The organism is Micromonospora sonneratiae (assembly GCF_042679305.1).
Lineage (GTDB): Bacteria > Actinomycetota > Actinomycetes > Mycobacteriales > Micromonosporaceae > Micromonospora_H > Micromonospora_H sonneratiae.
The window spans coordinates 1-49,166 of the sequence record NZ_JBHTMP010000048.1; the positions used below are offsets into that span (position 1 = coordinate 1).

Below are 49,166 nucleotides of genomic sequence, written 5' to 3' on the forward strand. Positions count from 1 at the left end.
GGGCCCGGGCCGGGCTGGCGACGGCCGAGGAACGGATCCGTAGTGCCTGGCGGGACTTCGACACCGCCCGGGACGGGGTGGCCAGGCTGGGACCGCCGGTCGCCGACCGGGACGACGTGGCGGCGGCCTGGGCGACGATGTGTGACTGGGCCACCGCCGAGGTGTTGCGCCGGCAGGCCGCCCGGGTCGACGCGGCCACCGCGGTCACCGACGCCGACGCCGCCACCGAAGCCGTACGGGACCGGGTCGGTGCGCTGTTCGCCGCCGCCGGTCTGACCGTCGACGACGACCCGACGCGGGGTGCGGCGGTGGCCGTGGAGCGGGCCGAGGCCGAACACCGACGGCTGACCGAACGCCGTGAACAGGCCCGGGAGCTGACCGAGCAGCGGGCCGGGCATGAGCGGGACGCCCAGGTGGCCAGGACGCTGGCCGGCCATCTGCGGGCCAACAACTTCGAGCGTTGGCTGCTGGCCGAGGCGCTCGACCTGCTGGTGGACGGGGCGTCGCGGATCCTGCGGGAGCTGTCCGCCGGCCAGTACGAACTCGGCCACGACAAGGGCGAGTTCTTCGTGATCGACCACCACGACGCCGGGCTGCGTCGGGGCGTACGGACGCTCTCCGGCGGTGAGACGTTCCAGGCCTCGCTCTCCCTGGCCCTGGCCCTGTCCGAGCAGTTGGCCGGCATGTCCGCCACCCCGGCCAGCCTGGAGTCGATCGTGCTCGACGAGGGTTTCGGCACGCTCGACGTGGCCACCCTGGACATCGTGGCGGCGACCCTGGAGAGTCTGGCGGCCAAGGGCGACCGGATGGTCGGGGTGGTCACCCACGTGCCGGCCCTGGCCGAACGGGCACCGGTCCGCTTCGAGGTACGCAAGGACACCCGTACCGCCCACATCGAACGCGCCGGCCTGTGAGCGCGAGGAGCGAACGTGCGAGCCCCGCAGCCGCGAACGAAGACTAGTCCTCGAGACATGCACCAGGAGGCACCGTGACCCGCTGGCATGTCGACGGCTGGAACCCGGCCTATGGCACCTCGTTCGAGCAGGGTGAGGCCGGTGGTGGGCCGACCGCCGAGAGCAGCGCCCAGGTCAGGACCGACATCGAGGTCAAGGCCGACCAGTGGCAGCCACTGTCCGCACCGGCCGGGCTGACCCCACCCCCGGTGGTGCTGCTCGTCGACGGGGTACGCCGCATCGACGCCGGCCTGTGGAGCCGCGAGTCCGATGGCACGTCGTACCCGGGGATCGCCGCCTCGTACGCGGCCGGGGTGGTCCGCTGCGACCTGGCCCGGGGTGCGGCGAACCTGGTCGCCCGCCGGGTCGGCCGGGGCCTGTTCACAGCCAGCCAGGAGGCACCGGATCTGGTGGCCGGTACGGTCCGCTACCGCGTGCACCGGGTCAACACCAGTGACGTGGCGAAGCTCAGCCAGACCGTGCAGGGGCCGCTGACCGAGTTGGAGGTCGAGGTCTCCGTCGAGGCGCGCCGGGCGACGGTGGCCGACGACGACCTGCTCATCGTGGACGGGCCGCTACGGCGGCGACGCAACCTGCCGCGCACCCTCGGCTACGTCAAGACCCAGCAGGGCAAGTACCTCTCGGCCCAGCTTGTCTCGGTGGTGACCTCGCTGAAGCCGGGTCAGCGATGCCCGGTGTTCCAGGTCGGTACGGCCTGGGGCGGCTACTCGTGGTATCTGCGGCTGCCCGGCCCGTCCGGCGCACCGTGGGCCGGCATCGTCCGGGTCGAATGCTCCACGGAGGTGGGCGAGGACGAGGCGATCCGGTTGGCCGACCTGTCCCTGGTGACGCTGCCACCGTTCGCCTCGACCTCGTACAAGGATCCCCGGGCCCCGCAGAACCTGATCCCGATCGCCGGCCTGGAACGCCGGCTGCGTAGCCTGCTCGGCGACGCCCGTCTGCTGCACCGCGCGCTGACCGTCTCCGCCGCCCGGGCCTGACGGCAGGAAGGGCCCCTGTCGCTTCCGGTAGCGGAAGGGCCCCTCCCGACGACTCGCACCGTGTGGGCGCTACCCCTTGACGGTCAGCAGCGGTCGGAGTTCAGCCACCGGTTGGGCCACGTCGGCCCGGCGGAGACTCTCCACCACCGGCCCCACCTCCTTGTACGCCCACGGCGCCTCCTGTTTCAGGTCGCGACGCCACGCGTCGATGATGTCCCGGCGGACGGCGACGGCGGGGTCCCGCTGGTCGAGTGGGGTGACCACCCGGAACTCCCGCAGGAAGGCGTCCAGTTCGGCCTCGCTGCCCCGGGCCGCCACACCCCGCGGAATGCTGCGTCCGGCACCGTGGCAGGCGCTGCCGAGTGCCCGGGGGTTGCCCTGTCCCCGCAGCAGGTAGCTGGGTGCACCCATGGAACCGGGGACGATAACCGGCTCGCCCCACAGGTTGCCCGGCACCGCTTCGCCGTCGCCGACGCCGCCGGCCGGGGTGGCCCCCTTCCGATGGACCACCACCCCGTCCGCCCCCGGCCACAGCAGGTTGTGCGGGGCGTCGTAGACCAGCTGCGAGCGCAGCTCACCGGCGACACCGGCGAGTCCGGCCCGCATCATCAGGGCCAGGAAGAACCGGTTTCCGATGGCGAAGTTCGCCGCGTTGGCCAGGGCGGTCAGATAACGCTCCCGCCCCGGTGCGCTGCGTTCGTCGAGCAGGATCGGCAGAATCCGGTTGCGTGGCATCGGCACACCGCGCGGCCAGGCCGCGCGGGCCTGATCCTGCCCGGTGGCGTTGGCCTGGTGTCCCAGGGACAGCGAACCACTGTGCACCATGAGCACCACCCGGCCCGGGGCCAGCCCCCAGGCGTACGCGGTGGGTCCATCGTGGATGACGGAGACGTACTGCAACTCCGCGAAGTGGTTGCCGCCACCGATACTGCCGATGATGCTGTCGTAGCTCGTCCCGCCGCCGCTGGTGATCCAGTCGCGGAAGCCGGCGGCGGAGGCGACCGGATAGCCGGCGGCGTGCAGTCGCCCACCCGGATCGGCGAGGTCGTCCGGTCCGACCTGCCGCCAGGCCCCCACTGCCCCGGCCGGCACACCGTCGGCCAGCAGTCCGGGCAGGCCCTCACGCAGCAGGCCCTCACGCTGGCCGGCGGTCAACCCGATCCGACGTCCGCCCTCGAAGAACAGGTGGCGCAACTGTCGTTCGAGCCGGTCGAGGTGCGGGCGGACCTGGTCGACGGTCAGTGAGGTGGCCTCGACCCGCATCCCGCAGTTGATGTCGTTGCCGACCGCCTGCGGGATCAACGCACCGACGGTACGCAGCACCGTACCGATCGGGATGCCCGCTCCCTTGTGGAAGTCGGGGGTGCAGACGACCCGGTCGATGCGGGGCTCGACGTCGGGATCTGTCCCGGCCCTGGCCAGTGCCCGCAGGGTCGCGGCGGTGTCCAGCACGGTGAGCAGTTCGTCGATCGCCGCCGACTCGATCGGAACGTCCGGGCCGGCACAGATCTCGACCGGGATCTCCGCGGGGTTGGGCAGGGTGAGCCAGGAGTCGTCGGTACGGACCAGTCGCGGGTCGAGCCGCTTGGCAGAGGACATACGGAGGGGCCTTTCATGGCTGCTGAAACTGGGTATGCGCCAGTGACACGCGCGCTGGCGCATGTCGACGAGGTGGGTCGCCCACGGAAGGGTGGGATCGAGCCCATGTGTGGTTGTGTGCCCGACGGTTCAGCAGCCGCGAGGTCCGACCAGCATAGGGAGCGTCCCCGGACGACCGCCACCCGATTTGTCGTCGGCGCCGCGCCGGCCCGGCCGCCGGATGTTCCGCCACCGGCCAGCCGTCTCGGGGCGCCGGATGATCCGCCACCGGCCAGCCGTCTCGGGCACCAACCTCCGGCCACCCGGCAACCGGGAACCGGTCGCCGGAGATACTGGCATCCGTGGCACGTAAACGGGGAGCTGACCGGGTGGTCGGCCAGGTCGACACCGGGCTGGCCGAACTGGTGCCGGACCCGGACCGGACGCGCTCGTTCACGCTGCTGCTGGACGGAACCCCGCAGTCACACGTCGACCTGGCCGACCCGACGCACCTGGAGTTCGAGTACATCCGCCGGATGGCCGCCGCCATCGACCTGCTGGCGCCACCGGGCCAGCCGCTGCGCGTACTGCACCTGGGTGGCGGGGCGCTGACCCTGCCCAGGTACGTCGCGGCCACCCGCCCCGGCTCCAACCAGCGGATCGTGGAGGTCGATGGCGGGCTGGTCGACCTGGTACGCCGGGAGCTGCCCTGGCCGGCCCAGGCCCGACTGCGGGTCCGGGTGGGCGACGCACGCACCGCGCTGACCGAGGCCCGGGATGCCTCGTACGACGTGATCGTGGCCGACGTGTTCGCTGGTGCCCGTACCCCGGCGGCCCTGACCTCGGTGGAGTTCGCCGGTGAGGTGGCCCGGGTGCTGGGGTCTACCGGTAGCTACCTGGTCAACGTCGCCGACGGCCCGCCGCTGCGGTACGCCCGTTCACAGGTCGCCACGGTACGGGCGGTACTGCCCCGGGCCTGCCTGGTCGCTGACGCCGCCGTGTTGCGTGGTCGCCGGTACGGCAATCTGGTGCTGGTCGCCGGCCGGGTCGAGCCACCGGTGCCGGAGTTGACCCGGCGCGCCGCCGGGGACTGGTTCCCGGGCCGGGTGCTGGCCGGTGACGACCTGGACCGGTTCGTCGGCGGTGCTCCGGTGGTCGTCGACGCGGCGGCCCAGCCGTCGACCCCACCGCCACCGGGTGCGTTCAGCATCACCCGTTGACCTTCCCGGGGCGGGGACACCGGGCGACTGGCCTGCGGCGGGACGTGGCAGAGTGGGCCGGTGACCGAGACCGAGCCGGTGGCGACCCGGACGTTGCGTCCGCCGGAGGGCTACCACCTCGCCGGCTCGGTCCGATTGCTGGCGATGGGAGCGCACGACCCGTGTGCCCGGTTTGTCAATGAAACGTTCTGGTGGGCCACTCGAACGCCATCTGGTCCCGGCACGCTGTCTCTGCACCGAATGGGCGGGGAATTGGTCGCGGCCGGATACGGCCCGGGTGCGGAATGGTTGATCGAGCGGGCCGACGCAATTGCCGGACTGACCGATGACGTGTCCGGTTTCGCCGAGTTGGCCGAGTCCCATCCTGTTGTCGCCCAACTGGCCAGGGAATACCGGGGCATCCGTCTTCCCGCCACCGGCCAGATCTTTCCGCGGCTGCTTCGGGCGATCTGCGAACAGAAGGTCACCGGCAAGGAGGCGTTCCGGGCGTACGCCGCGACGGTCCGGCACTTCGGGTCCCCCGCTCCCGGTCCGGTACGCGGGCTGTGGACTCCGCCCGAGCCGGCCGCTGTCGCCGCCGCGCCGTACTGGGTCTTCCATCCGTTCGGGCTGGAACAACGTCGGGCGGAGACCCTGCGTAGGGCAGCGATGGCGGCTGACCGCCTGGAGCGCTGCACCGGTTCGACGGAGGCCACCCGGCGCCTGACCGCCATTTCCGGTATCGGGCGGTGGACCGCCGCCGAGGTGGTACGGATCGCCTTCGCCGACGCCGACGCGGTCAGCGTCGGCGACTTCCACATCCCGAACACGGTGGCCTGGGCGCTGGCCGGCGAGGCCCGGGCGGACGACGCCCGAATGCTGGCGTTGCTGGAACCGTTTCGCGGGCACCGTGGGCGGGTCTGCGTGCTACTGGCCGTCGCTGGGTGGTATGCGCCGGCTTTCGGCCCGCGGAAACCACTGCGATCGTTCGCCCGATTCTGAGTTGTCTCGGCATTACCGGCGTCCTATGTGCAGGTCTTGGCCTTTGGCACGTGGTAGGTGAAGTGGTGCACGTTTTGTCCGCGTGACAACTGATGCAGCCCTATGCGGGCGCTGCTGTCCCCCCGGATTCGGGCACAGCAGCGCCATCAATCGGCTCGCGCCCCACAAAAGATGCACCGAATGTGTAGTTCATTCACGAACACCCTCACCACCCTGAACATCGCCTTACGGTGACTATTAATGGCTACAGCCCATTTTGTAGCCTTCCGCGCTACCTGCGGTGGTGCGGCCGTGTCTCGTATGGAAGAAGAGCAGGAGAAGCCCGATGTCCGAGCAAAACGGAAATGTCATGGACTCCGGCCAGCCAGCAGCACGGAAAAAAAGGCGGAGGTCCCGCTGGTTCTTAGCGGGGGGCCTGGTAGCGGGCAGCCTGGTGGCCGGAGCCGCCGGCCTGACCGGGGTGTTGGCGATGAACGGTTCGGATAGCACCGATCTGGGGCTGCCGAAGCTGCCCGGCACCTTCAACAGCGCCCGCCCGGCCGGGGACGCGGAGAACAGCAGCAGCCCGAACGGTAACCGCCGGGACAACCAGGGACAAGAGGGCCGGAAGGGCCGTGAAGGCGACGAGCGCCGCAACGGTGACGAAGGCCGTGAGGGTGACGAGGGTCGCGAGGGTGACGAAGGTCGCGAGGGCGGCCGGAACGGCGACGACTGGGACGGCCGGGGCAAGGGGCACGATGATGAGGACAAGGATGCGACGCCGGTGCGTTGCAACTCCGACGACCTCATCGCCGCGATCGTCCGGGCCAACGCCCGTGACGGCGGCACGCTCAAGCTCGCCCACAAGTGCACCTACACCCTCACCCTGAACCAGGCCGGAAGCGGCCTGCCGACGATCGTCCAGCCCATCACCATCAAGGGCAACGAATCGACGATCGTCCGCGCCGCAAATGCCGCCAACTTCCGCATCTTCAACGTGGGCAGCGGGGGGCGCCTCACCCTGCTCAAGCTCACCGTCGAGGGTGGCCAGGACAACAGCGGCACCGGCGGCGGCGGGATGCTGGTCCAGACCGGCGGCAGCGCCAAGGTCATCCACAGCGCCTTCAAGCGCAACCAGACCAGCACCTCGGGCGGTGGAATCGCCAGCTTCGGCACCACCCACGTCACCAACAGCACCATCACGCACAACAGCGCGGTCCTCGACGGCGGCGGCATCTGGAACCGCCGGGGCTCGCTGTCGCTTGAGGACTCCTGGCTGACGTTCAACAACGCCGGCCGCAACGGCGGTGGCCTCGCCAACAGCGGCGGGGTGGCCACGTTGCACAAGACCGGGATCACCCACAACACCTCCGTGCTGTTCGGCGGCGGTCTCTACAACGACGACAACGGCACGGTGCTGGCGAAGAACAGCAACATCGCCAACAACAACACCATCGGCACTGGTGGTGGTGTCGCCAACATCTCCGGCAGCGTGACGCTCCGGGACAGCACGGTCACCCGCAACACCGGCACCGTGGGCGGCGGCGGCATCTTCAACACCACCACGCCCCTGAGCAGAAGCACGCTCGTGGTCGAGAAGAGCGTGATCAATGCCAACACCACTCGTGGCAACGGTGGCGGCCTGCTCAACTTCAATGCCCTCACCAACACCGCCAACGTAAGCGCCGTCCTCCGGGAGACCGAGGTCGACCGCAACAACGCCATCGGCTCGACGTCGCAGGGCGGTGGAATCTTCAACCAGAACAGCTCGCTCTCCCTCACCCAGACGCGGGTGACCGAGAACACCTCGACCTTGCCGCCCGGTGGAATCTTCACCAACGTCCCGGTCACCGTGGACAGCAAGTCGATCATCATCAAGAACCGGCCCACCAACTGCGTCGGCAGCACCGTCGCAGTGCCCAACTGCTTCGGCTGAACCCCAGTCGATGAGCTGACCGGGCACGACGGTCGGTAGGGAACCAGGCGCATCCGGCTCCGCCCGGGCTGATCAGCCAGATCGGCTCGGACCGGGGCCGGATGCGCCGTTTCCCGTACGCGGGATCGGCGATCTCCCGTACACGGGATGCCGCCGTTCTCGGTACGGCCTACGCCGACCCCGGGCCGGCCCGCTCACAGCGCCGCCTGAGGCCGTCCGCCTCCATCCGCAGGTAGCGCCGGGTCAACGAGGCGGTCGACAGACGTACCAACGGGGCCAGCAGGCCCGAATGTTCGATGCTGAGCTCGACGCGTACGCGGCCGGGACCGATCGGGACGATGCGGTGGGCAGCCACCGCGGTCACCCCGCCACTGGTGTTGGTCCATACGAAACCGGCCCCGGGGTCCAGTTCGGTCACCTGCCAGACCATCGTGGGAAGTCGGGGCTGTTCCACCCGGGCCCGGCTGCCCACGGTGAACGGCCCGTCATCGAGCCGTTGCACCCGTCGGACCGAGTCGGTCCACTCCGGCCACCGCTGTACGTCCGTCCACACTGCGAACACGGTCTCCGGCTCAGCGGCGATGTCCGTGGAATCGGCTATTCGCATGCCCAGAGGCTAGCGCCGACATCGAGCTACGTTCACCCGTGGCGGCAGTGCGACAGGCCTGTCCCGAAGCGGTCGGCGGGTTCGCCGTCGGGTCAGCCGACCTCGTGCAGGTCGGCCAGGGTCAACGGCGTACGGGCGCGCAGCAGCGCCTCCAGTTCGGTGACCGTACGGACCTCACCGAGCACATCCCGGCCACCGCCGAACTCGACCCGGTAGACCCGGACCAGTCGGTAGAGGTATCGACCATGGATCCGCTCGACGCTGACCTGCCAACGTCCGCAACAGTCGCAGACCCATCCCCGCACCCGGCGAAGATAGCTCCGGGCGGCGCGTTCGGCCGACCGCCCGCAGTGGCGGAAGTGACCGACGATGCGGATGGGGTGGATTGGACGACTGATCCGAGTGAACTCGGACACGGCATTGACGGCTGACTCCATCCGTGAACCGAAACCGCCGCTCAATGCCGTTTTTCGACATACCTGTCTGGTTGACTGGTCGGATGCAGCTGCCGATCAATCCACCGGTCGAACCGATGCTGGCCAAGAGCGTGCCGAACTTCCCCACCGCCGAAGGCATGACCTACGAGCCCAAGTGGGACGGGTTCCGGTGCATCGTGTTCCGCGACGGCGACGAGGTCGAGCTGGCCAGCCGGGGCGGCAAGACGCTGACCAGATACTTCCCGGAGGTCGTCGACCAGGTCCGACGACAGCTCCCGGCCCGCTGCGCGATCGACGGGGAACTGGTCGTGATCCGTCGCGACGGTCCCGACAACGCGCCCCGGCTGGACTTCGAACTACTCAGCCAGCGCATCCACCCGGCGGCCTCCCGGGTGACCATGCTGGCCGAGACCACCCCGGCCGACTTCATCGCCTTCGACCTGCTGGCGCTCGACGACGAGTCACTGGTCGACCAGCCCTACACGGTGCGCCGGGGCCGGCTGGAGACCGCACTGAAGAGGATCACCCCGCCGGTCCACCTCACCCCGGTCACCACCGACCCGGACACCGCCCGGCGCTGGTTCGACATCTTCGAGGGCGCCGGCCTGGACGGGCTGGTCGCCAAACCGGCCGACCTGCCGTACGAGCCGGGAAAGCGGCTCATGTTGAAGGTCAAACACGCCCGCACCGCCGACGTCGTGGTCGCCGGCTTCCGGTGGCACAAGTCCGGCCCGGTGGTCGGCTCGCTCCTGCTCGGGCTCTACGACGACGCCGGCACCCTGCACCACGTCGGCGTGTCCGCGTCCTTCACCGCCGCCCGACGCGCCGAACTACTGGACGAGCTGGCCCCGTACCGGGAGAACGTGGTGGATCATCCGTGGGTGGGTGGTGACGAGTCCACCGGGCAGCGGATCCCGGGCGCGCCGAGCCGGTGGACCGGTACCAAGAACCTGGAGTGGGAACCGTTGCGTCCGGAGCTGGTGGCCGAGGTCGGTTACGACGCGATGGAGGGCGAACGGTTCCGCCACACCGCCCAGTTCGTCCGCTGGCGGCCGGACCGTCAGCCCCGCTCCTGCGGCTACGCCCAGCTCGACCGGCCCGTCCGCTTCGACGTCGACCAGGTGTTGGCCGGCGATCCGGCGGCGACGTCCTGACCACCCATCCCTACGGGTTAGCCTGGTGATCGAGAAGCCAGGAGGGTCAGTCACGTGGTGTTCCGTAGTACGTCGCGGTACGGCAGCCGGTTCGCGCTGGCCGGCATCCTCGCCGCAACGCTCGTCGTGTCCGGCTGCACCCTGCCGAAGTTCGGCCGCAGCGACAGGAACGACGGAACCGGGCAACCCGCCGGATCCGGCCCGACGTGGCGCCCCTGTCCGGAGATCGCCAAGGAGCTGACCGGCCGCACCGCGCCCGGAATGACGTACGAGTGCGCCACCATCGCCGTACCCCGGGACTGGAGTACGGCGAACACTGCCGGTGCCACCGCGAGCCCCGGGGCACCCGACACCTTCGACATCGCCCTGCTGCGGGCCCGCTCGAACGGGCAACGTGACCGGATCGGCTCGCTGGTGGTCAACCCGGGCGGCCCGGGCAGCTCCGGCATCGACACGGCGGTCTACCTGTCGTTCGGCGAGGCGTTCGGCGGGCTGCCCGACGAGGTGACCCGACGTTTCGACATCGTCGGTTTCGATCCCCGTGGGGTGGACCGGTCCAGCCCGATCAAGTGCATCTCCGATGCCGACCTGGACGCCTCCTTCGGCTCCGATCCGGACCCGGAGAGTCAGGCCGCGTTCGACGAGTTGGTGGCGTTGAACAAGCGGATCGGCACCGGCTGTGGCGACAAGTACGGCGACCAGCTGCGCCTCTACTCCACGGAGCAGGCCGCCCGGGACATGGACGCGATCCGCACCGCGGTCGGCGACGAGAAGTTGACCTACCTCGGCTACTCCTACGGCACCCTGCTCGGCGCGACGTACGCCCAGCTCTTCCCCCGTAACGTGCGGGCGTTGGTGCTCGACGGCGCGGTGGACCCGCAGCAGGACTTCGTCTCCGGCTCGGAGGGTCAGGCCAGGGGGTTCGAGCGGGCGTTCGACAACTTCGACACGTGGTGTGGGCAGACGCCGGACCGTTGTCCGATCGCTCCGGGCGCCCGGGCGGCGGTGACCACGGCGATCGACAAGGCCCGGGTCTCCCCGGTACGGGGATCGGACGGCCGCGAAGCCACCTCCGGTTGGGTGTTCTACTCGGTCATCTCCTCGCTCTACAACGAGGCGAACTGGCCTCGGCTGGCGAAGGCGATCGACGACCTGGCCGGCGGCGACCCGAAGGGCGTGTTCAACCTCGCCGACCAGTACGCCGACCGCGACCCGGACGGGCACTACTCGAACATGTTCGACGCCAACCTGGCGGTCAACTGCGCCGACGAGGACGCCAAACCCAACCTCAAGCAGATCCGCGACCTACAGGACCGCTGGCGTACGAAGTACCCGCTGTTCGGCCCGTCGCTGGCGGTGGGGCTGCTGAGCTGCGCCGAGTGGCCCGGCCAGCGTGATCCCTACCCGACCGGACCGGCCACCGGCTCACCACCGATCCTGGTGGTCGGTACGACCGGCGACCCGGCCACGCCGTACGAGCAGACCCCGAAGCTCGCCAACATGCTCGACGTCGGCGTGGTGCTCACCTGGGAGGGCGAGGGACACACCGCCTACCCGCAGACCAGGTGCATCACCGAGGCCGTCGACGCGTACCTGATCGATCTCACCGTGCCCCGCGACGGGCTGCGCTGCCCGGCACGCTGACCGGTCGAGTCGTCGGCGACGTCAGCTCGACATGTGCCGGCAGCGCTCCTGCTGTCGGCAGCAGGGATCGGACCGACCCCAGCGGACCGTACGTAGGTAGGGCCACGTCCGCCAGGTGAGCCAGAACAGGATCCCGAACCCAGCCACAGAGAACAACAGCGTGTACGGGCCGGGCGGCACGGCTTGAGACAGCGCTATGCAGGCAAACGCGGCGCTGAGCTGTAGACAGTGGAGGCCGTACGCCCGCACCGACCGGAACGGAGCGAGCCCACGCCTGGGAGCCCACCCGGAGATCAGCACGAACACACCATACGCAGCGAGGACAGTGCACAGAATCAGATTTCCGAAGAGTGCAAGATCGTTGGTCCCGGCCATGGAATGCCTCCATACCGACGGTGGTGAGCTACGCAGGACTCTAGTTTTTGGCGGCAAGTAGGGGCACCGGGCGCAGGGCGACGGGAAGCTGTCGAGCTGGACGCATCAGCGGGGCACACCACCCGCGACACCAACGCCCGACGCGGGGCCAACGCCCGACGCGGGGCCGACGCCCGACGCGGGGCCGACGCCCGACGCGGGGCCGGGCCGGTGCCGCTCGATGCTCACACCAGGACCGGACGGGACGGAAGGACCGGACGGGACGGAAGGACCGGACGGGACGGGAGCCGGAGCCGGCACAGGAACGAGCGGGAGCACAGACGAGGCAGCTCGACAGGCCGCCGGGAGCAATCCCCCGACACCCACACCGGCCTCGCTGACGGGCACCCCGGAACAGGGCGAGCAGTTTGCGTCAGGCCGCGTCGCGGGGCTCGTCGTGGGGCTCGCCGCGGGATGACCGGCGACTGTTCAGCCGGACGCGGTGCAGCCCTTCACGCAACTCGTCGTCACTCATGACCAGGTAGACGAGACCACAGTCCTGGGGACCGGTCACGTCGACCTGGCACAGGGTGCACGGCTCTCCCGGTCGGATCGGACACCTCGCATCCGGCCGGATCCCCGAACGACTTCCCATGGCTCAACCGTGCCAGGCAGGTCTACCCGGGCGGTAGGGTCGATCGCCCCCGGCCGTCCGACCCGATCCCCCCATCGCGTCATGATGCCCCCAGTCGGCCGTCCCCGGCAGGTACCCCGACCTCGGCACCAATGCGCTGTGCCATGATTCGATCATGAGTGAGGTCATCTTCCGGGCTGCTCAGCGGGCCGACGTACCGATGATCGTGGCGATGCTGGCCGACGACGGGCTCGGCAGGGGCCGGGAGGTGGTGGGCGAGGAGGTCGATGCCGCCTACTGGGCCGCCTTCGAGGCGATGGCCGACGACCCGGACAACGTACAGATCGTCGCGGAGGTCGGTGGCGAACCGGTCGGCACCATGCAGCTGACCTTCATCCGCTCCCTCACCCGCCGTGGTGGCCTACGCGCCCAGATCGAAGGCGTACGGGTACGCGCCGACCAGCGCGGTGCCGGCCTCGGCCGTACGATGATCGAATGGGCGGTGGACCAGGCCCGCGAACGCGGCTGCAACCTGGTCCAACTCACCACCGACAAGCGACGCGCCGACGCGCACCGCTTCTACACCTCGCTGGGCTTCCAGGCCAGCCACGAGGGCATGAAGCTGAACCTGTAAGCGTTACGAAGGTCGACAGTCTCCGTTACTCCTCGACCAGCCGACCGTCACGCAACACCAGGGTCCGGTCGGCGAGGTCGATCAGCGCCGGATCGTGCGTCGCCACCAGCGCGGTCATCTTCCGGGCGTGCACCACCGCCCGCAACAGGTCCATGATGGACCGTCCGGTCTCCGAGTCGAGCTGACCGGTGGGCTCGTCGGCGATGAGCAGTTCCGGATCGTTGGCCAGGGCCCGGGCCACCGCCACCCGCTGCTGCTGGCCACCGGAGAGTTCGTTCGGCCGCTGCGCCGCGTGTCCGCCCAGCCCGACCAGTTCCAGGAGCACCGACACCCGCTCCTCCCGTTCCGCCGCCGGCACCTTGGCCAACCGCAGCGGAACGCCGACGTTCTCGGCGGCCGACAGGATCGGAATCAGCCCGAAGGTCTGGAACACAAAACTGACGGTGTCCCGGCGCAGATCGAGCAGTTCCTGCTCACCGGCGGCCGTCACGTCCCGGCCGGCAACCGTCACCCGGCCGGCGCTCGGCCGGTCCAACCCACCGATCATGTTGAGCAGGGTGGTCTTGCCCGCCCCGGACCTCCCCCGGACCGCCACCAACTCGCCGCGCTCCGCCGTGAAGGACACCTCCTGGACGGCGTGCACCGCCCGTTCACCGCTACCGAAGGTGCGGCTGACCTTCTCGACAGAGACCATTTCCGTGCTCATGCTTTTGTCTCGTTTCGCTCGCCGGGTCGGACTTCGACGTGGTCGGTTTCCAGGTTCAGCCGTACCCGGTCACGCAGGGACAGCGCATCGACGAAGGACGCGGGCAGCTGCATCCGTCCGCTCCGGTCGAGCACCGCGTACTCCTCGCTGACCAGTTCGGTGCTCCCGTCCTCGGCCGTCCGGGCGGTACGGCGTACCTCGGAGGCGGTCCGACCGTCGCGGATGGCGATGGTCCGGCGTACCTGGTCGGCCACGGCGTGGTCGTGGGTGACCACGACCACGGTGACGCCCAACTCCGCGTTGATCATCTGCAACGCGCCGAACACCTCCGCGCCGGTGGCCTCGTCCAGTTCGCCGGTGGGCTCGTCGGCGAAGAGGACCTCCGGGTCGTTGGCCACCGCCACCGCCACCGCGCATCGCTGCTGCTCACCACCACTGAGCTGACCCGGCCGACGGTCGGCGCAGTAGCCGACGCCGACCATGTCCAGCAACTCACGGGCACGCTCCCGCCGGGCCCGGCTCGACCGCCGGCCGGTCAACTGCATCGGCAGCTCGACGTTCTCCAGCGCCGTCAGGTAGGGCAGCAGGTTCCGTCCGGTCTGCTGCCAGACGAAGCCGACAGTGTGTCGCCGGTACCGCAGTCGGCTGCGGTTGGACATGGTGAGCAGGTCGTACTCGGCCACCCGGGCGATTCCGGCGGTGGGGGTGTCCAGACCGGAGAGGATGTTGAGCAGGGTCGACTTGCCCGAGCCGGAGGCACCCACGATGGCCAGCAGTTCGCCCCGGTCGATCACGAGATCGAGGCCCTGGAGGGCGACCACCTCGACGCCCTCGGTCTTGAAGATCCGGACCAGGCCGTCGCAGACGATGTGTCCGCGTAGCCGGTCGGCACCCCCGGCCCGCGCCGCGGCCTGCTGCGCCGCCCGTTGCTGTAGGGCCGCAAGATCCGGTACGGCGGTACGCTCAGCGGTGGTTGTCACGGTGTCTCCTCTCCGAGCCGGAGTGCGTCGCCGAGGCGCATCCGACGGTTGATCGTGGTTTCCAGCACGGTGGCGACCAGTAGGGCAAGCACTCCGAACGCGGCGATGCCGCCGACGAGGGTGGGCTCGAAACCTATCCGCAACGGCACGCCGCTGGTGAAGGCGGACAACCCGAGCACCGGGGTGAGCAGTAACGGCAGTAACGTCCCGACGGCTGCACCGGTGAGCAGCGACACGCCGACCAGCGGCGCGAGTTCGACCATCAGCAGGCCACGTCGCTGCCCTTGGGACAGCCCCATCGTCCGTAGCCGGGACAGCACCCGCCCCCGGGCCCGCGCCCCGGCCAGGACCGCGAAGGCGATCGCCAGCAGTCCGAACAACGCACCGCCGACCGAACCGGCGGCGAACCCGAAGAAGAGCAGCCCGTTGGCTCCGCCCTCCTCCAGTCCCGCACGGACCACGGACCACTGGGTCACCGCCGACGGTCGGATCGGCGCCTGTCCGGTGATCAGGCCGGTCGCCGCGAACCGACGCTGCCCCTCGTCACCGACCTGCCGTAGCGCCTCCTCGTCGATGTCGGGCGCGGCGACCAGGAAGCCGGTCGGGGCGAGCTTCCGGTGCTCGGTGGTCGGCAGCGCCTGCCACGGCAGTACGACGAAACGGGTGGCCGATCTGCCTATCGTCGGGAAGGTGTCCGCCACTGCGGCGACCCGGAAGGTGTAGCGCAGTTCCTGCGGGCTGACCATGGCCGGGCCGGACAGCTCGGCGGCCACCTCGGAGGAGACCAGGGCGGGCACGGGTCCGTCACCGACGGCTGCCCTGGCCAGTGCCTGTGGCAGGTCCAGCTCGACACCCGCCTCAGCGGCCACCCGGGTGAACAAGGACATGTCAACTATCAGGACGTACACCTCGCTGAGCCCGCTGGCACCGCCGTCGGCCAGCCGGATCGGCTGGCTCGGCTGGGCCACCACCCCGGCCACCGCCTGGACCCCTGGCAGCGCGGCCAGTGCGTCGGCGGTGTCCGGCGCGAACCGGTCACCGGTGATCATCGCATCGGCGGGTACCACCAGGTTGGCCGCCCGGTTGCGACCGTCTTCGACCCCGGCCCCGACCACCCCGCAGAAGGCTGCGGTGGCCACCGAGACGATCACCACAATGAGCGGGGCGGCCACCGTCGAGCGCCCGGCCCGGGCGAAGCCGAGGAACGCCACGGTCCCCCGTCCCCGTGCCGTCAGCCGCCCGACCAGCCGCAGCGGCCACGGATAAACCCGCAGGACCAGCACGGCGGCGGCAACGGCCAGCAGAACCGGGACCGAGACCAGCAACGGGTCCACCCCGCCGGCCGCCAGCCCGCGTCGGTAGAGCAGGAACGTGCCGAGTACGGCCAACACCAGGACCGTGATCTCCACGGTCAGTCTGCTGCTCATCCGGCCTGGGCCGCGCGCCTCCCGCCGTACGGTGTAGCTGAATCGGCTGGTGCCCACCGCCAGCGGAATGGCCATCGTGGTGAGCACCGCGCCGAGTAGCGCCAGCCAGTGGGAACTGGTGGCCTGCCCCGGCGTGGCCAGGCCGAGCGCCCAGCCGAGGGCCACCGCTGCCGGGATCACCAGCAGCGCCTCGGTGAGACTTCGCCCGGCGATCGTGGTCATCGTCCCGCCACGTGCCCTCAGCAGCGCGAACTCGTCGCGTCGACGTTTGGCCATGAGTACGGAGGAGAGACCCACCAGCCCGCCGAGCGTGGCCAACACCCCGGCGGAGACCACGGCGAGGACGCTCTGTGCGGCAGCCAACGCGTCCGTGAACTCCCGGAGCACCACGTCGAGGCCCTGGTTGACCCCGATCCCCGCTTTCGCGATGCTGGTCAGGCGGACCAGGGAGTCGATCACCGGCTCCAGTTTCGCCGGTTCGAGCTGCTGCGGGTCGACGCGATACCGCCACCGGTAGACGGTGGGCTCGGCCGCCAGGATCGACTTGCTCCCCACGAAACTGCCCACCGCCACGACGGTGTACGGATCTCCGTCGTCCTTCGGCGGGATCGTTCGCAGCACGGGCGGCAGTTGGTCCCAGATGCCGTTCCCGGCGTCGTTCGGGCGGAAGAGGCCCACGACCGCCAGTTCACGTACCGGCTTGTCGTCCTTCGTCTGCCAGAGCCGGCTACCGGCCCGCAGTCCCAACTCGCGCGCGGCCTCCTCGGCGAGCGCCACCTCGAACGGGCTACCGGGTGCCGGCGCTGTTTCGGCCGGCCACCGCCCATCGACGAGGGTGGCCGCCGATTCGATTCCACCCATGACCCGCAGGGTGAGCTCGATGTCCGCGGTCACCTGCCTGGTGTCCGGGCCGGCCACGATGGTCGGGCGGGTCTGCGCGGTGAACCACTGTTCCCCGATGATCCGGCGGAGGTCCTCCGGCATCTCCCGCCGCAGTTCCTCCAGCATCTCGGGCCCGGGATCGCCGAGCGGCACCTGCATCTCGTAGGTGATGTCGCGACTGGCGGTGGGCCGACTGGCCAGATGCTCCCGCAGGCCCTGCTCGGTCAGCCGGTTGGCGATCCGGGGAACCGAGGTCAGCAACACCGCGACCACCAGCGCCAACGCCGCCAGCAGGGCGAAGTAGCCCCGGAACGCCCAGACTCGGCGTACGACCCCCAGGCCGGCACCGCGCTCGCTCATCGCTCTCCCCCGATCCGTAGTTGCGCTGCCGAGACCCGCTGGCGGATGGTGACGGCTACCAGGCCGCTGAACGCCATGGCGACCAGCAGCAGGCCGAGACCGGTGCCGCCGACCGGCAACCAGGGCAGTTGGAACGCCGGCTCAGGCATCGGCCGCCCGGCTGACGGCGTCAGGATCACCAGTGGTGCCATCGTCGCGCTGACCGCGGCACCCACGATCGACCCGACCACCACCCCGACCCCGGCGAGGAACGCCTGTTCGGTGATGAGCGACCTGGCCAACAGGCGAGGCGACGCACCGAGGGTGTTCAGTACCGCCAACTCGCTCATCCGCCGACGGGCCGTCGCCCAGACGTCGACCCCGAGCCCGACCAGGGCCAGCAGGATCGCCCCCAGTGCGGCCGTGAGCAGACCGGCCCGCGCCCCGATCCAGTACGGCTCCCGCTCGGCCAGTCGCGCCTCCGCCAGCCGGTCCAGCACCATCACTTCGGGAATCTTCGCCGCCGCCGCAGCGGCGTCGTCGTGCTGCCCGTCGACGGTGGAGAGCCACCATTCCGACGTTGGCCGGATGGTCATTTCGTCGTGGAGCAGCCGGGTCGCTGCGGATGGCAGGTCCAGCAGTACGGCGGCGGTGGCCGAGTCGGTGCCCGGCAGCGAGTCCGCGGTCCCGACGATCCTGATCGGCAGCGTTGCGCCCGACAGTGGGAGTTTGACCGTGTCACCGATCTTGGCGCTCATCTTGTCGAGCGCATCGGGGGTGACCACCGCCGGCACCGGAGCATCCGCCGGATCGACAACGATCATGAACCGGGCGAAGGTCACAAGTCGGTTGCCGTACAGCGAAAGGCCACCGCCGTTCTGGGGCACCGGGTAGAGCGCCCGCAGCGAATCCGTGGTGCCGCCCGGGAGGGGGCTGTTGATCTCCTTGCCGTCCACCATGGACCACTTCCCGGCCCCGAGGTCCACCGGCTCGCTCGTCCCACCCGTACGGGACAGCCGCAGGTCGGTCAGCTGGACCTCGTACGACGGGGCGGCGGCTGCACCGGCGTCGACCTCGATCCCGACGAACCGCAGGCGCTGTCCCCCGGCGTCCGGTAGGTCGATGGCGAACCGGGCCGGCTTGCCGTCGGTGCCGGTGGTCGGCAGCGGCACCCGGCGGACCGACCCGTCAGCGGTAGCGAAGTAGGCGGTCGTGGTCACCCGCTGCGGACGGCCGAGATCCACGGTGGGGGTACTGACGCTGCCGGTGAGCTGCCGGGCGTCCGGCGGCAGTTCCAGCCCACCGCCGTTGATCCGGGCCTGCGCCAACCTGTCGAACACGGCCTGCGGTGAATCAGCGACCAACTGTTCGCTGAGCCGTACCGTCCCGCCTGCGGCGGCGGCATCGAGCGCCAGCACGGTGGCCGAGGTGTCCTGCGGACCGATCCGGACGCTGTCCTTCCAGGCCGGCAGTGCCCGGCTCACCCCGGGCAGGGTGGCGAGCTGCGCGGCCCGGCCGTCCGGGGCGGTGCCGTCCCGCTCGACGAGACGCAGGTCCGCGCCGACCCGGTGATCCGCCTGGTCGGTCAGTGACCGCTCCCAGGTGGCGCTCAGTGAGAAGGCGAGGGTGCTGCCGCCGACGGCCAGCGCCAACAGCAGCACCGGCCCGGCATGCGGGCGCCGCCCCGCCTGCCACATCCCGAACATGGTCGCCGTCCAGGGCCTGCGGTCCACGAACCGCTCGGCGAACCGGGTGGCCGGCGGCAACAGGCGCAACGCGATCACCGCACCGGCCAGCACCCCCAGGATGGGTGCGGTCGCCAGCAACGGGTCGATACCGAGGCCGTCCCCGGCACCGACCAGCGGGGAGGAGTACTGCCGCAGTTGGGTCCAGGCCAGGACGGCCAGCCCGACCAGCACGATGTCCACGCTGGCCCGCTGGACGGTCGCCGAACGGTCGGGGCGGGACCGGGCGGCCAGGTCCGCGATGTAGGTGGCCCCCTGCCGCAACGCCGGGCCGAGCATCGTCACCAGGCAGCCACCTGCGGCTGCCCCGGCGACCGCCCAGGCCAGCAGGGTGATCCGCGGATCGAGTTCCAGGCCGGAAAGGAAGTCGCTGCCGTCGGCCAGCCGCAACGCCTGGCCGCTGAGCACCGGGGCCAGCAGGGCGCCGGGCAGGACGACCAGCGCGGCTTCCCGCGCGGCCAGCCCGGCCAGCTGACCCCGGGCCGCCCCCCGGGCCCGCATCAGGGCGTTCTGGGCCCGCCGGTCCTCGTTGAGCAGCGCGGCGACCAGCACCAGCGCGTACCCGCCGAGGACGACGATCAGCAGCAACGGGGTGAGCAGGGCGGACCGGCCGACCATGTCGGCCCGGGTCAGCCGGTCACCGAGCCGGTCGATGTTGGTGAGTACCTGTCCGGAACTGCCGAGCCCGGCTTCGTCGGGCAGCTTGGTGGCGATTTCCGCGGCGGCCCGGGCGGCAGCCGTGATCGCGGCGGCGTCGGCCGTCGCCAGCTCGGGTTCGACCAGCCAGGCCGCTGAGATCGTGCCGGTGAAGGTACGGGCGAAGTCGGCCTCGTTCAGCACCAACGGCCCGTAGGCGGCCCCCAGACTGGCCACCTCCGGAGCCAGCCGCCAGTACGGGTCACGCGTGTCCCGGGGGCGCCAGATGCCCGCGACGACAACCTCGCTGGCCTGCTTGCTGGCCCGGTCGGTGAGCGGAATCCGGCCACCGACGGTCACCTCCAGCAGGGCGGCCACCCGCTCCGGCAGGGTCACCGAGATCAGCTGGCCGCCCGGCGTCGGCCAGTCACCGGCGACCAGTTCGGCGTGTTCGGGCAGGTCCGCCAAGGAGACCATGGACGCGAACACCGGTTCCCCGGTGTTGGGTGTGCCCCCGCCGAGGTTGCCGGTCAGCTCCCGGCCGGTGCCGTACCGGGCCAGGGTCACGGTCGCCGGTAGGCCGCCGAGCCCACCGGCGAACCTGTCCCGGATCGCCGTGTCACGGGCGGCGAAGTCCGCTGGTGATCGGCCGCCGGAGCCGTTGACCAGCACACTCCGTTCCTCACTCGGCGCGACCTGCACCACGCTGCGTTGGCCAGCCTCTATCGCCTGCTGGTTGTAGGTAGCCAGACCGGTGACCAGGACCGTGGCAACCAGTGCCGCCATCCCGGCTGCCAGCAGCAACCCTCTCGCCTGACGCGCCCGCCGTATGACCAGCCTCATGAACGCCTCTCCGGGCTCCACCTCGGAACCGACGCCGAAGAAACTCGACGTGCACCAGGAAAGGTTGGACGCGTTACTTGATCGTTATCTATTGCCCCTGCCGGCCTGGTCAGGCGGTGGATGCCCCTCTACGGTCGCGGTCCTTCGACGGCTGGACCCGCTTGGGTTCGCCCGGCATCTTCGGATGGTCCGGTGGATAGGGCAGGTCCCCCTGCCCCTGCCGGTCGTCCCGTTCGGCCCATTCCAGCAGCGGCGTGATGTCCCACGGGGTGTCGTCGATCCCCGCGTGGGGATCACCGATCTTGGCCAACCGCTCGGGCACCGTGACCAGGTCGAAGTCGTCCGGCTCGACGTCGGGCAGCTCGTCCCAGGTGACCGGCGTGGAGACCGTGGCACGGGCGTTGGCCCGCAGCGAGTAGGCGCAGGCGATCGTCCGGTCCCGGGCCATCTGGTTGTAGTCCAGGAACACCCGCTGGCCGCGCTGCTCCTTCCACCAGGCCGTGGTCACCAGCTCGGGCCGGCGGCGCTCCACCTCGCGGGCGAAGGCGATCACCGCGCGGCGTACGTCGACGAACGTCCAGCGGGGTTGAATACGGACATAGACGTGCACACCGCGACCTCCGGAGGTCTTGGGGTATCCGGTGGCCCCCAACTCGGCGAGGAGTTGGCGCACCTCGGCAGCGGCGGCGACGGCGTCGACGAAGTCCGTGCCCGGCTGCGGATCCAGGTCGATGCGCAACTCGTCGGGGTGGTCCACGGAGGTGGCCCGGACCGGCCAGGGGTGGAACACCACGGTGCCCATCTGTGCCGCCCAGGCCACGTGCGCGAGGTCGACCGGGCACAACTCGTCCGCGCTACGGCCGCTCGGAAACCTGATCTGGGCGGTCTGTAGCCAGGCCGGCACACCCCGGGCCGGCACCCGCTTCTGGAAGAACATCTCCCCGGTCACCCCGTCGGGGAAACGTTGCAGCATGGTGGGCCGGTTCCGCAGGGCCCGCATGATCCCGTCGCCCACCGCGAGGTAGTAGTCGAACACGTCCCGCTTGGTGAAGCCACGCTCGGGGAAACAGATCCGGTCGGGACTGCTCAGCCGTACGCTGTGACCGGCCACCTCGATCTCGACGGCCGGTGTCTTCGTGCTGCCACCCATGTCGCGACCATAGGCCACCGGTGGGACATAAATCAGGCAACGCCCGGCACCGGCGGCCACGAACTCGTCCACCTGACCGGCCGATGATCACCGATCGTCGTACCGTTGGGGCATGGCTCTTGACCGGAGTGAACTACCCAAGTCAGAGGACGAGTGGCGGGTTCGGCTGTCCCCGGAGGAGTTCCGGGTGCTACGCCAGGCCGGCACCGAGCGTCCGTGGAGCGGCGAGTACGTCGAGACCAAGACCCCGGGGACGTACCACTGCCGGGCCTGCGGCGTGGAACTGTTCTCCAGCGACACCAAGTTCGACTCGCACTGCGGCTGGCCGAGCTTCGACCAGGCGCTGCCCGGCGCGATCCGGTACGTGGAGGACCGCTCGCACGGCATGGTCCGCACCGAGGTGCGCTGCGCGAACTGCGATTCGCACCTCGGGCACCGGTTCGAGGGTGAGGGCTACACCCCGGCGAACACCCGGTACTGCATCAACAGCGTCAGCCTCGACCTCGAGCCAGCCACTGGTTAGGCCCGCCCCTGTGCCCCCGGAGTCCTCCCCTCGAGGGGCACCACATGCCCCGGCGGGAAAGCTGCCGTGATGGGCAACCGACGTCATGGATCCGCCCGGTAGGGAGTCTGTGCGATCAGTGCGTTCGTTGCGCTACGAAGACGTACTCCCGCCCAGGGCGGTCTGGCGCGTCTCGAACGTCGAGGATGGTGAAACCGCTGGTCGCCAGGCTCTCCTCAACCTCTACTCGGCTGCGGAACCTGAGCGTGGAGTCGGACCACAACCTCAGACCGTCCGAGGCGAAGGTGTACGTGTACCGGAACGAGACATACGGCAGCGCCACCCTGGTGACTTCCCTGCGCTGCTCGACTTCGCCATCGCCAGGAATGTTCCGGGTGGCGTCGCCGGGAGCCACGTGACCGATGCGGCGCCGGGTTTGGACATGGCCACGTCGAGATGGGCGAAAATCGCATCGGGCACGGCAGTACCGTAGCGGTAACCAGATGGCCGCGACACACGATGACGGTCCATGTAGCCTGGGCTTGGTTTATCTGGACCCCGGGCGGCCAGGCATGACCTCTGCCAGGGATTCACCGGGTGTGGTAGACGGTTGCCCGACGTTGCATGGTGGCCACCTCCACCACCACGCGATCGTCGTGGATGGCATAGATGACTCGGTACTCGCCGCGCCTCGCCGAATGAAGTCCCGTCAACTCCGCGATCAGCGGCTTCCCGACCCGGTGAACGGCTGAGCTGCCCAGCGACAACGGCCCAGCCGGTTTCGCCGTTCCGGTTGCCGCGCCCGGTCCGGTGCCGCACCCTCGTTAGCGGGTGTCCGAAACGGGGGGTTTGTCATGGCTACCTGCGAGGTATGCGGTAACGACTATGCGATGTCGTTCGAGGTCCGGACGATCAGCGGCGACGTGCACGTCTTCGACTCGATCGAATGCGCTGCCTACCGGTTGGCACCGATCTGCGAGCACTGCCAGTGCCGGATCCTCGGACACGGGGTCGAGGTGTCCGGCCGGTTCTTCTGCTGCGCGCACTGCGCCCGCACGGTGGAGACCGTCGAGGGCGCCAAGATCCGCGACGCCGTACACGCCTGAGGCGCAAGGAAGGGCCCCTTTTTATCGCTTTCTGCCTTGGAAGGGCGCCTTCCCAACACCAAAGCGGGGTGGGCGGAGACGTCGGGCCTACTATCGCGGGATGCCACAGCACCAACTCACCGGGGTCCGACTGGCGTCCTTCGCCGACCTGGACGGCCGTACGCTGCACGACCTGCTCAAACTCCGTGTCGACGTGTTCGTGGTCGAGCAGGAGTGCCCGTACCCGGAGATCGACGGGCGGGACGTCGAGCCGGACACCCGGCACCTGTGGGTGGCGGAGGACGACACACCGGTGGCCTGCCTGCGACTGCTCGTCGACCCCGACGGCGTACGTCGGATCGGCCGGGTGGCGGTGGCGAAGTCGGCCCGGGGCCGGGGGTACGCCGACCGGCTGATGACCGAGGCACTGCGCCTGGTCGGGGCACACCCGTGCGTGCTGGACGCGCAGACGTACGTCGTCGACTTCTACCAGCGCCACGGGTTCACGGTCAGCGGGCCGGAATACCTCGAGGACGGCATCCCGCACCGCCCGATGCGCCGCGAGGCAGAGGAGTCGACGTCCTGCGCCACGCCCGGGAACTGACCCCGAAACCATCGCTCGGACGTTCCTGGCCCGGACGACGAGGAGCCGAGGCGGGTCAGCCCAGCGTGGCGGACCGGACGCCCGTAACGAACCGGGCCCAGGAGGTCGGGGCGAAGGCAAGCGCCGGACCGGCTGGGTCCTTGCTGTCCCGTACGGCGACCAGGCCGGGCAGGTTGTCCGCCACCTCGACGCAACTGCCCTCGGCCCCGCTGCGGCTGCTCTTGCGCCAGGATGCGCCGGTCAGGTCGGTCGGATTGGTCATCGGATTCCTTTCGTGGATACGCCGGCCTTCAGACCGGAAAGGAAACGGAACTACTGCGGTAGGGCAGGGGTAGCCGATCCACCGCCCTGGCGGACAGGCGTCTACCCGCACGCCGCCACAGGACTTACCGGTGAGCGCGCTAGCGTGTGAGCCATGTCCAGGACCGTGAAGCGGGCGTTCAAGTACCGCTTCTACCCGACCGAGGCACAGGCAGCGAAGCTGTCGCGCACGTTCGGCTGCGTCCGGAAGGTCTACAACATGGCGTTGCAGGCCCGCACCGAGGCATGGACCCTGCGGCAGGAACGGATCAACTACAACGCCACCAGCGCGATGCTCACCACATGGAAGAAGACCGAGGATCTGGCGTTCCTCAACGAGGTCTCCTCCGTGCCGTTGCAGCAGGCCCTGCGGCACCTGCAAGCCGCGTTCGCCAACTTCTTCGCCAAACGCGCCCGGTACCCGAGCTTCAAGTCCAAGAAGAAGTCCCGCAGGTCGGCGGAGTACACCACCAGCGCGTTCCGCTACCGCAACGGACAGTTGACTCTGGCGAAGATGGCCGAACCGCTGGACATCGTGTGGTCGCGGCCGTTGCCCGAGGACGCGTCGCCGTCCACCGTGACGGTGTCGCAGGACGCCGCTGGACGCTGGTTCGTGTCCCTGCTGTGCGACGACGTGATCACGCAGACGGCCGCCACCGGCCAGGTCGGGATCGACGCCGGGCTCGACAGCCTGCTCACCCTGTCCACCGGGGAGAAGGTCACCAACCCGCGCCATGAACGTGGCGACCGTGCCCGGCTTGCCCGCGCCCAGCGCCAACTCGCCCGCAAGCAGAAGGGGTCGATCAACCGGGCCAAGGCCCGGTTGAAGGTGGCCCGCGTCCACGCCCGGATCACCGACCGCAGGCGGGATCACCTGCACAAACTGACTACTCGGCTCGTTCGTGAGAACCAAACGATCGTGATCGAGGACCTGACTGTGCACAACATGGTCAGAAACCACACCCTTGCCAGGGCGATCAGCGACGCGGCCTGGCGGCAGTTTCGCACTCTGCTCGAATACAAAGCTGACTGGCACGGCCGGAACCTGGTTGTGGTGGACCGATGGTTCCCGTCGTCCAAACTGTGCTCGACGTGTGGCGCGCTCGCGCAGCGGATGCCGCTGGACGTGCGGACGTGGACCTGCCGATGCGGCAGCGTCCACGACCGGGACGTCAACGCGGCCCGCAACATTCTGGCGGAGGGGCTCTCCGTTACCGCCTGTGGAGCCGGTGTAAGACCTCAACGGGCGGAAGCCCGAACGAGGCAGTCGGTGTCGAAGCAGGAAAACCCAAGGGCGACCAAGGGAATCCCCGCCCGCTAGGGCGGCGGAGGATGTCAACGTGCCTCCCCTGCGAACGATGCGATCAGCTGTCGGGATTCTTTCTCGTCCAGCACGACCGCCGCTATGCCCGACCAGATCGCCTCGTAGCGTTCCAACTCCTGCGGGCGATCCAGATAGAGCGCGCCGGTGGGCCCCTCCTGGTAGACGACGCTCGGCTCCCGCTCGTGCAGCCTCGACTCCGGGAAGTCCAGCAGGGCGAAAGTGCCGGCGGTCGAGGCGGCGTGCGGTCCGGCCCAGAGCGGCAGCACCCGCAGGTCGACGTTCTCCTGCTCACCGAGCCGGAGCAGGTGCCGCAACTGCTCGACCATCGCCGCGTGATCGGTGAGCGGCCGGCGCAGCACCGCCTCGCTGAGGATGAACTCCAGGCTCGGTGCGGTCAGCCCCCGTCGGCGCAGCAACCGCTGCCGCCGCTGACGCAGCTGCACCCGGCGCTCCTGCTGCTCATCACTCCAATCTGGTCGGCCGACCCGGATCACCTCGGCCATGTAGGTCGGCGTCTGGAGCAGCCCGTGCACCAGCTCACCGTCGTAGTGTCGCAGCCGCGCCGCCTCGGTCTCCATCACCACGTACGGCTCGAACCACTCCGGCATGATGTCGTCGTACGCCTGCCACCAGCCCTTGGCCGTGCCCTGCCGCGCCAGGTCGACGAGCATGGCGGTCAACGGCGGCGGCGCGTTGTAGAGATCGCACAGCGTCTGTACGTCGCTCGGACGTACCGTGCCGATGCCCTGCTCGATGCGCCAGATCTTCTGCCGGGTGCAGTCCAGGACGTCACTGACCTTGTTGAGCGACAGATTGCCCTCGTCACGCAGTCGCTGGAGATAGCGACCGAGTTGCCTTCTCGGCATGCCCGAGGTCGTCTGTTTCATGACACGATCCTCCGTGTTACATCGCGCAACGTGGAGACGTTGCAGGATGGGATTCACCACCGCCAGAGGGCCGTCCACCAGCCCAAAATACGGTCGGTGACCAGTTCGTCGCGCGAATGTTAGTGGTGGAGTACGTGGTTTGGGAGGGGCCAGCAACGGGGGTGTTTCTGGCGTTGGGAAGGGCCGCTTTCTGCCGGGTTGGACTTGACCCTCACGCGGCGTGAGGCTCGAAACTCGGGCCGGTGAGAGATCCTGGAACAGTGACCACACCGTTCCGACACCGCGACACCGGCCCGATCCGCCCAGTGGCCGACGCCGACATCGACGTACCGGAAGACCTGACCGTCGGGCAGGTCGCGGCGCTGGTCGGGGTGAGCGTGCGGACGCTGCACCACTGGGACGAGATCGGCCTGGTACGCCCGAGCGGACGTACCCCCGCGGACTACCGGGTGTACTCCGGCGGTGACGTCGCCCGTATCCACCGGGTGCTCGTCTACCGCGAGTTGGGGATACACCTGGCCGAGGTCGCCCGGTTGCTCGACGACCCCGAGGTCGACGAGGTCGCACACCTGCGTCGACAACGTGAACTGCTCACCGACCGCATCTCCCACCTGCACGAGATGGTCTCGGCAGTCGATCGCATGTTGGAGGCGAAGCAGATGGGCAGACCACTCACCCCACAGGAGCAGAGCGAGATCTTCGGCACCGAATGGCGCCCCGACTGGGCCGAGGAAGCCGAGCGACGCTGGGGCGACACCCCGCAGTGGACACAGTTCCAGCAGCGTACGGCGGCGATGTCCCGGAAGGAACGCCAGCAGGCCAGGGCGGACGGTGAGACGCTCAACGCCGATCTGGCCGCCGCCAAGCGCCTCGGTGTCCGGGCCGGATCGGCCGAGGCCGACGTACTGGCCGAACGGCACCGCGCCATGATCAGCCAGGCCTACGACTGCACGTACTCGATGCAGGTGTGCCTCGCCCGGATGTACGTCGAGGACGCACGCTTCACCGCCTTCTACGAGGAGATCGAGCCGGGCCTGGCGGCCTGGCTGCGTCAGGTGATCGAGGCCAACGCCCGCAGCCACGGCGTGGACCCGGACACGGCAACCTGGCAGTAGGCCCATACGACGGCCCCCGGGGGCTCGCGTCGCCACCGGCTTATCGACTTGACTTTCACGTCGCGTCAGGCGGAAGCCTGGATGCCATGACGGAGACGACACATCGATGGCGACCGCCGAGGGAACATCAAGAGGCTCCCTCCGGCGGGGTCGTCGACGAGGCACGGCATCCCGTGGCGCGCCGGATCGCCGATGTCCTTTGGACGCCCGGGGGCCAGCAGCGGATGTTCCTGATCGACGACGAAGAAAACATCAGGCAGGCCATCCGGTACGGGGTACGCCTCGACAGCATCTACCGCACGACCGGCCACGAATCCGTGGATGGATCACTTCTCGCCGCGATTCCAGCCGAGGTCCCGCGCCATGTGCTCGCTGACGACGTGGCGAAGGGGCTCTTCCGGGCCGACAGAAGATCACGTGTTTTTGCGCTGGCCCGCCGGCCCGCCCTACCGAAACTGCCGGACCTGACAGGTCGTCCCGGCGACATCGTGGTGCTCGACGGGGTACGGCTGATGGGCAACATCGGCGCCGTAACCCGTACCGCGTGCGCGTTCGGCGCGGCTGGTGTCGTACTCGTGGACAGCGGACTCACCTCGACCGTCGACCGCAGGCTGGTACGCGCCAGCCGGGGAATGGTCTTCGCGGTGCCCGTCGTCCTCGCCACCGGGCAACAGTTGCAGGGCTACCTGCGTCGACAGGGTGTCCCGCTGGTGAGCCTCAGCCCTCGCGCATCGACGCCTCTCAGTGCGGCGGGTCACGTCGACCGACGCATAGCCCTGCTATTCGGCAGCGAGAAGAGAGGGGCCTCGGCGAGTCTGGAGAACAGCGCGACCCGCCGGTACCACGTGCCGATGAGCCCCGACGTCGAATCGCTCAACGTCTCCGTCGCCGCCGCGATCGCGCTGTACGAGCGCCGGACCCGTACCCGGCATTGGTGTTAGGAAGGGGCCCTTCCCAACACCAAAGCGGCGCCGCAGGTGTTCATTCGACTCGGCTTCCGGCATCGGGTTTGGAGCGTCATACCTCAGCTGTCGAAGCGTTGTTGGTTCCCGGGCTGACCAGGCCGCTCCGATAGGCCACGACGACTGCCTGGACCCGGTCGCGCAGCCCGAGTTTGGCCAGAATGTGGGCGACATGGGTCTTGATCGTCGCCTCGGACAGGTGCAACGCGGCAGCGAGTTCGGCATTGTTGAGGCCCTGGGCCAGATGGCGCAGGACGTCGAGTTCGCGTGGGGTCAGGGCGTTCAGGCCGTCGTAGGTGGTGTTGGTTTCCGGTGTGCGGTCGACAAAGCGTTCGACGAGCCGACGGGTGATGGCCGGGGCGAGAAGAGCGTCGCCGATGCGTACGAGTCGTACGGTCGCGGTGAGCTGTTCCGGCGTCACGTCCTTGAGCAGGAACCCGCTGGCCCCGGCGGTCAGGGCGGCGTAGACGTAGCGGTCCAGGTCGAACGTGGTGAGCATGATGATTCGCGTGGTGTGCTGGGTGTCGTCGGCGACGATGCGGCGGGTGGCTTCCAGCCCGTCCATTTCCGGCATGCGAATGTCCATGAGGACCACATCCGGCCGGGTGCGGCGTACGGCGTCGACCGCTTCGGTTCCGTTGGCCGCCTCGGCGACGACGTCGATGCCCTCCTCGGCGAGGATCAGCCGGAAGCCAGTGCGGACCAATGCCTGGTCGTCGGCGATGACGACGCGCAGTGGGTCGCTCATATCGTCTCCAGGGGGATGCGGGCCTTGACACGGTAGCCGCCGGTGGGGCGGCGGGTGGTGTCGAGGTGCCCGCCGTACAGGGCGAGCCGCTCGCGTAGGCCGATGAGGCCCCGGCCGTTGCCGGTGGCGGCTGACGCAGTCGGCGGCCCTCCGGTGTCGGTCACTTCGACACCCAACTCGTCGGGGGTGTAGGCGATGGTGACGGTCGCGTCGGTGCCGGCGGCATGTTTGACGGTGTTGGTCAGTGCCTCCTGGACGACGCGGTAGGCGGTCAGGTCGACGCCGGACGGCACCGGCCGCACCTGACCATTCACGGTCAGCTGCACCGTGACACCGGCGTCACGTACCCGGGCGACGAGTTCGTCGAGCTGGTCGAGGCCCGGTTGGGGGGCCAGGCCAGCGTCCTCGCCGTCCATGCTGAGGAGGCCCATGACGTGGCGCAGTTCGGTCATCGCGGCCCGGCCGCCGGACTCGACGGCCAGCAACGCTTCACGGGCCCGTTCGGGTTTCCTGTCCATGATCTTTCGAGCGGCGCCGGCCTGGATGACCATCATGCTGACGTTGTGTGTGACGACGTCGTGCAGTTCGCGGGCGATGCGGGCACGTTCGAGTTCGGTGGCCCGCCGAACGGCCTCGGCCTGCTCGCGTTCGAGGGCCTCGACCTGCGCGCGGCCATCGTCGGTACGTTGTCGCCAGGTACGCAGCCCGTTGGCGGCCACGGTGAGGGGCACCAGGATGAACAGCGGCACGTACTGATTGGGCACGGTCGGCAACTCGGCCCCGGTGAGCGACCCGGCGGCCAGGACCATGACCGGCATGCTGACCAGTGTGGCGACGCGGTAGGGGCTGTACGCAGCGGCGCTGTATGCGGCGATGACGCAGGCGTAGAACGTCAGCCGGGGCGCGGCCTCCGGGGTCAGCGCCGCCGCAATGATCACTACCCACAGCACGCCGAGGGGATAGCGGCGGCGCCACGCCAGCGGTATCGAGGCGGAAAGTACCAGCGCAACCGCGAAGAGCAGGTAGCCGAGGTCGGGCCCGTCGGCCGGCACCAGCAGCGGCGGGTCGGGGGGCGGGTCCGCGGCCGTCGGCGGCGGTGGGGGGAGCGGGTCGGGGAGCGTGTCGGGACGGGATCCGTCGATGTTGCCGGTGAGGGCGTAGTAGACGACGGTGACGGTGACGAACCCGGCGAGGAGGACATCGAAGACCCAGTTGCGCAACGATGGGAGCGGCCGGGGTCCCGAGACGCGTCTCAGTACTTGCACCCACCTCCAGCGATCGACCACTGCCAGCGCATTCATCACGTGATCATTCTGCTGGACGCCCCGGTGGAGCAGCATCGCTCCTGCGTCGGGATGGGCTACATCGTGCGGCTACGCCAAAAGGATGAGCTGCGATCGCCTCGTCCGAGAGAGGCAGCCAAGATGCCTCGCCTGACCGACGCGTGGGTCGCCGTGGTCGACCTAGCGTCATGACGTCAGGAAGCGATCATGAACGGAGCCCCATGACAAACCCGATGATCGAGCTGTGCGACGTGACCCGCGCCTACGACGAAGGCCCACCCGCGTTGTCGCAGGCGTCGCTGACCGTGCGCCAGGGGGAGGCGGTGGCGATCCTCGGCCCATCCGGCAGTGGCAAGTCCACCCTGCTGAACCTGATCGCCGGACTCGACCGACCTGACTCGGGAACCGTCACGGTCAACGGAATCCGAGTCGACCGGCTCGGCGAGGCGGGGACGGCGAAGTACCGTCGCGAATCGGTCGGCATGGTCTTCCAGTTCTTCAACCTCCTCGACGACCTGACCGTCGCCGACAACGTGGTGCTGCCCGCCCAGTTGGCCGGGATGCCGCGCACGGCCGCCCATCGGCGCGCCGCCGAACTTCTGGAAGCCCTGGGCATCGCACGACACGCCCGCGCCTATCCCGGACGGTTGTCCGGCGGGCAGCGCCAGCGGGTCGCCGTCGCCCGGGCGTTGATGAACCGGCCGCCGCTGCTGCTGGCCGACGAACCGACCGGCGCACTCGACCGCGCCTCCGGGGAGGACGTCGCGGGTCTGCTGCGCGACCTCAACGCCGACGGGCAGACCATCGTCCTGGTCACCCACGACCTCGCCCTGGCCCAGTCGTGCACATCCCGCACGGTTGAGCTGGTCGACGGACGTATCGTCGCCGACCTGGCGGTCGCCCGATGAGCGCCGTCGGGCTCGTGCTGCGTACCGGCGTACGGAAGCGTCGCGTGCAGACCATCGTGATCGGGCTCGCGACGTTGATGGCGGTGACCGCATCGGTCCTCGGTGGAGCCCTGCTGGTGGTGTCGAGCGCACCATTCGACGCCGCCTTCGCCGCGCAGAACGGCGCGCACCTGAGCGCGACCTTCGACCCGGCGCTGGTCACCCCCGACCGGCTGACCTCGTCCCACGCCGACGGCGTCACCGCGACGGCCGGGCCCTACCCGGTGGTCACCGTCACCGCACAGATCGACGATAGCGGGAGTCTGCCGCTGAACCTGGTGGGCCGGGACGACCCGAACCCGGCCGTCGACCAGCTCACCCTCGTCAAAGGCGAATGGGCGGACGCCCCCGGCGAAGTCGTACTGTCGGACGGGGGCTGGATCGATCCGCTGGGCATGAAACTGGTCCTACCCAACCTGCCGGGTGGCCCCACCCTCACCGTGGTCGGCACCGCCAGGTCGGCCAGCCAGAGCGCCGACGGCTGGGTCAGCAGCACACAAGCCGGTGTCCTGACCATGTCGGGCAGGCCGGACGGCTACCAGATGCTCTACCGGCTCGCCGCCTCCGACACGACCGCTGCGATCGACGCCGCCCGGACAGCGGTCTCCGCGGGCCTGCCCACCCAGGCGATGATCGGATCGCAGTCCTGGCTCGACATCAAACGGGTCGCCGAGCAGGAAACCGCGATCTACGTTCCGTTCCTCATGGCGTTCGGCATTCTCGGCCTGGTCATGTCGGTGCTGATCGTCGGCAACGTCGTCGCCGCAGCCGTCAGCTCGGGCACCCGCCGCATCGGCGTACTCAAAGCCGTCGGCTTCACCCCCGCCCAGGTCGTACGCACCTATCTCGGCCAGGCGCTGATCCCCGCCGCCGTCGGCACCACCCTCGGCGTGCTCGCCGGGCATCTGCTCGCCATCCCCATCCTGGCCGAGACGAGCGACGTGTACGGCTCGGCGACCCTGACCGTCCCGCTGTGGATCGACGTTGTCGTCGCTGCCGGCGTCCTCGGACTGGTAGCCGCGACGGCATGGGCCGCTTCGTGGCGAGCCGGCCGGCTGCGCACCATCGACGCACTCGCCGTCGGCCGCACACCGCAGGCCGGGCGCGGACAGACGATCGCCCGACTGACCGCCCGGCTGCCGTTGTCCCGGCCGATCACGCTCGGGTTGGCGCGCCCTTTCACCCGGCCGGTACGCACCCTCGCCATGATCGCCGCCGTCGTCTTCGGCGCCACCTCCGTCACCTTCGCCGTCGGGCTGGGCACCTCACTCAACGAAGTTCTGGTCGCCCGCCGGCACAACACCGCCGACGTCACGGTGGCCGCCATCCCGCCTGCCGTTGGACCGGACGGCCGACCCGACGGCCCGCCACCGAAGCTGCCCGCCGACACCTCGGCGATCACCGCCGCGATCCACGCGCAACCGGGTACGAAGTACAGCCTCGCTTCCGCTTCGGTGACCGTTGCCGGAATGAGCGGCATCACCAAGCTCAACGCGTTCACCGGTGACGCCAGGCGGGGCGGCTACAGCATGATCGAAGGCGAATGGTTCGACGCACCCGGCGAAGCCGTCGCGCCCACCGGGTTCCTGACGACCACCGGCCGAAGGATCGGCGATTCGGTGACCCTGAACGTCGGAGGCCAGCACGTCACCCTGCGCCTCGTCGGCGAAGTCTTCGACATCACCAACGACGGCATGAGCATCTACACCGACGCCACCAACCTCACCACGCCGGTTCCGGTCGCCATCATCAAGATCTCGCTCACGCCGGGGACCGACACCACCGCCTACGCCAACGCGCTCGAACAGGCACTCCAGCCACTGGGCGCGACCACCAGGGCCTCGACCGCCGTGGGTGGCGACATGATCGTCGTGCTCAACGGCCTCACCGCGATCCTCACCCTGATGCTGGTCACCGTTGCCGGCCTCGGCGTACTCAACACGGTCCTGCTCGACACCCGGGAACGTGTCCGCGACATCGGTATCCACAAGGCGATCGGGATGACGCCTCGGCAGACGATCACGAGTGTCCTGTCGTCGGTCGCCGTCAACGGCCTGATCGGCGGGGCCATCGGAGTAGCGGCCGGCATGATCGTGCACCGCGCGGTCGTACCCGCCATGGGTGACGCCGCCGGCACCCGCCTGCCGCAGGTCGCCTTCGACGTGTACCCGGCACTGCTCGTGGCGCTGCTCGGACTGGGCGGGCTGGTCATCGCACTCGCCGGCGCACTGCCCGCCGCCACCTGGGCGGCTCGGATCCGTACGACCGTGGCGCTGCGAACCGAGTGACGCTACGACCGTGGCGCAGCGAACCGAGTGACGCTACGACCGCGGCGCAGCCCGCGTGAGAAAGGGCCCCTTCCTATCCCGAGAAGCGATAGGAAGGGGCCCTCCTGACACCAGAGCTACGGCAGGGTGGCGACCAGGTCGGCGACGGAACGGCGGCGGCCGGTAAAGAAGGGGGTCTCCTCACGGACGTGCCGGCGGGCCCGGGAGCCGCGCAGGTCCCGCATCAGGTCCACGATCCGGTGCAGTTCGTCGGCCTCGAAGGCCAGCATCCACTCGTAGTCACCCAGCGCGAACGAGGCGACCGTGTTCGCCCGTACGTCGGCGTAGCCCCGGGCCATCTGCCCGTGCTCGGACAGCAGCTCACGCCGCTCGGCGTCGGGCAGCAGGTACCACTCGTAGGAGCGGACGAACGGGTAGACGCAGAGGTAGTCGCGGGCCTGCTCACCGGCCAGGAACGCGGGGATGTGGCTCTTGTTGAACTCGGCCGGCCGGTGCAGCGCCAACTGCGACCAGACCGGGGCCAGGTTGCGGCCCAACGCGGTGCGTCGGAACAGCCCGTACGCCTCCTGGAGGTCGTCGCTCGACGTCGCATGCCACCAGATCATGAGGTCCGCGTCGGCCCGCAGCCCGGACACGTCGTAGGTGCCCCGCACCACCACGTCCTTGCTGGCGAGCTGCTCGAAGAGCGACTCGACCTCCGAGGCGAGACCGTCACGCAACGCGGGCAACGGCTGGGCCGCCCGGAAGACCGACCACATCGTGTAGCGGATGCTCGCGTTCAACTCGCGCAGCCGGGCCGCGTTGGACTGTTCCGCAGTCATGACCTCACCCTTCCAAGGCTTTGATGATCTCGTCAGCCGCTGTTTCCCCGGAGCGTACGCAGATCGGGATGCCCACCCCGTCGTAGCCGGCACCGGCCAGCGTGAGCGTCGGATGCTCGGCCCGCAGGGTGGCCCGTGCGGCGGCCACCCGGTCCGGGTGTCCCGGGGTGTACTGCGGCAGCGCCCCGCCCCACCGCTGCACGTACGTCTCGACCGGTGCCGGTAGCGCGGTCCCGAGCGCGGTGGACAGCTCCCGGTGCACGGTCGCCACCAACTCGTCGTCCGGCCGCTGTAGCAGGTGCTCCTCGCCGTACCGGCCGATCGAGGCGCGTACCAGGATCATCCCGTCCGGACGACGCAGATGTCCCCACTTCGTGGTGAAGAAGGTGGCTGCCTTGATCAGGGTGCCCTCGGTCGCCGGCACCAGGAAGCCGGACAGGGCCGGCAGTGCCGTCTCCGGCAGCGCCATGGCGACCAGCCCGATGCTGGCGTAGTCGAGCCCACCGACCAGCGCCGCCACCCCGACGTCGACCTCGGAGAGCAGGCGTCCCGCCGGCCGGGCCGGCAGGGCCAGCACCACCGCGTCGACCTCGACCAGCTCCGGATCGCGGGCCGGGCCGACCACCAACCGCCAGCCGGTCGGGGTGGCGGTCAGTTCGCGTACCGCCGCGTTCAACCGGATCTCCGCGCTGACCCCGCCGGCATTGTCGGTGTCCGGTGTCTCGATCGCGTCGGCCGCCGCCGTCACCAGCCGGCTGAGTCCGCCGGCCACGGTGGCGAAGACCGGCGCGCCGGTCGGTCGGGGTGCCGCCGCCATCGCGGCTCGGACCGCCCCGACGAGGGTGTGTTCGGTGCGCGCCGCCCGGGCCAGACCGGGCATGGTGGCGACCAGGGAGAGCCCGTCGGCCCGACCGGCGTACACCCCGCCCAGCAGCGGGTCGACCAGCCGGTCGACCACCTCGTCGCCGAGCCGGCGACGGATCAGCTCACCGACGGTCAGGTCCTCGTCCGGCCCGATCAGCGGCTGACCACCGTCGTGGTCGCGCTCCGCCGCCGGCTGGGCGATCTCGGCCACCTTCGCCAGATCCCCCGGTACGCCCATCAGCGTGCCACCGGGTACGGGTTTCAGCTCACCGTCGACGTAGATCGCCGCCTGGCCGGTGGACGGGTGCACCAGCGCGTCGGCCAACCCGAGCCGGCGGGCCAGGGTCACCATGGCCGACTCCGCGCCGGTCGGATCTCGCATCAGAAACGCCTCGGCACCGGCTTCGACCGGCGAGCCGGCCAGTGAGCCGGTGCGCAGCTTGCCGCCGAGCGCGCCGGACTGTTCGTACACGGTGATCCTGGTGCCGGCCGGGGCCTGGTCGCGCAGCCGTAGCGCGGCGGCCAACCCCGTGATACCACCACCCACCACAGCGATCCTGGACGGTGTCCGCATACCCACACCCTGTCAGGTCTCGACTTGGCCTCAGCGTCCGGGCGGGTTGTTGTGTGAGATTCGCGGCTCGGGCCTAATGGCCCTTGTCAACGAACGGGGGTTCGCCATGGACAGGCGTCATGTCCTTCATCGAACATTTCTAGCTGGTCTGCTGGTGCTGGTCACGGCCACCGGTTGCAGCGGCAGCGACCGGGACACCACCGACCCGACGACCGCCGAACCGACCTCTGCCGAGGTCGTCGGGGCGGGCGACCACCTCCTGAAGCTGTCGGTCGACGGCAGGGAGCGGACCTACCGGCTGCACGCCCCGCCCGGCTTCACCGCCGGCAGGCCGGTTCCGGTGGTGATCGGGCTGCATTTCTATCCCGCCAACGGCTCGGCCCTGCAAGAGATGATCGGCTTGGACGAGCTGGCTGACCAGCACGGGTTCCTGACCGTCTATCCGGACGGCGTCAACGGCGGCTACAACGCGCTGACCTGCTGCGGCGAGGAGGACGATGTCGGGTTCGTCCGGGCGCTGGTCGACCGGCTCAGGAGCCGCTGGGCCGCCGACCCGCAACGGCTCTACCTCACCGGCATCTCCAACGGCGGGGACATGGCCTTCCGGCTGGCCGTCGAACTGCCCGACACCTTCGCCGCGATCGCCCCGGTGAGCGGCGGCTTCATCGGCGAGAGGACCAGCGACGCGAACTACCGGCCGAAGAGTCCGGTCTCGGTGCTGACCTTCATCGGCGGCCAGGACCGCTACGCCGCCCAGTTCGACGCCGGCATCACCCGTTGGCAGGAGCGGCTCGGCTGCCAGCCGGGGCGTCCCAGCACCGCCGGCCAGCCCGGTCCGATCACCCGTACGGCGACGACCTGCCCGGACGGCAGTCAGGTGGTCGTCTTCCGGCTGCCCCGGATGGGGCACAACTGGCCCGGAGCGACCCAGGGTCGGCTGGCCGCACCGGACGCCGGGATCGTCGCCACGGAGCTGATGTGGGAGTTCTTCGCCGGCCAGCAGCGCCGGTCGGCATAGCGACCGAGGTCTCGGCGGGCCAGGGTCGACGGCCGGGCCCAGTCGACGACAGCGGCCCGGTCAGCGGCTGTGCCGGAGGGCACAGCCGCTGCGGGCGTCACGTTTGCAGTTGCCGGGGACGGCCCGGTTACCGTGCCGACAGGTCGTGCACCAGCTCGACGACCCGGGTGAGGACCTCGGGATCCGTCTCGGGCAGCACGCCGTGGCCGAGGTTGAACACGTGCCCGGGGGCAGCCTGTCCCTCGTGCAGGATCCGACGCACCTCCGCCTCGATCACCGGCCACGGCGCAAACAGCAGGCACGGGTCGAGGTTGCCCTGTACGGCCTTGTCCGGACCGATCCGCACGGTGGCCGCGTCCAACGGCGTACGCCAGTCGACCCCGACCACGTCCGCGCCGGCCTCCCCCATGGCCCCGAGCAGCTCGGCGGTGCCCACCCCGAAGTGGATCCGCGGCACCCCGGTGTCGGCCAGCCCGGTCAGCACTGCCGTGGAGTGCGGCAGCACGTACTCGCGATAGTCGGCCTCGGACAGGGCACCGGCCCAGGAGTCGAAGAGTTGCACGGCGGAGACGCCGGCCCGGATCTGCACCCGCAGGAACTCGGCGGTGATCTCGGCCAGCCGGCCGCAGAGCGCGTGCCAGACCTCCGGCGCGCCGTACATGAGCGCCTTGGTCCGGACGTGGTTACGCGACGGCCCGCCCTCGACGAGGTAGCTGGCCAGCGTGAACGGCGCACCGGCGAAGCCGATCAACGGGGTGTCCCCCAGCTCGGCGACCAGCAGTCGAACGGCTTCGTCCACAAACGACACGTCGTCGACCGTGATCGGCCGCAGCCGCTCCACGTCGGCGGCGGTACGCACCGGATCGGCCACGACCGGGCCGGTTCCGGGCACGATGTCCAGATCGATCCCGGCGGCGGCGACCGGTACGACGATGTCGCTGAAGAGGATCGCCGCATCGACACCGTGCCGGCGCACCGGCTGCATCGTGATCTCGCACACCAGTTCCGGCCGACGGCACGACTCCAGCATCGGGATGCCGGCCCGGATCTCCCGGTACTCCGGCAGTGACCGGCCAGCCTGACGCATGAACCAGACCGGGGTGTGCGGCACCGGTTGACGCCGGCACGCTCGGACAAACGGTGAGTCAGCGGGTCCGCCCGACGCAGGTTCCCCGCCTCGGGCACGGCCCGTAATCGTGGTGCTCATCGGCGCCATCGTGCCACGTGATCAGTTGCGTTCGGCGGGCACCGCCCGGTTTTGTGGCGCAGGCTGGTCGGCGCGGCGCTCCACCACCTCACGGCTGGTCCGCTTAGGCTGCGAAGATGGCCCCCCCGACCGTACTACCCGAGACCTTCGCCCGTGCGGTGGCCGGGTTACGGTCCGTGGTGCCCCGGGACGAGATCCGCCTCGAGGAGGTGGGTGCGCCCAAGCGGTTGGCCCCGTACGCCTTCGCGCTCAGCGCCACGGTGCTGCGTGATGGTGACGAGGTGGCCACCGGCCGGCTCATCCTGTTGCACGACCCGGCGGGGCACGAGGCGTGGAACGGAACCCTGCGGATGGTCAGCTACGTGACCGCCGACCTGGAGGTCGACCTGGCCGCCGACCCGCTGCTGCCGACCGTCGGCTGGGCCTGGCTGATCGACGCACTCGACACCCATGGTGCCGACTACCGGGCGATCGGTGGCACGGTGACCCAGACGATGTCGACCAGGTTCGGCGAGTTGGCCGGCGCGGCTCCCGCCGGGGACGTCGAGATCCGGGCGTCGTGGACCCCGGTCGACGCCGATCTCGGCCCTCACCTGCTGGCCTGGTGCGCGCTACTGGCCTCCACCGCCGGACTGCCGCCACCCGGTGTCACGGCGCTGCCTGACCACCGTTCGGCCGGCACCGGCTGACCTCGTCGGGTCGGCGCTGCCCGACCCGCGTTCGGCCGACACCGGCCGACCTCGTCGGGCTGGGCAAGCATCGCCTGAAGGTGGCCGTACGACCGAGGGCCGTCCCGCCACCAGCGGAACGGCCCTCGGTGTCGTGTCGTGTTCCCGGTGCCGGAGCTACCGGTGCCCGGACCGAGCTACAGGTACTTCTCGGCCTCGTTGCAGATCGTGTTGAGCCCCTTCATCGCCTGGTCGTAGGCGGCACGGTTGTTGGCCGCTGCCGCCGCCAGGGCGGTGGTGAGCTGGTCGAGGCACTTTCCGATGACCTGCTTCTGCCGCGCCTGCTCGTCGCGGTCGTTCTTGGTGCCGGTCAGGTCCTGCTCGACACTCTTGACCTTGTCGTTGGCGGCCTGCAGGTCCTGCTTGAGCTTCTCGATCTCCTTGGTGTTGACATCGATCTTGCCGTCCCGCTCGGCGACCTGGGCGGTCAGGTCGCTCTTGGTCCGGTTCAGCTCACTCGACTTGGCCACGAACAGCCCGGTCATGACACCACCGACCACGAAGAGCAGGCCGGCGACGATCGCCAGGACCAGCACCTTGCGTCCCGCACCGCCCGAAGCCGGGGCCGGGGTGCCGTACGGGGGCGACGAGGCGGGCGGGCCAGACATCGGCTGACCGAACGGCGGTGCCGAGGACTGCCCGGTGGCGTACGTGGGCTGGGCGCTGGCCGGCGGGCTGGAAACCGGGCCACCGCTGAACGGCGGCGTCGAAACCGGCCCGGTGGTGCCGGGGTAGCCACCCTGTGCCGGGACACCAGGGGTTTCCGCCGGCTGGTAGGCGGTCTGGTGGTAGACCGGCGCCGGGGCGGGTGCCGCCGGGGCCGGAGCGGCCGGCGTCTGAGCGGGGTAACCGCCCTGGACCGGCGCACCCGATGCCGGGGTGCCGTAGACCGAGCCGGCGTTGGGGGGCGGGTACCCCGCGCCGGACTGACCCGGCTGGTGTTGCGGGTTGCCCGGCGGCGCGGAGCCGTCGTAGCCGGGCGGCGGGTAGGACATCTTTCCTCCAGTGAAGGTGCTACGTCGCGATGGTCTTGGACTCGCCGGAACGGAGACCGGCTCCAACCGAACTCAGCAGATCTTGAACTTGTCGCAGGCGGTCTTGATCGGTACGGCCAGACCGATGCCCTCGGCGTCCCGGGCCTTGGCGGTGGCGATACCGACCACCTCTTTCGCGCCGTTGATGACCGGACCACCGGAGTTGCCGGGGTTGATCGGCGCATCGAACTGGATCATCGTGCCGCTTCCGTCCGGGGACTTGCGGAACGCGCTGACCACCCCGCTCGTCACGCTGTCCTCCAGGCCGAGCGGAGCACCCACCACCACGATCTGCTGACCGGACTTCACCGGCGCGGGTGCGGTCACCAGCCCGTTGAAGCTGCTGTCGGTCTTGAGGAGAGCAACGTCGTTCTCCTTGTCGACGTCGACGATGGTGGCGGGGAAGCGCTGGTCCGTACGCTCCAGGAAGACCTGCCGCTGCCCGCTCTCCCACACCGAATCCACGACGTGGAAGTTGGTGAAGAGGTTGGCTCCACCGCTGGCGTTCGGCTTGCCGACGGCGAAGGCGGTTCCGGTGGCGTTGCCGGCCCGGACCCGGAAGACGCTGGGCAGGACCGCTGCGGCGATCGCCTCCGGGTTGAAGACACTTCCGGCCTGCTTCTCCAGCGCGTCCGTACGCTTCTCCAGCCCGTCGAGCCGGGCACCGTCATCGCTCTGCGCCTCGGCCAGCTTCTGATCGGTCTTCGCCAACCGGTCGGAGAGCCGGACGATCTGGTACGCCTGCACACCGGCCACCACCAGCAGGACGAACGCCAGCACCAGGGCCGTCACCGCGGCCCAGCCGGGTCGCCGTCCCCCGGTCGCGGGGAGCCCCGCAGGTGGCACCGGAACACCGGGCCCGGCTGCCTGCCCCAGTCCGGTCAACGGACCCGGGCCGATGTTGCCGGGCGGAACGTGCTGACCAGGGGCCAGCGGGACGGGCTGACCGGGGACACCGGCCTGCCCCGGCAAACCGGACGGAACGTGCTGCCCGGCACCGGCCGGCGGCGCACTCTGCGGCAGCACGGGAGCGGACGGAACAGCAGCGGTCTGGGGCAGCGCGGGGACGGCCGGCGCGGCCGGCTGTAAAGGCAGGCCCGGCTGCGCAGGAAGGACCGGAGTGAGCGGCTGCGCCGCAACAGCCGGGGTGAGCGGCTGCGCCGCACCAGCCGGAGTGAGCGGCTGCGCGACCGAGGCCACACCCTGGTGTTGCGGGGCCGTGGCCTGGCCTCCCGGCCAACCGGCCGGTGCTGGTGCGGTCGCCCCGGGCAGGTAGCCGGGGCCTGCCGGCGTCGGAGCGCCCGCAACGCCGGTCGGACCGTGCTGCATGGGCTCCATGCGAGGTGGCATCGGACCGGGCCGGACCTGAGTATGCCCCTCACCGCCGGGACGCGGTGCCGGCACGGGCTGCTGGCCCGGCCCGGCTGCCGGCTGCGCCGGCATGGTGGGGTGCGGCACGTGCGGAGCGCCGTCAGCCGTGTTCGGAGTGCCGAACGACGGTGGTACCGGCTGTCCCTCGTGCGGCTCGTACCCAGAGGTCATGAATGGACGCCCTCCCGTTGAGATTGGTTCCACAGTCGCACCACCGGACAACCCGCCCAGGGGGACCTGTAGCAGGTGGCACCGTACCTGCACGGTCTGTCTTTGTCTTCCCCGATGTCCGGCCTGTTGGCCAATGTGCCTGGTACGGCGAAACCACCACGATCGCCTATCGGACCTGATACCAGAAGGCTCGACCGTTCTGGCCGACCGACGCGCCGTACCGGCTGCGCCAGCGGTGCAACGGCGCGCACTAGAGTTGTCAGGTGACCGACGAACCACCCCTGCGCCGTCGGGCCGCGCAACGCCGAGCAGGGGACGAGCCACACAGCCTGCCGGCGCCCGCGCCGGAGCCCGAGACCGTGGGGCACGACCCAACGCCTGGCGGGCCCGTCCCGCTCCTCGCCCCTCGTGACGGCACCCCTGGCCCCGTACAGACCTCGGACGGACTAGCCGGAATCGTCGCCCGCTTCGCCGCGGGCACCGGCCCCGTCGCCATCGATGCCGAACGTGCCTCTGGATACCGTTACAGCCAACGCGCCTACCTGGTCCAGCTCCGCCGGGCCGGGGCCGGAACTGCGCTGATCGACCCCTTGCCGCTGAACGATCTGTGCGCCCTCAACGAGGCGATTGCCGATGCTGAGTGGGTACTACACGCGGCCAGCCAGGATCTGCCCTGCCTCGCCGAGTTGGGCCTACGCCCACAGCGACTCTTCGACACCGAACTGGCCGCCCGGCTGGCCGGATTCGAGCGGGTCGGTCTAGCTGCACTAACCGAACAGCTACTCGGATTCACCCTGGAAAAGCACCACTCGGCGGCCGATTGGTCGAGTCGGCCGCTACCCGAGTCCTGGTTGACCTACGCCGCCCTCGACGTGGAAATGCTCACCGACCTGCGGGACGCCCTCGCCGTGGAACTGGAACGGCAGGGCAAGCAGGACTGGGCCGCCGAGGAGTTCGCCGCCCTGATCCGCTGGGGCGCACAGCCGCCCCGGCAGCGGGCGGACCCGTGGCGGCGTACCTCCGGCATCCACCGCGTCCGGGGCGCGCGGGCCCAGGCCCGGGTCCGGGCGATGTGGTACGCCCGCGACGCGATCGCCGCGCGACGCGATTCGGCACCGGGCCGGGTACTGCCCGACGCCGCGATCATCGCCGCCGCCGAACTGGACCCGAGGGACGAACGTACCCTGCTGACGCTGCCCGGGTTCGGCGGACGCTCGGTACGCCGGCTCGCCCGTACCTGGCTGGACGCGCTGAACGAGGCACGTGAGTTGCCGGACTCGGCCCTGCCGGTCAGCCCCCCGATCGAGGGGCCGCCCCCGCCGCACCGGTGGGCGGAACGGGATCCGGTGGCAGCGGCCCGGCTGGCCCGGTGCCGGGAGGTGGTGACCCGGATCGCAGCCGCACACACCCTGCCCCCGGAGAACCTGATCACTCCCGACTCGGTACGCCGGCTGGCCTGGCTACCGCCGGAGGAGATCTCCACGGACACCGTCGCGGAGACGCTACGTGGCTACGGTGCCCGGAGTTGGCAGGTCGGCCTGATCGCGGACGACCTCGCCCTCGCCCTGCGCGAGCCCTGACGGCCGCAGGATGCGCGCCGACCCGGTCGGGTCGGCGCGGGCGGCAACGCCGGCCAGGTCATGACATGGCCGGCATTGCCACCCGTCCAACTCTCCTCCAGCCGTGCCTGGACTGCCGTCATGTCGCCCACCGACCTCGAACGGAGGGTTGCCTTCCGGGTCGCCCTCGCCCGACGCCAGGCAGCCCGGCATGCGAAAAGTTCCCGGGGGCCTGGCCGTCTTCAACCCGGGCTACGCCGGGTCGTACGAGAACAACCAGGCAGGCGTAACGGGCCGCCAGACACGCCGGCCGCGCCGACCCGGAACGGATCGGCGCGGCCGGCGGCATCTCATCCCCGGGGTGCCCCCGCCCGGCCAGGGTCGTCCTGACCGACCAGCGGCGCGACGACCGCCGCGATCCTGGCCGCACCGGCATCGCTGGGGTGCAGGTGATCGCCCGAGTCGTAGACCGGCCGCAACGCGTCCCGGTCGGCCGGGTCGGCCAGTGCCCGGTCCAGATCCGCCACCGCGTCGTACTCGCCGCTCTCGCGGATCCACCTGTTCACCGCGTCACGAACCGCCTCCCTGGCGGGGGTGTCGAAGCCGACAGCCCCCTTCATCGGCAGCAGGGTGGCGCCGATGATCCGTACGCCACGGGCACGTGCGGCGTGGATCAGGCTCCGATGCCCCTCGATGATCTGCGCAGCGGTCACCACCGGGGACGACCCGCAACCGAAGTCGGGATAGCCTCCCCCACCGATGTCGTTGATCCCTTCGAGGACGACCACCGCCCGTACGCCCGGCTGGTCAAGAACGTCCCGGCCGAACCGGGACACGCCGGCCGCCCCGAAGCAGGTCGAGTCGGCAAGCAGCTTGTTCCCACTGATCCCCGCGTTGACCACGCCCAACGGTCGGTGACCGGTCGCCAGCCGCTCAGCCAACTCGTCCGGGTACCGGTTGTCGGCGTCCGGCGTGGTGGCGTACCCGTCGGTGATCGAATCCCCGAACGCCACCACGACGCCGTGGTCCCGTCCCGACCGGCCTGCGATGTCCACCCCGGTCAGGAAGTACCAGGACCGGCTGGTCTGGTCGAACGCGCCGGCACCGGAAGCGGATCGCCGATCACCGGACGCCCGGTAGGTGGTGGCGTTCGCATTCTCGTGCAGGGTCGCCGGGCCGGTGGCATCGGCAAAGTACAGCGTCACCGCGAGGGAGTCCAGCGCCCGCGTCGACAGCGACGCCGCGTCGGAGACGATCTCGGCGCCGGCGGGGATGGTCACCGATGCCGACCGGTGGAAGGTCAGCGGGCGTAAGCTGCCCGGTTGGACGGCCGCCCCGACACCGGCCCGGCCGACCGTCACGCCGGTCACCCGGAGTGGACGGTCGCCGAACCGGTTGGACAGGCGTACCCGCACCGCAGATCCGCCCGTACCGACCCGGACCACCTGTCGAAGGGACTGGTCCGCGAACCCGGCGGAGGACCAGTTGGGGGTCTCGAACCCGGCGAACGGGTGGTGCATCGAGGCGACCCACGCTGCTTTCCAGCCGACGTGGGCCGACGCACCGGCCCGGTCGGACTGTCGCCCCGGTTGTGCCGTCGCAACGGCCGCCGGAGGCGACATGGTCACGCCCAGCGCCGCGGCGACGCCAGCCGCGAGTAGGCGTCGTATCTGTGCTGTCATCGGCACGGCCTCACCTTCTGGGACTCCGACCCGCGAGAGACGGGACTTCACCCGGCGAGACCGGTGCCGGTCTCCAGCAGGGACTTCAGGTCGCTGAGCACAAAGGGCCAGCCCCCACCGGTACCGGCGATGGCACCACCGACCAGGGCGGCCGTCTGTGGTGCACCGGTGACGTCGTGGGTGACGTTCAGGACGGTCAGCGCCCGCTCGTCCTGGCTGATGTCGTAGGTCAGTCGCGTCGCCGGCTCGGCCGCCATGGTCGGGTCGGCGGTCATCCGCCAGGTCATCTCCAGGCGCTTCGCCGGCTCGGCCTCGACGATCTCACCCTCCACGATGACGATGCTGACACCCGGGCCGACCATGGCCTCGCTGGCGTAGCCGCGGTAGACACCTCCGGGGCGGGCGTCGATGTCGATCCGACCGCCGTACCCGTACCGCCTGGTCCAGTCGGAACTGGTCAGGGCGGTCCAGACCTGGTCCGGGCTGGCCTTGAGGAAGACGCGGTGGCTCTGCACGTCGGATTGCTGGCTGCCGTTCATTTCTGCTGCTCCTCGCGTTGGAGTCCGGTACGTCGACGGGTGTCGTCGACCTCGTTCAGACTCCGCCAACGCAACGGCGGACACATCCGTGCTCGCCACGGATCCGGCCACGGATCCGGCCACGGACCCGGCCACGGACCCGGCCACGGACCCGGCCACGGACCCGGCCACGGACCCGGCCACGGACCCGGCCACGGACCCGGCCACGGACCCCGCACTGCGGGTTTCCACGCCGGGGTTGTGGAATCACTCCGGTCGGGGTGACCGCCGATCACGACCTGACAGCAGATCCAGGGTGCCGGCGTACTCGATGCGGGCACCGAGGCGGTCCCAGCCGGTCAATGCCGCTTCGAGGGCGTGGGGATCCCCGGTCAACCGGCCCCTGGCCCGGGCCAGGCAGGCGGTGGCCCAGGCGTTGTCGGTGGTCGACCCTTCGGCCCTCGCCAGCCACCGGGCCGCCTCCGGCAGCCCTGCCACGACCGCGAGTTCGGCGCCGGCCGCCCGGGCGTACGTCTCGTAGCGGAACCCGGGAAAGTCGGCGAAGCTCTGCTCGACCAGTCGTACGGCGTTGGCGAGGTCACCGAGATGGATGGCGATCCGGCACTCGGCGAACGCCACCGAGGCGAGCCGCGAGACGTCGATGCCCGCCTCGCGGGTGCTCCGGGTCAGCCGATCCTGCCATCGCAGCAGGTCGGCGCGGTTGCCCCGCAGTCCGCACGCCAGCATGGCGAAGGCCGCTGCCCCGACCACGTCCCCGGTCGGCGGTCGCCCGGCCCGCTGCCAGCCGTCCCACATCGCTTCCGCCTGCGACAACGACTCGTCCAACTCGCCCCTGAGCACCAGCGCCGGGACCAGGGTGCCCACGGAGCGGTAGGAGCGGTTGCCGAGCAGGTCGTCGTCGACCATGCGCCACGCGACGTCGAGTGCGCCGGGCAGGTCACCGGTCCGAAACGCCACGGTGGCCGCGACATGGAAGGTGTCTTCGATCTCTGGTGCCGCACGTGGGTCGGTACGGTCGAGCCGGTCCAGCAGGGCGAAGCGTTGTGCGCCGATCCGCCGCACCTCACCCGCCCGGCCGGCCCGGGCCGCGGCCCCGCCCAGAGCGTCCAGAGCCGCGCTCATCAGGACCGGGTCGCCGCTGCGCCGAGCCGCCTCTTCGGCGGTGACCGCCAGGTTGGGTTCCGGGCAGAACCGCCGACCGCTGGCCTGCCAGACCCGGGCGATGGCCAGGGCAGCCGCGACCTCGGGGTCGCTCTCGTCCCCGGCGGCCCGGGCCCGGTCGAGCAGACCGGTCAGCCGCTCGTGCGACATGTCGCTGGCGATGCGGCCGTCGAATCGGTTGACCAGCTCGACCACCCGGCTCAGGGCGATCGCCCGGGTGTTGCCGTCGCCGCCCTCCCCGGCGCGGTCGGCGCAGGCCAGCAGCAGTTCCACCACCCGCCCGCCCGGTTCGGTGCCGATCAGTGCACAGTCCGCCGCGCTCCGCAGGTCCCGGGCCGCCGCTGCCGCATCGGGTGCCAGGGCGGCGGCCCGGCGGTAGTAACCCAGTGCGGCGGCCAGGAACCGTCGGGCGTACGTCAACCGGCCGAGCGCACGCGCCAGTTGGTGCGGCACGGGGCTGCTGCCGCCGAGGTAGCCGAGCAGCGCTGCGCGTAGGTCGTCGGCGACCATGTCGTAGTCCTCGCGCCACTGGCCGGTCAGCCGCTCGACCAGGTCTGTCGCCGTCGAAGTGGCCCAGCCGAGGTAACGGTCGAAGACCTCCGCCCGGCCCGGATCGACAGCGAGGTGCTCCCGCGCGTACGCCCGGACCGTGCTGAGCAACCGCCAGCGGTTCGGTCCCCGCTCGTGGGTCACCAGGCTCTTGTCCACCAGCCGGCCGAGCAGGTCGGCGGTCTCCGCCAGGTCTCGCAACCCGGACACCTGCATCGCCGACGCCAGGTCGAAGCCGCCCGCGAAGATGGACAACCGCCGGAACAGTGACTTCTCGGCCTGCTCCAGCAGATCGCAGCTCCAGCTCAGGACGGCCCGCAGGGATCCGTGTCGGGGATCGACGCCCCGGGCACCGGACAGCATCCGCAGTGGGTCGGCGAAGGCTGCGAGCAGTCCGGCGGGTCCCAGCGAGGCGCTCCGCGCAGCGGCGATCTCGATCGCCAGGGGCATGTTGTCCAGCCGGGTACACAGCTCACCGACTGCTACCGGGTCACCGGGGAACACCGACCCGGCCGCCCGGGCCCGCTCGTCGAAGAGAGCGCGGGCCTCGGGCTCCACCAGCGGGGACAGGCCTATCACCCGCTCCCCTGGCACAGCCAACCGCTCCCGGCTGGTCGCCACCACCGTCACACCGGGGCATCCGGAGAGGATCTCCTCGGTGAACGCCGCTACCGCGTCCAGCAGGTGCTCACAGTTGTCCAACACCAGCAGTGACCGCCTCGGGCCGAGCTCACCCTTGATCGCCTCGATCAGGGGTTGGCTCGGTACCGGGGTCACCCCGAGTACGGCGGCCACCACCGGCGCGACGAAGTTGTCCCGTACCGGCACCAGGTCGACGAAGGCACCGCCGTCGGCGAACTGCGGCGCGATCTCGGCCGCCAGCTCGACCGCGAGCCGGGTCTTGCCCACCCCGCCGGGTCCCACCAGGGTGACCAGCCGGGCCTCGGCGAGCGCCACCGCCAGGGACTCCCGCTCCGCCAGCCGCCCCACGAAGGTGCTCCGGGGCGCGGGCAGGCCGGTGACGCCGCTCTCGGGCCGAGGGGCCGACGCTGTTTCCGCAGCTGACGCCGCGCGGGCCGACAGGTCCCGGCGGTTGGCCGCACCGTACTTGCGTAGCAACGACGAGACGTGACTCTCCACGGTACGGACGGAGATGAACAGCCGCTGGGCGATCTCGGCGTTGGTGCGCCGTTCCCCCAGCAGGGCCAGCACCTCCGCTTCCCGTGCCGACAGTTCCACCGCTGGCAACAGTTTCACCGCTCCATCTTCGTGGATCACTGCTCCATCTTGGTGGATGTCCGGCGATCCACTGTGCTCCGGGCCAGGCGTTGCGGCCCACGGTGCCGGTCACCTCCTGGCCTGTCGGGTCACCTCCTGGCCTGTCGGGTCACCTCGACGGCGAACCCCGCCGCCAGCAGGACCAACGAGACTCCTCCGACCAGCAGCGGGGACGGTCCGGCGGGCTGCCCGTCGACCCGTACCGCGCCCAGGTAGTCGACGGCGGCGACACCGTTCACCAGAAGGAACCACAGCGGAAGGTAGAGCGCCTGGAAGAGCCGACTGGTCCGGCTGACCAGGCCCAGCACCAGCGCCAGCGACGGAATGAAGAACGCCCCGCCGCCCCAGGCCGCCACCCCCGGCCAGTCGGCGGCCATCGCCAGCCGCAGCACCGGTCCGAGCCCGACCAGCGCGGTGAACCCGACCCCGGCCGCCCATTCGGCGAGGAACCGACGATGGGCGTGGGGGTACGCGCCGAGCAGCGGGCCGACCCCGTTCTCGTGCCGTTGGGTGCCGAGCCGGGACCAGACCAGGATGGGCCAGACCCAGACCAGGAGCAACATCGGGGTGGCGGCCACCGTGGCCGGCACCAGGAGGCTGACGACGGTCAGCGCCGCGACGCCGAGCCACCACCAGCGGGACCCGCCCCGGGCGAGGATGCGCAGTTCACCGGCGCACAGCCGACCGAAGGTGGCACCCCGCCGGACCTCGCCGCGCGGCAGCCCGCGGTAGGCCGTCGGCTGGT

General features: G+C 70.3%; 40 protein-coding genes and 1 pseudogene. 19 read left to right on the forward strand and 22 right to left on the reverse strand.

Going from position 1 to position 49,166, the window contains the following annotated elements:
• Both ACFQ4H_RS25380 and ACFQ4H_RS25385 read left to right on the forward strand, forming a co-directional pair.
• A partial coding sequence (locus ACFQ4H_RS25380) for an SbcC/MukB-like Walker B domain-containing protein (RefSeq protein ID WP_377575038.1) occupies nt 1–914 on the forward strand: 914 nt, incomplete at its 5' end.
• A 74-nt stretch (nt 915–988) separates the two neighbouring features.
• Nucleotides 989–1,954 carry a hypothetical protein gene (locus ACFQ4H_RS25385; protein ID WP_377575041.1) on the forward strand — a complete coding sequence of 322 codons (966 nt, stop codon included), beginning with the start codon at nt 989–991 and terminating at the stop codon, nt 1,952–1,954.
• A gap of 69 nt (nt 1,955–2,023) precedes the next feature.
• Here ACFQ4H_RS25385 and ACFQ4H_RS25390 read toward each other — a convergent pair whose 3' ends face one another.
• The gene (locus ACFQ4H_RS25390) at nt 2,024–3,553 is read right to left on the reverse strand and encodes an RtcB family protein (protein ID WP_377575043.1); all 1,530 of its coding nucleotides are present in this window, start codon (nt 3,551–3,553) and stop codon (nt 2,024–2,026) included.
• Between the two features lie 341 nt (nt 3,554–3,894).
• Here ACFQ4H_RS25390 and ACFQ4H_RS25395 point away from each other — a divergent pair, with 341 nt between their 5' ends.
• From ACFQ4H_RS25395 to ACFQ4H_RS25405, 3 genes are all read left to right on the forward strand, one after another.
• Nucleotides 3,895–4,752 carry a spermidine synthase gene (locus ACFQ4H_RS25395; protein ID WP_377575046.1) on the forward strand — a complete coding sequence of 286 codons (858 nt, stop codon included), beginning with the start codon at nt 3,895–3,897 and terminating at the stop codon, nt 4,750–4,752.
• 60 nt (nt 4,753–4,812) lie between these two features.
• Nucleotides 4,813–5,733 carry a DNA-3-methyladenine glycosylase family protein gene (locus ACFQ4H_RS25400; RefSeq protein ID WP_377575048.1) on the forward strand — a complete coding sequence of 307 codons (921 nt, stop codon included), beginning with the start codon at nt 4,813–4,815 and terminating at the stop codon, nt 5,731–5,733.
• A 469-nt stretch (nt 5,734–6,202) separates the two neighbouring features.
• Nucleotides 6,203–7,648 (forward strand): right-handed parallel beta-helix repeat-containing protein, encoded by a 1,446-nt coding sequence (locus ACFQ4H_RS25405; protein ID WP_377575051.1) that lies wholly within the window; start codon nt 6,203–6,205, stop codon nt 7,646–7,648.
• Between the two features lie 169 nt (nt 7,649–7,817).
• On the opposite strand, the gene ACFQ4H_RS25410 is transcribed toward ACFQ4H_RS25405, so the two are convergent.
• Both ACFQ4H_RS25410 and ACFQ4H_RS25415 read right to left on the reverse strand, forming a co-directional pair.
• Nucleotides 7,818–8,255, reverse strand: a complete 438-nt coding sequence (locus tag ACFQ4H_RS25410; RefSeq protein WP_377575054.1) for an SRPBCC family protein — start codon at nt 8,253–8,255, stop codon at nt 7,818–7,820.
• Nucleotides 8,256–8,347: 92 nt separating this feature from the next.
• Nucleotides 8,348–8,560 carry a hypothetical protein gene (locus ACFQ4H_RS25415; protein WP_377575057.1) on the reverse strand — a complete coding sequence of 71 codons (213 nt, stop codon included), beginning with the start codon at nt 8,558–8,560 and terminating at the stop codon, nt 8,348–8,350.
• 194 nt (nt 8,561–8,754) lie between these two features.
• Between ACFQ4H_RS25415 and ACFQ4H_RS25420 the strand changes: the two genes are divergently transcribed.
• Both ACFQ4H_RS25420 and ACFQ4H_RS25425 read left to right on the forward strand, forming a co-directional pair.
• The gene (locus ACFQ4H_RS25420) at nt 8,755–9,846 is read left to right on the forward strand and encodes an ATP-dependent DNA ligase (RefSeq protein ID WP_377575060.1); all 1,092 of its coding nucleotides are present in this window, start codon (nt 8,755–8,757) and stop codon (nt 9,844–9,846) included.
• Nucleotides 9,847–9,903: 57 nt separating this feature from the next.
• Nucleotides 9,904–11,490 (forward strand): alpha/beta hydrolase, encoded by a 1,587-nt coding sequence (locus ACFQ4H_RS25425; RefSeq protein WP_377575146.1) that lies wholly within the window; start codon nt 9,904–9,906, stop codon nt 11,488–11,490.
• A 787-nt stretch (nt 11,491–12,277) separates the two neighbouring features.
• On the opposite strand, the gene ACFQ4H_RS25430 is transcribed toward ACFQ4H_RS25425, so the two are convergent.
• On the reverse strand, nt 12,278–12,499 hold the full coding sequence (locus ACFQ4H_RS25430) for a DUF6767 domain-containing protein (RefSeq protein ID WP_377575063.1): 222 nt from the start codon (nt 12,497–12,499) through the stop codon (nt 12,278–12,280).
• A 154-nt stretch (nt 12,500–12,653) separates the two neighbouring features.
• Here ACFQ4H_RS25430 and ACFQ4H_RS25435 point away from each other — a divergent pair, with 154 nt between their 5' ends.
• On the forward strand, nt 12,654–13,112 hold the full coding sequence (locus ACFQ4H_RS25435; RefSeq protein WP_377575066.1) for a GNAT family N-acetyltransferase: 459 nt from the start codon (nt 12,654–12,656) through the stop codon (nt 13,110–13,112).
• Between the two features lie 25 nt (nt 13,113–13,137).
• On the opposite strand, the gene ACFQ4H_RS25440 is transcribed toward ACFQ4H_RS25435, so the two are convergent.
• The 5 genes from ACFQ4H_RS25440 to ligD form a co-directional block, all read right to left on the reverse strand.
• Entirely contained in the window at nt 13,138–13,818 is a 681-nt protein-coding gene (locus ACFQ4H_RS25440; protein ID WP_377575069.1) for an ABC transporter ATP-binding protein, read from the reverse strand.
• On the reverse strand, nt 13,815–14,798 hold the full coding sequence (locus tag ACFQ4H_RS25445; protein WP_377575072.1) for an ABC transporter ATP-binding protein: 984 nt from the start codon (nt 14,796–14,798) through the stop codon (nt 13,815–13,817). Before ACFQ4H_RS25445 ends, ACFQ4H_RS25440 begins: the two co-directional genes overlap by 4 nt.
• Nucleotides 14,795–17,467 carry an FtsX-like permease family protein gene (locus ACFQ4H_RS25450; RefSeq protein ID WP_377575075.1) on the reverse strand — a complete coding sequence of 891 codons (2,673 nt, stop codon included), beginning with the start codon at nt 17,465–17,467 and terminating at the stop codon, nt 14,795–14,797. Before ACFQ4H_RS25450 ends, ACFQ4H_RS25445 begins: the two co-directional genes overlap by 4 nt.
• Complete coding sequence (locus ACFQ4H_RS25455) at nt 17,464–20,670, reverse strand: FtsX-like permease family protein (RefSeq protein WP_377575077.1); 3,207 nt, start codon at nt 20,668–20,670, stop codon at nt 17,464–17,466. The genes ACFQ4H_RS25450 and ACFQ4H_RS25455 overlap by 4 nt, the downstream gene beginning before the upstream one ends.
• Nucleotides 20,671–20,779: 109 nt before the next feature.
• Nucleotides 20,780–21,820, reverse strand: coding sequence for a non-homologous end-joining DNA ligase (gene ligD / locus ACFQ4H_RS25460; RefSeq protein ID WP_377575080.1), 1,041 nt, complete (start codon nt 21,818–21,820; stop codon nt 20,780–20,782).
• Nucleotides 21,821–21,932: 112 nt separating this feature from the next.
• Here ligD and msrB point away from each other — a divergent pair, with 112 nt between their 5' ends.
• From msrB to ACFQ4H_RS25475, 3 genes are all read left to right on the forward strand, one after another.
• Entirely contained in the window at nt 21,933–22,343 is a 411-nt protein-coding gene (gene msrB, locus ACFQ4H_RS25465) for a peptide-methionine (R)-S-oxide reductase MsrB (RefSeq protein ID WP_377575082.1), read from the forward strand.
• An 833-nt stretch (nt 22,344–23,176) separates the two neighbouring features.
• Nucleotides 23,177–23,428 (forward strand): Prokaryotic metallothionein, encoded by a 252-nt coding sequence (locus tag ACFQ4H_RS25470; RefSeq protein ID WP_377575085.1) that lies wholly within the window; start codon nt 23,177–23,179, stop codon nt 23,426–23,428.
• A 100-nt stretch (nt 23,429–23,528) separates the two neighbouring features.
• A complete protein-coding gene (locus tag ACFQ4H_RS25475) occupies nt 23,529–24,011 on the forward strand; it encodes a GNAT family N-acetyltransferase (RefSeq protein ID WP_377575088.1) in 483 nt (160 codons plus the stop codon).
• 55 nt (nt 24,012–24,066) lie between these two features.
• On the opposite strand, the gene ACFQ4H_RS25480 is transcribed toward ACFQ4H_RS25475, so the two are convergent.
• Nucleotides 24,067–24,273, reverse strand: coding sequence for a DUF397 domain-containing protein (locus ACFQ4H_RS25480; protein ID WP_377575091.1), 207 nt, complete (start codon nt 24,271–24,273; stop codon nt 24,067–24,069).
• 153 nt (nt 24,274–24,426) lie between these two features.
• On the opposite strand from ACFQ4H_RS25480, the gene ACFQ4H_RS25485 reads away from it, so the two are divergent.
• Entirely contained in the window at nt 24,427–25,632 is a 1,206-nt protein-coding gene (locus ACFQ4H_RS25485; protein WP_377575094.1) for an RNA-guided endonuclease InsQ/TnpB family protein, read from the forward strand.
• A 14-nt stretch (nt 25,633–25,646) separates the two neighbouring features.
• On the opposite strand, the gene ACFQ4H_RS25490 is transcribed toward ACFQ4H_RS25485, so the two are convergent.
• Nucleotides 25,647–26,522, reverse strand: coding sequence for a helix-turn-helix domain-containing protein (locus tag ACFQ4H_RS25490; RefSeq protein ID WP_377575097.1), 876 nt, complete (start codon nt 26,520–26,522; stop codon nt 25,647–25,649).
• Nucleotides 26,523–26,782: 260 nt separating this feature from the next.
• Here ACFQ4H_RS25490 and ACFQ4H_RS25495 point away from each other — a divergent pair, with 260 nt between their 5' ends.
• Both ACFQ4H_RS25495 and ACFQ4H_RS25500 read left to right on the forward strand, forming a co-directional pair.
• The gene (locus ACFQ4H_RS25495) at nt 26,783–27,637 is read left to right on the forward strand and encodes a MerR family transcriptional regulator (RefSeq protein WP_377575100.1); all 855 of its coding nucleotides are present in this window, start codon (nt 26,783–26,785) and stop codon (nt 27,635–27,637) included.
• A gap of 86 nt (nt 27,638–27,723) precedes the next feature.
• Nucleotides 27,724–28,578, forward strand: a complete 855-nt coding sequence (locus ACFQ4H_RS25500; RefSeq protein ID WP_377575103.1) for a TrmH family RNA methyltransferase — start codon at nt 27,724–27,726, stop codon at nt 28,576–28,578.
• Nucleotides 28,579–28,654: 76 nt separating this feature from the next.
• Here ACFQ4H_RS25500 and ACFQ4H_RS25505 read toward each other — a convergent pair whose 3' ends face one another.
• Complete coding sequence (locus ACFQ4H_RS25505; RefSeq protein ID WP_377575106.1) at nt 28,655–29,347, reverse strand: response regulator; 693 nt, start codon at nt 29,345–29,347, stop codon at nt 28,655–28,657.
• The gene (locus tag ACFQ4H_RS25510) at nt 29,344–30,567 is read right to left on the reverse strand and encodes a sensor histidine kinase (protein WP_377575109.1); all 1,224 of its coding nucleotides are present in this window, start codon (nt 30,565–30,567) and stop codon (nt 29,344–29,346) included. Before ACFQ4H_RS25510 ends, ACFQ4H_RS25505 begins: the two co-directional genes overlap by 4 nt.
• Nucleotides 30,568–30,851: 284 nt before the next feature.
• Here ACFQ4H_RS25510 and ACFQ4H_RS25515 point away from each other — a divergent pair, with 284 nt between their 5' ends.
• Nucleotides 30,852–31,538: an ABC transporter ATP-binding protein gene (locus tag ACFQ4H_RS25515; protein ID WP_377575111.1), complete on the forward strand. Its 687-nt coding sequence runs from the start codon at nt 30,852–30,854 to the stop codon at nt 31,536–31,538.
• Nucleotides 31,535–33,865 carry an ABC transporter permease gene (locus ACFQ4H_RS25520; protein ID WP_377575114.1) on the forward strand — a complete coding sequence of 777 codons (2,331 nt, stop codon included), beginning with the start codon at nt 31,535–31,537 and terminating at the stop codon, nt 33,863–33,865. The genes ACFQ4H_RS25515 and ACFQ4H_RS25520 overlap by 4 nt, the downstream gene beginning before the upstream one ends.
• 116 nt (nt 33,866–33,981) lie before the next feature.
• On the opposite strand, the gene hemQ is transcribed toward ACFQ4H_RS25520, so the two are convergent.
• Nucleotides 33,982–34,686, reverse strand: a complete 705-nt coding sequence (hemQ, locus tag ACFQ4H_RS25525; RefSeq protein ID WP_377575117.1) for a hydrogen peroxide-dependent heme synthase — start codon at nt 34,684–34,686, stop codon at nt 33,982–33,984.
• Between the two features lie 4 nt (nt 34,687–34,690).
• Nucleotides 34,691–36,124, reverse strand: coding sequence for a protoporphyrinogen oxidase (gene hemG / locus ACFQ4H_RS25530; RefSeq protein ID WP_377575120.1), 1,434 nt, complete (start codon nt 36,122–36,124; stop codon nt 34,691–34,693).
• 106 nt (nt 36,125–36,230) lie between these two features.
• Here hemG and ACFQ4H_RS25535 point away from each other — a divergent pair, with 106 nt between their 5' ends.
• Nucleotides 36,231–37,142 carry a CE1 family esterase gene (locus ACFQ4H_RS25535; RefSeq protein WP_377575123.1) on the forward strand — a complete coding sequence of 304 codons (912 nt, stop codon included), beginning with the start codon at nt 36,231–36,233 and terminating at the stop codon, nt 37,140–37,142.
• A 127-nt stretch (nt 37,143–37,269) separates the two neighbouring features.
• Here ACFQ4H_RS25535 and hemE read toward each other — a convergent pair whose 3' ends face one another.
• Nucleotides 37,270–38,358 (reverse strand): uroporphyrinogen decarboxylase, encoded by a 1,089-nt coding sequence (gene hemE, locus ACFQ4H_RS25540; protein WP_377575125.1) that lies wholly within the window; start codon nt 38,356–38,358, stop codon nt 37,270–37,272.
• A gap of 107 nt (nt 38,359–38,465) precedes the next feature.
• On the opposite strand from hemE, the gene ACFQ4H_RS25545 reads away from it, so the two are divergent.
• On the forward strand, nt 38,466–39,038 hold the full coding sequence (locus ACFQ4H_RS25545) for a DUF3000 domain-containing protein (protein ID WP_377575128.1): 573 nt from the start codon (nt 38,466–38,468) through the stop codon (nt 39,036–39,038).
• A gap of 176 nt (nt 39,039–39,214) precedes the next feature.
• On the opposite strand, the gene ACFQ4H_RS25550 is transcribed toward ACFQ4H_RS25545, so the two are convergent.
• The gene (locus tag ACFQ4H_RS25550) at nt 39,215–40,072 is read right to left on the reverse strand and encodes a hypothetical protein (protein WP_377575131.1); all 858 of its coding nucleotides are present in this window, start codon (nt 40,070–40,072) and stop codon (nt 39,215–39,217) included.
• 72 nt (nt 40,073–40,144) lie between these two features.
• Nucleotides 40,145–41,554, reverse strand: a complete 1,410-nt coding sequence (locus ACFQ4H_RS25555) for a S1C family serine protease (RefSeq protein WP_377575150.1) — start codon at nt 41,552–41,554, stop codon at nt 40,145–40,147.
• A 362-nt stretch (nt 41,555–41,916) separates the two neighbouring features.
• Here ACFQ4H_RS25555 and ACFQ4H_RS25560 point away from each other — a divergent pair, with 362 nt between their 5' ends.
• A complete protein-coding gene (locus tag ACFQ4H_RS25560) occupies nt 41,917–43,233 on the forward strand; it encodes a ribonuclease D (protein ID WP_377575134.1) in 1,317 nt (438 codons plus the stop codon).
• A gap of 329 nt (nt 43,234–43,562) precedes the next feature.
• Here ACFQ4H_RS25560 and ACFQ4H_RS25565 read toward each other — a convergent pair whose 3' ends face one another.
• The 4 genes and pseudogenes from ACFQ4H_RS25565 to ACFQ4H_RS25580 form a co-directional block, all read right to left on the reverse strand.
• Complete coding sequence (locus tag ACFQ4H_RS25565) at nt 43,563–44,894, reverse strand: SGNH/GDSL hydrolase family protein (protein ID WP_377575137.1); 1,332 nt, start codon at nt 44,892–44,894, stop codon at nt 43,563–43,565.
• 47 nt (nt 44,895–44,941) lie between these two features.
• The gene (locus tag ACFQ4H_RS25570) at nt 44,942–45,433 is read right to left on the reverse strand and encodes an SRPBCC domain-containing protein (RefSeq protein WP_377575140.1); all 492 of its coding nucleotides are present in this window, start codon (nt 45,431–45,433) and stop codon (nt 44,942–44,944) included.
• 246 nt (nt 45,434–45,679) lie between these two features.
• Complete coding sequence (locus ACFQ4H_RS25575; RefSeq protein WP_377575143.1) at nt 45,680–48,400, reverse strand: ATP-binding protein; 2,721 nt, start codon at nt 48,398–48,400, stop codon at nt 45,680–45,682.
• Between the two features lie 110 nt (nt 48,401–48,510).
• Nucleotides 48,511–49,166, reverse strand: a pseudogene (locus ACFQ4H_RS25580) (hypothetical protein); the annotation flags it as partial.

Bases quoted from the DNA above. Each gene is read 5' to 3' on its own strand.
- hemQ (WP_377575117.1), bottom strand. From the start codon at position 34,686: ATGACTGCGGAACAGTCCAACGCGGCCCGGCTGCGCGAGTTGAACGCG.
- ACFQ4H_RS25515 (WP_377575111.1), top strand. From the start codon at position 30,852: ATGACAAACCCGATGATCGAGCTGTGCGACGTGACCCGCGCCTACGAC.
- ACFQ4H_RS25450 (WP_377575075.1), bottom strand. From the start codon at position 17,467: ATGAGCGAGCGCGGTGCCGGCCTGGGGGTCGTACGCCGAGTCTGGGCG.
- ACFQ4H_RS25475 (WP_377575088.1), top strand. From the start codon at position 23,529: ATGCCACAGCACCAACTCACCGGGGTCCGACTGGCGTCCTTCGCCGAC.
- ACFQ4H_RS25420 (WP_377575060.1), top strand. From the start codon at position 8,755: ATGCAGCTGCCGATCAATCCACCGGTCGAACCGATGCTGGCCAAGAGC.
- ACFQ4H_RS25500 (WP_377575103.1), top strand. From the start codon at position 27,724: ATGACGGAGACGACACATCGATGGCGACCGCCGAGGGAACATCAAGAG.
- ACFQ4H_RS25565 (WP_377575137.1), bottom strand. From the start codon at position 44,894: ATGACAGCACAGATACGACGCCTACTCGCGGCTGGCGTCGCCGCGGCG.
- ACFQ4H_RS25470 (WP_377575085.1), top strand. From the start codon at position 23,177: ATGGCTACCTGCGAGGTATGCGGTAACGACTATGCGATGTCGTTCGAG.
- ACFQ4H_RS25410 (WP_377575054.1), bottom strand. From the start codon at position 8,255: ATGCGAATAGCCGATTCCACGGACATCGCCGCTGAGCCGGAGACCGTG.
- ACFQ4H_RS25505 (WP_377575106.1), bottom strand. From the start codon at position 29,347: ATGAGCGACCCACTGCGCGTCGTCATCGCCGACGACCAGGCATTGGTC.
- ACFQ4H_RS25545 (WP_377575128.1), top strand. From the start codon at position 38,466: ATGGCCCCCCCGACCGTACTACCCGAGACCTTCGCCCGTGCGGTGGCC.
- ACFQ4H_RS25405 (WP_377575051.1), top strand. From the start codon at position 6,203: ATGAACGGTTCGGATAGCACCGATCTGGGGCTGCCGAAGCTGCCCGGC.
- msrB (WP_377575082.1), top strand. From the start codon at position 21,933: ATGGCTCTTGACCGGAGTGAACTACCCAAGTCAGAGGACGAGTGGCGG.
- hemG (WP_377575120.1), bottom strand. From the start codon at position 36,124: ATGCGGACACCGTCCAGGATCGCTGTGGTGGGTGGTGGTATCACGGGG.
- ACFQ4H_RS25550 (WP_377575131.1), bottom strand. From the start codon at position 40,072: ATGTCCTACCCGCCGCCCGGCTACGACGGCTCCGCGCCGCCGGGCAAC.
- ACFQ4H_RS25455 (WP_377575077.1), bottom strand. From the start codon at position 20,670: ATGAGGCTGGTCATACGGCGGGCGCGTCAGGCGAGAGGGTTGCTGCTG.
- ACFQ4H_RS25520 (WP_377575114.1), top strand. From the start codon at position 31,535: ATGAGCGCCGTCGGGCTCGTGCTGCGTACCGGCGTACGGAAGCGTCGC.
- hemE (WP_377575125.1), bottom strand. From the start codon at position 38,358: ATGGCGCCGATGAGCACCACGATTACGGGCCGTGCCCGAGGCGGGGAA.
- ACFQ4H_RS25555 (WP_377575150.1), bottom strand. From the start codon at position 41,554: ATGCCGGCGCAGCCGGCAGCCGGGCCGGGCCAGCAGCCCGTGCCGGCA.
- ACFQ4H_RS25490 (WP_377575097.1), bottom strand. From the start codon at position 26,522: ATGAAACAGACGACCTCGGGCATGCCGAGAAGGCAACTCGGTCGCTAT.
- ACFQ4H_RS25480 (WP_377575091.1), bottom strand. From the start codon at position 24,273: ATGACCAATCCGACCGACCTGACCGGCGCATCCTGGCGCAAGAGCAGC.
- ACFQ4H_RS25485 (WP_377575094.1), top strand. From the start codon at position 24,427: ATGTCCAGGACCGTGAAGCGGGCGTTCAAGTACCGCTTCTACCCGACC.
- ACFQ4H_RS25440 (WP_377575069.1), bottom strand. From the start codon at position 13,818: ATGAGCACGGAAATGGTCTCTGTCGAGAAGGTCAGCCGCACCTTCGGT.
- ACFQ4H_RS25390 (WP_377575043.1), bottom strand. From the start codon at position 3,553: ATGTCCTCTGCCAAGCGGCTCGACCCGCGACTGGTCCGTACCGACGAC.
- ACFQ4H_RS25570 (WP_377575140.1), bottom strand. From the start codon at position 45,433: ATGAACGGCAGCCAGCAATCCGACGTGCAGAGCCACCGCGTCTTCCTC.
- ACFQ4H_RS25430 (WP_377575063.1), bottom strand. From the start codon at position 12,499: ATGGGAAGTCGTTCGGGGATCCGGCCGGATGCGAGGTGTCCGATCCGA.
- ACFQ4H_RS25535 (WP_377575123.1), top strand. From the start codon at position 36,231: ATGGACAGGCGTCATGTCCTTCATCGAACATTTCTAGCTGGTCTGCTG.
- ligD (WP_377575080.1), bottom strand. From the start codon at position 21,820: ATGGGTGGCAGCACGAAGACACCGGCCGTCGAGATCGAGGTGGCCGGT.
- ACFQ4H_RS25435 (WP_377575066.1), top strand. From the start codon at position 12,654: ATGAGTGAGGTCATCTTCCGGGCTGCTCAGCGGGCCGACGTACCGATG.